Origin of the sequence: Dyadobacter crusticola DSM 16708 (genome assembly GCF_000701505.1) — a bacterium.
Taxonomy (GTDB): Bacteria; Bacteroidota; Bacteroidia; order Cytophagales; family Spirosomataceae; genus Dyadobacter; species Dyadobacter crusticola.
This window is the reverse complement of sequence record NZ_JNJB01000008.1, coordinates 114,919-172,589: the sequence shown is the minus strand read 5'-3', so window position 1 is coordinate 172,589 and position 57,671 is coordinate 114,919. Positions and strand designations below refer to the sequence as shown.

At 45.9% G+C, this 57,671-nt stretch carries 49 protein-coding genes, 1 tRNA gene and 1 riboswitch (1 of these 51 running past the window's edge); of the genes, 30 read left to right on the top strand and 20 right to left on the bottom strand.

Annotated elements, in window-relative coordinates; translation table 11 throughout:
* Both Q369_RS0113375 and Q369_RS0113370 read left to right on the top strand, forming a co-directional pair.
* On the top strand, positions 1 to 155 hold the end of the coding sequence (locus tag Q369_RS0113375; RefSeq protein ID WP_031528312.1) for a KUP/HAK/KT family potassium transporter. Its footprint begins 1,786 nt before the window's first position; 155 of the gene's 1,941 nt are visible here — the last part of the coding sequence; its start codon lies beyond the left edge, outside the window; the stop codon is at positions 153 to 155.
* Positions 156 to 420: 265 nt separating this feature from the next.
* Complete coding sequence (locus Q369_RS0113370) at positions 421 to 795, top strand: hypothetical protein (protein WP_031528311.1); 375 nt, start codon at positions 421 to 423, stop codon at positions 793 to 795.
* Between the two features lie 86 nt (positions 796 to 881).
* Here Q369_RS0113370 and Q369_RS0113365 read toward each other — a convergent pair whose 3' ends face one another.
* Positions 882 to 1,124: a hypothetical protein gene (locus Q369_RS0113365; protein ID WP_051664060.1), complete on the bottom strand. Its 243-nt coding sequence runs from the start codon at positions 1,122 to 1,124 to the stop codon at positions 882 to 884.
* 219 nt (positions 1,125 to 1,343) lie between these two features.
* On the opposite strand from Q369_RS0113365, the gene Q369_RS0113360 reads away from it, so the two are divergent.
* From Q369_RS0113360 to Q369_RS0113300, 12 genes are all read left to right on the top strand, one after another.
* Positions 1,344 to 1,646 (top strand): hypothetical protein, encoded by a 303-nt coding sequence (locus Q369_RS0113360; protein WP_031528309.1) that lies wholly within the window; start codon positions 1,344 to 1,346, stop codon positions 1,644 to 1,646.
* A 99-nt stretch (positions 1,647 to 1,745) separates the two neighbouring features.
* A complete protein-coding gene (locus Q369_RS0113355) occupies positions 1,746 to 2,966 on the top strand; it encodes a Tm-1-like ATP-binding domain-containing protein (protein WP_031528308.1) in 1,221 nt (406 codons plus the stop codon).
* Positions 2,967 to 3,003: 37 nt separating this feature from the next.
* On the top strand, positions 3,004 to 3,864 hold the full coding sequence (locus Q369_RS0113350; RefSeq protein WP_031528307.1) for a phosphoenolpyruvate hydrolase family protein: 861 nt from the start codon (positions 3,004 to 3,006) through the stop codon (positions 3,862 to 3,864).
* 136 nt (positions 3,865 to 4,000) lie between these two features.
* Positions 4,001 to 4,621 carry an RNA polymerase sigma factor gene (locus Q369_RS0113345; protein WP_035333434.1) on the top strand — a complete coding sequence of 207 codons (621 nt, stop codon included), beginning with the start codon at positions 4,001 to 4,003 and terminating at the stop codon, positions 4,619 to 4,621.
* Between the two features lie 92 nt (positions 4,622 to 4,713).
* On the top strand, positions 4,714 to 5,835 hold the full coding sequence (locus tag Q369_RS0113340; RefSeq protein ID WP_031528305.1) for a FecR family protein: 1,122 nt from the start codon (positions 4,714 to 4,716) through the stop codon (positions 5,833 to 5,835).
* A gap of 217 nt (positions 5,836 to 6,052) precedes the next feature.
* Complete coding sequence (locus Q369_RS0113335) at positions 6,053 to 9,553, top strand: TonB-dependent receptor (protein WP_229206831.1); 3,501 nt, start codon at positions 6,053 to 6,055, stop codon at positions 9,551 to 9,553.
* Between the two features lie 16 nt (positions 9,554 to 9,569).
* Complete coding sequence (locus tag Q369_RS0113330) at positions 9,570 to 11,477, top strand: RagB/SusD family nutrient uptake outer membrane protein (protein ID WP_031528303.1); 1,908 nt, start codon at positions 9,570 to 9,572, stop codon at positions 11,475 to 11,477.
* 21 nt (positions 11,478 to 11,498) lie between these two features.
* Positions 11,499 to 12,200, top strand: coding sequence for a DUF3823 domain-containing protein (locus Q369_RS0113325; protein WP_031528302.1), 702 nt, complete (start codon positions 11,499 to 11,501; stop codon positions 12,198 to 12,200).
* Positions 12,201 to 12,307: 107 nt separating this feature from the next.
* The gene (locus Q369_RS0113320; RefSeq protein ID WP_031528301.1) at positions 12,308 to 15,835 is read left to right on the top strand and encodes a PVC-type heme-binding CxxCH protein; all 3,528 of its coding nucleotides are present in this window, start codon (positions 12,308 to 12,310) and stop codon (positions 15,833 to 15,835) included.
* A gap of 33 nt (positions 15,836 to 15,868) precedes the next feature.
* Positions 15,869 to 16,606: a ThuA domain-containing protein gene (locus Q369_RS0113315; protein ID WP_031528300.1), complete on the top strand. Its 738-nt coding sequence runs from the start codon at positions 15,869 to 15,871 to the stop codon at positions 16,604 to 16,606.
* A 405-nt stretch (positions 16,607 to 17,011) separates the two neighbouring features.
* Positions 17,012 to 18,130, top strand: a complete 1,119-nt coding sequence (locus tag Q369_RS0113305) for a Gfo/Idh/MocA family protein (protein WP_031528299.1) — start codon at positions 17,012 to 17,014, stop codon at positions 18,128 to 18,130.
* Between the two features lie 11 nt (positions 18,131 to 18,141).
* Complete coding sequence (locus Q369_RS0113300) at positions 18,142 to 18,990, top strand: sugar phosphate isomerase/epimerase family protein (protein WP_031528298.1); 849 nt, start codon at positions 18,142 to 18,144, stop codon at positions 18,988 to 18,990.
* A gap of 29 nt (positions 18,991 to 19,019) precedes the next feature.
* On the opposite strand, the gene Q369_RS0113295 is transcribed toward Q369_RS0113300, so the two are convergent.
* The 7 genes from Q369_RS0113295 to Q369_RS0113265 form a co-directional block, all read right to left on the bottom strand.
* Positions 19,020 to 21,170 carry a peptidase domain-containing ABC transporter gene (locus Q369_RS0113295; protein ID WP_169739255.1) on the bottom strand — a complete coding sequence of 717 codons (2,151 nt, stop codon included), beginning with the start codon at positions 21,168 to 21,170 and terminating at the stop codon, positions 19,020 to 19,022.
* Positions 21,171 to 21,199: 29 nt separating this feature from the next.
* A complete protein-coding gene (locus tag Q369_RS28360; protein ID WP_051664059.1) occupies positions 21,200 to 22,438 on the bottom strand; it encodes a DUF6625 family protein in 1,239 nt (412 codons plus the stop codon).
* A gap of 6 nt (positions 22,439 to 22,444) precedes the next feature.
* On the bottom strand, positions 22,445 to 22,948 hold the full coding sequence (locus tag Q369_RS0113285; protein ID WP_031528295.1) for a TlpA family protein disulfide reductase: 504 nt from the start codon (positions 22,946 to 22,948) through the stop codon (positions 22,445 to 22,447).
* Between the two features lie 2 nt (positions 22,949 to 22,950).
* On the bottom strand, positions 22,951 to 23,598 hold the full coding sequence (locus Q369_RS0113280; protein ID WP_031528294.1) for a hypothetical protein: 648 nt from the start codon (positions 23,596 to 23,598) through the stop codon (positions 22,951 to 22,953).
* Positions 23,599 to 23,609: 11 nt separating this feature from the next.
* Complete coding sequence (locus Q369_RS29020; RefSeq protein WP_157488173.1) at positions 23,610 to 24,125, bottom strand: hypothetical protein; 516 nt, start codon at positions 24,123 to 24,125, stop codon at positions 23,610 to 23,612.
* Between the two features lie 830 nt (positions 24,126 to 24,955).
* Complete coding sequence (locus tag Q369_RS0113270; RefSeq protein WP_031528292.1) at positions 24,956 to 25,708, bottom strand: ABC transporter ATP-binding protein; 753 nt, start codon at positions 25,706 to 25,708, stop codon at positions 24,956 to 24,958.
* A gap of 63 nt (positions 25,709 to 25,771) precedes the next feature.
* The gene (locus tag Q369_RS0113265) at positions 25,772 to 25,960 is read right to left on the bottom strand and encodes a Blp family class II bacteriocin (RefSeq protein WP_031528291.1); all 189 of its coding nucleotides are present in this window, start codon (positions 25,958 to 25,960) and stop codon (positions 25,772 to 25,774) included.
* A 688-nt stretch (positions 25,961 to 26,648) separates the two neighbouring features.
* Here Q369_RS0113265 and Q369_RS0113250 point away from each other — a divergent pair.
* Both Q369_RS0113250 and Q369_RS0113245 read left to right on the top strand, forming a co-directional pair.
* Positions 26,649 to 27,116 (top strand): hypothetical protein, encoded by a 468-nt coding sequence (locus Q369_RS0113250; RefSeq protein WP_157488171.1) that lies wholly within the window; start codon positions 26,649 to 26,651, stop codon positions 27,114 to 27,116.
* A complete protein-coding gene (locus Q369_RS0113245) occupies positions 27,113 to 27,337 on the top strand; it encodes a helix-turn-helix transcriptional regulator (RefSeq protein WP_229206830.1) in 225 nt (74 codons plus the stop codon). Before Q369_RS0113250 ends, Q369_RS0113245 begins: the two co-directional genes overlap by 4 nt.
* A gap of 108 nt (positions 27,338 to 27,445) precedes the next feature.
* Here Q369_RS0113245 and Q369_RS0113240 read toward each other — a convergent pair.
* From Q369_RS0113240 to Q369_RS0113220, 5 genes are all read right to left on the bottom strand, one after another.
* Positions 27,446 to 27,519 (bottom strand) — tRNA-Pro (locus Q369_RS0113240).
* Between the two features lie 147 nt (positions 27,520 to 27,666).
* A complete protein-coding gene (locus Q369_RS0113235) occupies positions 27,667 to 31,098 on the bottom strand; it encodes an efflux RND transporter permease subunit (RefSeq protein WP_031528287.1) in 3,432 nt (1,143 codons plus the stop codon).
* 109 nt (positions 31,099 to 31,207) lie between these two features.
* Positions 31,208 to 32,341 (bottom strand): efflux RND transporter periplasmic adaptor subunit, encoded by a 1,134-nt coding sequence (locus Q369_RS0113230; RefSeq protein WP_031528286.1) that lies wholly within the window; start codon positions 32,339 to 32,341, stop codon positions 31,208 to 31,210.
* Positions 32,342 to 32,383: 42 nt separating this feature from the next.
* Positions 32,384 to 33,760, bottom strand: coding sequence for a TolC family protein (locus Q369_RS0113225; RefSeq protein ID WP_031528285.1), 1,377 nt, complete (start codon positions 33,758 to 33,760; stop codon positions 32,384 to 32,386).
* The gene (locus tag Q369_RS0113220) at positions 33,750 to 34,376 is read right to left on the bottom strand and encodes a TetR/AcrR family transcriptional regulator (protein WP_031528284.1); all 627 of its coding nucleotides are present in this window, start codon (positions 34,374 to 34,376) and stop codon (positions 33,750 to 33,752) included. Before Q369_RS0113220 ends, Q369_RS0113225 begins: the two co-directional genes overlap by 11 nt.
* Positions 34,377 to 34,920: 544 nt before the next feature.
* On the opposite strand from Q369_RS0113220, the gene Q369_RS0113215 reads away from it, so the two are divergent.
* Positions 34,921 to 36,405, top strand: a complete 1,485-nt coding sequence (locus tag Q369_RS0113215) for a type III PLP-dependent enzyme domain-containing protein (protein ID WP_031528283.1) — start codon at positions 34,921 to 34,923, stop codon at positions 36,403 to 36,405.
* Positions 36,406 to 36,516: 111 nt separating this feature from the next.
* Positions 36,517 to 36,645, top strand: coding sequence for a hypothetical protein (locus Q369_RS29680; RefSeq protein WP_262485488.1), 129 nt, complete (start codon positions 36,517 to 36,519; stop codon positions 36,643 to 36,645).
* On the opposite strand, the gene Q369_RS0113205 is transcribed toward Q369_RS29680, so the two are convergent.
* From Q369_RS0113205 to Q369_RS29865, 4 genes are all read right to left on the bottom strand, one after another.
* A complete protein-coding gene (locus tag Q369_RS0113205) occupies positions 36,642 to 37,172 on the bottom strand; it encodes a D-glycero-alpha-D-manno-heptose-1,7-bisphosphate 7-phosphatase (protein WP_031528282.1) in 531 nt (176 codons plus the stop codon). The genes Q369_RS29680 and Q369_RS0113205 overlap by 4 nt on opposite strands.
* Positions 37,172 to 38,200, bottom strand: coding sequence for a uroporphyrinogen decarboxylase (hemE, locus tag Q369_RS0113200; protein WP_031528281.1), 1,029 nt, complete (start codon positions 38,198 to 38,200; stop codon positions 37,172 to 37,174). The genes Q369_RS0113205 and hemE overlap by 1 nt, the downstream gene beginning before the upstream one ends.
* Before the next feature lie 27 nt (positions 38,201 to 38,227).
* Positions 38,228 to 40,678, bottom strand: coding sequence for a TonB-dependent receptor (locus tag Q369_RS0113195; protein ID WP_031528280.1), 2,451 nt, complete (start codon positions 40,676 to 40,678; stop codon positions 38,228 to 38,230).
* A 76-nt stretch (positions 40,679 to 40,754) separates the two neighbouring features.
* Positions 40,755 to 40,849: riboswitch (TPP riboswitch) on the bottom strand.
* An 85-nt stretch (positions 40,850 to 40,934) separates the two neighbouring features.
* Positions 40,935 to 41,102 (bottom strand): addiction module protein, encoded by a 168-nt coding sequence (locus tag Q369_RS29865; RefSeq protein ID WP_169739253.1) that lies wholly within the window; start codon positions 41,100 to 41,102, stop codon positions 40,935 to 40,937.
* A gap of 176 nt (positions 41,103 to 41,278) precedes the next feature.
* On the opposite strand from Q369_RS29865, the gene rocD reads away from it, so the two are divergent.
* The 10 genes from rocD to Q369_RS0113140 all read left to right on the top strand — a co-directional run bounded on the left by rocD (position 41,279) and on the right by Q369_RS0113140 (position 53,837).
* On the top strand, positions 41,279 to 42,547 hold the full coding sequence (gene rocD / locus Q369_RS0113185; RefSeq protein WP_374754352.1) for an ornithine--oxo-acid transaminase: 1,269 nt from the start codon (positions 41,279 to 41,281) through the stop codon (positions 42,545 to 42,547).
* Positions 42,544 to 43,935, top strand: a complete 1,392-nt coding sequence (locus Q369_RS0113180; protein WP_031528278.1) for a S41 family peptidase — start codon at positions 42,544 to 42,546, stop codon at positions 43,933 to 43,935. The genes rocD and Q369_RS0113180 overlap by 4 nt, the downstream gene beginning before the upstream one ends.
* A gap of 65 nt (positions 43,936 to 44,000) precedes the next feature.
* On the top strand, positions 44,001 to 44,255 hold the full coding sequence (locus Q369_RS0113175) for a GlsB/YeaQ/YmgE family stress response membrane protein (RefSeq protein WP_031528277.1): 255 nt from the start codon (positions 44,001 to 44,003) through the stop codon (positions 44,253 to 44,255).
* A 109-nt stretch (positions 44,256 to 44,364) separates the two neighbouring features.
* Positions 44,365 to 45,879, top strand: a complete 1,515-nt coding sequence (locus Q369_RS0113170) for a GH3 auxin-responsive promoter family protein (RefSeq protein ID WP_031528276.1) — start codon at positions 44,365 to 44,367, stop codon at positions 45,877 to 45,879.
* 218 nt (positions 45,880 to 46,097) lie between these two features.
* On the top strand, positions 46,098 to 49,196 hold the full coding sequence (locus Q369_RS0113165) for an SbcC/MukB-like Walker B domain-containing protein (RefSeq protein ID WP_031528275.1): 3,099 nt from the start codon (positions 46,098 to 46,100) through the stop codon (positions 49,194 to 49,196).
* 42 nt (positions 49,197 to 49,238) lie between these two features.
* On the top strand, positions 49,239 to 50,438 hold the full coding sequence (locus tag Q369_RS0113160; protein WP_031528274.1) for a hypothetical protein: 1,200 nt from the start codon (positions 49,239 to 49,241) through the stop codon (positions 50,436 to 50,438).
* Between the two features lie 237 nt (positions 50,439 to 50,675).
* Positions 50,676 to 51,062 (top strand): sugar 3,4-ketoisomerase, encoded by a 387-nt coding sequence (locus tag Q369_RS0113155; protein ID WP_031528273.1) that lies wholly within the window; start codon positions 50,676 to 50,678, stop codon positions 51,060 to 51,062.
* A complete protein-coding gene (locus Q369_RS0113150; RefSeq protein ID WP_031528272.1) occupies positions 51,059 to 52,156 on the top strand; it encodes a DegT/DnrJ/EryC1/StrS family aminotransferase in 1,098 nt (365 codons plus the stop codon). The genes Q369_RS0113155 and Q369_RS0113150 overlap by 4 nt, the downstream gene beginning before the upstream one ends.
* Positions 52,153 to 53,073 carry a glycosyltransferase family 2 protein gene (locus tag Q369_RS0113145; RefSeq protein WP_031528271.1) on the top strand — a complete coding sequence of 307 codons (921 nt, stop codon included), beginning with the start codon at positions 52,153 to 52,155 and terminating at the stop codon, positions 53,071 to 53,073. Before Q369_RS0113150 ends, Q369_RS0113145 begins: the two co-directional genes overlap by 4 nt.
* The gene (locus tag Q369_RS0113140; protein ID WP_031528270.1) at positions 53,070 to 53,837 is read left to right on the top strand and encodes a class I SAM-dependent methyltransferase; all 768 of its coding nucleotides are present in this window, start codon (positions 53,070 to 53,072) and stop codon (positions 53,835 to 53,837) included. The genes Q369_RS0113145 and Q369_RS0113140 overlap by 4 nt, the downstream gene beginning before the upstream one ends.
* Before the next feature lie 2 nt (positions 53,838 to 53,839).
* Here Q369_RS0113140 and Q369_RS0113135 read toward each other — a convergent pair whose 3' ends face one another.
* The gene (locus Q369_RS0113135) at positions 53,840 to 54,718 is read right to left on the bottom strand and encodes a PIG-L family deacetylase (RefSeq protein ID WP_031528269.1); all 879 of its coding nucleotides are present in this window, start codon (positions 54,716 to 54,718) and stop codon (positions 53,840 to 53,842) included.
* Positions 54,719 to 54,824: 106 nt separating this feature from the next.
* Between Q369_RS0113135 and Q369_RS29480 the strand changes: the two genes are divergently transcribed.
* The gene (locus tag Q369_RS29480) at positions 54,825 to 55,022 is read left to right on the top strand and encodes an SDR family NAD(P)-dependent oxidoreductase (protein WP_229206829.1); all 198 of its coding nucleotides are present in this window, start codon (positions 54,825 to 54,827) and stop codon (positions 55,020 to 55,022) included.
* Entirely contained in the window at positions 54,976 to 55,620 is a 645-nt protein-coding gene (locus tag Q369_RS27715; RefSeq protein WP_310589002.1) for an SDR family NAD(P)-dependent oxidoreductase, read from the top strand. The genes Q369_RS29480 and Q369_RS27715 overlap by 47 nt, the downstream gene beginning before the upstream one ends.
* On the opposite strand, the gene Q369_RS0113125 is transcribed toward Q369_RS27715, so the two are convergent.
* Positions 55,613 to 57,007 carry a high affinity choline transporter 1 gene (locus Q369_RS0113125; RefSeq protein WP_031528268.1) on the bottom strand — a complete coding sequence of 465 codons (1,395 nt, stop codon included), beginning with the start codon at positions 57,005 to 57,007 and terminating at the stop codon, positions 55,613 to 55,615. The genes Q369_RS27715 and Q369_RS0113125 overlap by 8 nt on opposite strands.
* 164 nt (positions 57,008 to 57,171) lie before the next feature.
* Positions 57,172 to 57,471 (bottom strand): hypothetical protein, encoded by a 300-nt coding sequence (locus Q369_RS29015; protein WP_157488169.1) that lies wholly within the window; start codon positions 57,469 to 57,471, stop codon positions 57,172 to 57,174.
* Positions 57,472 to 57,671: the final 200 nt, after the last annotated feature.

Here is a 57,671-nt window from a genome sequence, read left to right as displayed (position 1 = left end):
AAGAGCTGATTATGAAAATCTACTTCGCTATAAAAGGAATCACTACGTCGGAGGACAAATGGTTTGGGCTTGACAGCAGCTCAGTGAAAGTCGAAAAAGTACCACTGGTTTTAACACCTAGCGAGAAGATCAGAATGCGGCGGGTGTACAGCTAGAAGCGCGAAATATTTCTATATTATCTAAGGAATTCATTCTTTTAGTACCAGCCTATTACTGGGTATTACAATGCGCAACTTGTGGATAAGTGCCTTAACAACAGTTTAGTAAGCAAATGTTACATATGTAGGGATAATGACGCTTGGTAGTTTTAGGTTAATGTAAAATTGAAATACGTATATATAGAATAGCTGTATAATCTTCGCTGGAATGCTTTTGTTAGTTAGAATAGTATCACTGTAACCAACTAAAAACCAGACAAAAATGAAAAAGATCATAACCATGACATTCGGCGCTTTGCTTGCGGCAGCAGGAATGGTAAGCGCCCAAACTACCACGACTCCGGGTACCTCGGTACCTCAGACAGTACCTACGCAGGACCCAACAACCACTACCCCGGCAACTGAAAAGAAAACGGATTTCAATTCTCCGCAGTCTCCGGTCAGACCAGCGAACATTCCCTCTGAGGATACACTGATCAAAGGACAATCCAGTTCAGGCGCAGTGATCAAAGACACCTTAATGCCGTCGTCGAACAAGAAAGAAGACCGGATGAACCGGAGAAAAAACAGGAAAGGAACTGCCGAAACGGGCGATACCACTTCAGCCAGCGGCTCGGGCGCAGCTATAAGGCCCTGATATTGCTTACAGCAAATGAAAAATCCCGGGAGCGATTCCGGGATTTCATTTTTTTAGGATACTGTGTCAGATGTCAATGCGGATCCTTAATCGTTCGGTGATGCCAGTTCCAGATCGTCCTGCCAAAAAGGTTGTGTAACTACAGTTTTATTCTCATTCACCCACGTACACCAGACTCTCCCGTTATAAACCGGCCTGTTAACCGGATTTGAATTATTCCCGTTTGCGTGCTGTAAGCTCTCCACAACCTGATATTCATCTATCCGCATTACCGTTGACCCATTCTTTTCCTTTACCCAATCGCCTTTCACAAATTTTAGCGTAACCATCAGTAGTTTATTTTATAACGTAGTATCACCAAACGTCAAATCCCGTGCCATGCTAAATGTCAATTTTTCCAGCCTGAAATGCTAATGAAGATAATTGGAATGTTCCTTGTAGAACTATTTCAATAATCAACTATTTAAGATAAACCGGGAAGGTGTTTTGCTCGTATATACATTAACATGTACATCATCTATTTTATTTTGATTTAATCTACCTCACTCATGAAAAATCGTAAACGTGCCGTGATGTCGCTTAACAGCGACAGTTTCAAGCATTACCTCCTCCTTAGCTATGTAAATAACTCCGTCGACCCCAAATGGAAGCAGCTTACTTTCGTTGCACAGGACAAGATTAGCGCCGAAGTCTGGTTGCAACTGTACAATCACGCGAAAGCGGATGTGGAAAGTCAGGGCGGGGGCCTGACAGGCTACGAAGTAATAGATGAACGCGTTGTGAAGCATGAAAAGATCAAAACAGACTACTGGCCTGCCAACTGGATGTGGGTAATTTCAAAACAGAGCTGATCAAAAAAGAAATTTTTTTGAGGTATTTCAAAAGGGTGGACTCACTTCCGCCTTTCTTTGTTTTGGCACAGACTTATCTGGCGCGACCAGCAACATTTCATGACTGACAAATCCATTTTAATCATTGGTTGTTTCGACACCAAGGGTGAAGCTTTTTCTTTCCTCAGAGAATGCATTACGAATCTGGGTGAAACTGTAATCACGATCGACACTGGCGTGCTCGCTGCATTGCCCGGTTTTCCAGTTGATTTTACAGCTGCCCAGGTCGCCGCAGAAGTGGGATCCAGCGTTGAGGAGCTACGTACAAAACGTGACCGTGGCTACGCAATGGATGTAATGGGCCGGGGCGCAGCGCGGATCGTGCGCCAATTGGTTGCAAGCGGAAGGATCAAAGGAGCGATCGGAATGGGCGGTGGCGGCGGTACTTACATTGCATTGTCAGCAATGCAGGAAATTCCGCTTGGTATCCCCAAGTTGTGCCTCAGTACCCTGGCAACCAAAGACCTTACCCGGCAGATCGGTCATAAAGATATCACACTGATGCCGTCGATTGTCGATGTGGCAGGTTTGAACAGCATTCTCCGCCTGCTGATTACCCAGGCAGCAGGCGCTATTTGCGCCATGGCGGCCTCGGCGCAAGTGGGCGGGGTTAGTGCCCGGGGAAGTATCGCCGTGAGTATGTTTGGGAATACAACCCCGTGCGTCGACCAATGTACCGCGCTACTCCGGCAGAAAGGTTACGAAGTGCTCGCTTTCCATGCCAATGGGGTGGGAGGAAAAGCAATGGAAGCTTTGATCCGGGAAGGCTGTTTTGAAGCTGTGCTTGACATTACGACCACCGAACTCGCAGATAACCTTTGTAGCGGAATATGCAGCGCAGGTCCGGGGCGGCTTACTGCTGCCGGCGAGCTGGGTATCCCGCAGATTGTAGTTCCGGGTTGCCTCGATATGGTAAATTTCGCACATTTGGACTCCGTTCCAGGAAAGTACCAGAGCAGAAAGCTGTACAGCTGGGCACCGGACGTCACGTTAATGCGGACCAATGCAGAAGAAAACGTGCTTTTAGGAAAGGAGATAGCTGAGAAGATCAATGCGGCCGTTGGTCCGGTGCAATTTGTATTCCCATTGAAAGGTATCTCACAGTTGGATAGTGCAGGAGGCATTTTTCATGATCCGGAAGCAGATCTTGTTTTGCTCGAATCCGTGGAAAAGCATATCAGATCAAAAGAAAGGATTGTGAAGTGCGATATGCATATCAATGATGCTGCATTTGCCGAACTGTTGGTCGCCCGGCTTTTGTCCCTGCTCAAACAAAACTAGCATACCGATTTTCATTTTTATAACTCATTAATATATTATGCCAAATCCGTGGACAGGTAAGGGAAATCCTTACACCAAACAGGAGGTCAACGAGCGCTTGCGGGCCACTGTCAACCAGAAGAAAGCCATTATTGCAGCTGGTGCCGGTACCGGGATCAGCGCAAAATTCATTGAAAAAGGTGGCGCCGATCTGATTATCATCTATAATTCAGGCCGGTTCAGAATGGCTGGCCACGGCTCTACTGCCGGGTTAATGGCGTACGGTGACGCCAATGCAGTAGCGATGGAGATCGGCGAATTTGAGGTGCTGCCCGTAGTGGAAGAAGTACCGGTCATTTGCGGCGTGCACGGGTCTGATCCGAGGCGAAGAATGTGGCACCATTTGCTGAAAGTAAAAGAAATGGGATTTTCCGGCGTCAATAACTTTCCAACACATTCCATTGTCGACGGTCATTTCAGGCAAGTGCTGGAAGAAACGGGAATGGGTTTCGAGAAAGAAGTTGAAATGATCCGGCTTGCTACCAAAATGGATCTTTTTTCCATTGTTTATGTAGCCAAGCCCGAGGAAGCCAGACAAATGGCAGAAGCCGGCGCGGACGCGATTATCGCTCACGTGGGAACGACAGTCGGCGGGTCAATTGGTGTTGTCAATGCATCGGTTTCAATGGACCAGGCCATAGAAGCGACACAGGCGATCATGGAAGCTGGCAAAGAAGTGAATCCCGATTTGTTTTTCCTCGCGCACGGCGGACCAGTGAATACGCCCGACGATGTGAGGATAATCCTGGAAAAAACAGATGTTCACGGTTTTGTAGGCGCATCGTCCCTTGAAAGAATGGGCGTAGAGCAGTCACTTACCGATCTGACGCGGAATTTTAAATCACTTACCCTGCGGTAAACAGCCGCCAAACAGCAAATCCGGAAGCAGTATTTTCAATGCAGGCTTCCGGATTTTATTTATGTAAATAGATTGATAATAAATAGTATTTATAGTATAATTTCGTTGCCTTAAACTTTGTCTAAAAAAGAAAACGTTGGTCACAGAGAATACTTTTGGCAGGTGGGAAACCGAGCAGCAGCTCTGGCTCGCGCTCAGGCAAGGGGATGAACAGGCGTTTACGTTTATCTTCGAAAAGTATCACCGTACACTTTACAACTACGGCTGCAAGCTGACCACGCATACTGCCGTAACCGAAGACGCTATACAGGATATCTTTATAGATATCTGGCGTTTGAGGGCGAACCTGACCGAGCATATCTCTTCAATCAAATTTTATCTCTACCGGACATTGCGCCGCCGCATTCACCAGACGCTCGACAAGTATCCCGCTACTGAGGAAATTGCCGAGCTGAGTGAGCCGGATATCATGCCGCTTTCTTTCTCCGATTCTCAGACATTGCTCATCGAATCCGAATCAAACCTGATCCGTGCACAGCGTATCCGTGAGCTGCTTGCGCTGCTTCCCGAACGTCAGCTGGAAGCAATAACCCTCCGGTATTTCGACGAATTCAGCATTGAAGAGATCGGCCAGATTATGGGGGTGAATGAAAAGTCCGTGCGCAACTTCCTCTATAAAGCGCTGACTGCTTTCCGGCAGGCGCAAAACTCAATCATCAGCTTCCTGCTGATTATCTGCGCATTGCCTCTTTCTTGAAATTTTTTGTAAAAATAATCTTATTTTAAAGAGGTCAAATCCGCACATCTCTGCTCTTTGTATTTGGAAGGCATTCAGTCTTTTTATCCAAAATGAAATACACCCCTTATTCTCTCACGGACCTGATCAGGCACGACGCGTTCATAGCCTGGGTTTTGAATCCGGATGCAGAGAGCGATTCGTACTGGAAAGGCTTTCTGGAACAATATCCTGAAAAGACGAAAACTGTCGAATCAGCGAGGGAGTATATCTATCTGCTGGCAGAGGATACCGGCAAAAGCAAACCGACAGAGGCGCAGAGCAGCAAGATGTGGAAGGTAGTGGAAGACAGTATGTACGTGGAGGAACCTGTCGCAAACCAGGATGAAAAGCCGGTGGTACAAACCTGGCGCTGGCTCAGGGTAGCAGCCTCTGTCGCATTGATCTGCGGGATAGGGGCGATGAGCTTCTGGTATCTCCTGCGGCCGGGAGAAATGATCTCTTTTGGAAAGCAAAAAGCTGCGCCTGTTGGTTGGGAAACAATTGAGGTAGTCAATGCATTGACAGAGAAACGCTTTGTGTTACTGCCCGACGGGAGCTCCGTAGTGCTGCATCCGGGTTCGCAGCTTAGTTACAATAGCAAACTGCAGACTGGCCAGAAGCGTGAAGTTACTTTGATAGGAAAAGGCTTTTTTGAAATAGTCAAAGACCCAGGAAAACCATTTCTGGTGTACTCGCGTGGCATTGTTACAAAGGTCTTAGGTACCAGTTTCAGTGTTGACGCAAGAGAAATAACAGGGCAGGTGAAAGTGGAAGTGAAAACGGGAAAGGTGACCGTTTTTCCGGTAAGTAACGGCGCCACCGAAACGGAAGTCAGCAATGCAGAAAAGAAGGGCTTCATTCTCTATCCCGATCAGCGCATTGCATTGACGGCCGGAAGCGGGAAGGTGCTCAAACTTGTTGAAACGCCCGTTAAGGAGCTGAATCAGCAGGATATTTCGTCACAGCTTTTTGTATTTGACGAAACCCCGGTGACCGAAGTTTTCAAATCGCTGGAAGCAGCTTATAATGTAAAGATCATTTATAATGTCGATGCGCTGGAAAAATGTCCGCTAACTGCCACTTTGGTCGGACAACCTTTCAGCAAGAAATTGGCTGTGATATGCAATGCCATTGATGCTACTTACGAGATCAATGGAGATCAGGTCAGGATCACGGGCAATGGGTGCAAGTAGCAAAATGAATGAGTATTGCCGGAATCAGTAAGTCACATCACTCAAACCTAACATGCAAATGACATAGAGCCATACTGTCGAAAAAAAAATCAGCCATGCTGCCACATGACTGATTCGGATTCCCGAAAGTAACGCTAATTACTCGCAGCCACAGCAAGTGGCCGCCCGGGAAGATATTGTTGAATAAATCGCCTTAACCAACAAATCAATCAAAAATATGGAAAAAGTTCGACGAACCGATGACCTGCTCATAACTCTTATGCGTATAACCGTCTTGCAATGTTTTCTGGTGTGCCTGTTTGCCGGAGTGTCGTGGGCTGTTGACGGCAGGGCACAATCGGCTCTCACTCAGAAAGTGACTCTTGATATTCAGAATCAGGATGTTAAAAAAGTTTTGAAGGAGCTTGAAAAGCAAACGAATATCAAGTTTGTATTCAGTTCCAGGCTAATCCAGTCTGACAGGAAAGCCACCATTAAGGTAAGTAACACACAGCTGGCTTCCGTGCTCGACCAGCTACTGAAACCGCTGCAGCTGAGCTACAAGGTAAGTGAAGATCTGATTGTGATCAAGCCGGACAAGACACCGGTGAAGGTGTCTGACGTGGGGCAGCCCGAAGTTGCTCCCGGCGCAGTTCAAGCTGTTGACCGGACACTCCGCGGGACAGTAAAAGACGAAGCGGGCGTTGCATTGCCCGGTGTCAGCATTGTTTTAAAAGGAACACAAACCGGAACATCTTCGGATGAAAAAGGTGCATTCTCACTTACTGTTCCGAATGGTGATGCTACCCTGGTCTTTTCATTTGTAGGCTTTCTTTCGCGTGAAATCATTGTAAATGAAGCGCAAACAGAAGTTGATGTTGCCTTGAAAGTGGACGATAAAGCATTGGAAGAGGTTGTTGTGGTCGGTTATGGTACCCAAAAGAAAGAGTCGCTGACCGGCGCCATTTCTACCGTGACCAGCAAGGATATCGAGCGTGTGCATGGTGGTTCAACTGTAAGCTCTGGTCTGGCTGGTAAAATTCCCGGCGTTACATTCCGTATGCCTGACGGCCGCCCGGGTGCGAGTGCCAATGTGCAGATCCGGAATATGGGTAACCCGCTCTTTGTAATCGATGGTATACAGCAGGATGCGGGTCAGTTCAATAACATTTCTCCTAATGATATCGAAAGCATTTCGGTGTTAAAGGATGCTTCTGCGGCTATTTACGGAGTTCGCGCGGCAAACGGGGTTGTGGTGGTAACTACCAAGCGCGGGAAGAACGGTACTAAAAATACGGTCAATATCGATGCTTATACCGGCTGGCAGAACTGGTCACGCTTCCCGAATGTGGTCAACGATTCATACCAATGGATGCTCGGACGCGCTGAGGCGGAAATGAACCAGTATGGTAAAACGTCCATCACACCCGCTGAGCTCGAAAAATACAGGGTAGGTACTGAGCCTGGCTATCAAACTTTCAACTGGAAAGATTTCATCGTCAAAAAGAATGCGCCGCTTTATTCATTAAACATGAATATGACCGGAGGTTCCGACAGGATCAGCTACTACATTTCTGCTACGCATTTGAAACAGTTTGCGGTTTTAGGACGGGAGTTTACATTCAAAAGAACCAACATCCAGAGCAATGTGGATGCAAAAATCACCGACCGGCTGAAACTTGGCGTGCAGATCAATGGACGTATCGAAAACCGCGATCAGCCTGGTATTCCGGGTGGCGACGATTACTGGCTGCCCCGTTTTGCAATCCTGAGAAACCGCCCCTTCGAGCGGCCTTACGCCAATGATAATCCAAATTATCTGAATGATATCAAGCACAACGAAACCAACTGGGCTTACAATAACAAAAAGCTTGGCGGCTACTGGACAGAATACTGGCGTGTTTTGCAAACCAACTTTACAGGAGAATACACCATTCCGGGTATCAAAGGTCTGGTAGCAAAAGGAATGTACTCCTACTACATCGCCGACCGCGTGATGAACGGACACGAATATACCTACGAAGCCTACACCTACAATCCGACCGAAGATACCTACACGGTAACGGGCGGTAGTACAAACCCATGGCGTGAGCGGGGTACCAGGAAAGTGATGCGGAATGTGTATCAGGGGCAATTAAATTATAACAACACTTTTGGCAAACATACAGTAGGCGCAACTTTCGTGGCGGAACGTCAGGAAGAGCAGGTACAGGATCAATGGGTACACGCAGTGCCGAAGACCAATGTACTCCCGCTGATCTACTTCCCGACGATGGATACCTACAACGATTCTGAATCAGAGCTTGCACGTATAGGGTATATCGGTAGGCTAAATTATGATTATGCAGGCAAGTATTACCTCGAACTTTCAGCCCGCCGCGATGCTTCCTGGAAGTTTGCTCCTGACCGCCGGGTTGGCACATTTCCGTCGGCTTCCGTGGGTTGGAGAATTACAGAAGAGAAGTTTGTCAAAGACCTGATCGGCACCCGCAGCATTTTGGATGATCTAAAATTCAGGGCATCTTACGGGATTTTGGGAGACGATAATATCCTTTTTAACAATGATCCAAACAATCCATTAAGTCCTTATGCGTACCTGCCGGGCTACAATTACAATCAGGGCAATGTGATCCTGAGCGGCAATGCGGTCGTTACTTCAAGGGATAAGGGCCAGATCATCAACAATATTTCGTGGTTTAAAAGCAAGATCACGGACATTGGCGCGGACTTTTCTTTGCTGGGAACGAAAGTGACTGGTTCGGTGGACTACTTTTACAGGCTCCGTACAGGATTGCTCGGACGTAAATACGACCTGCTCGTGCCCAGTGAGTTGGGCTACGCACTGCCGGAAGAAAACGTAAACAGTGACTCGCAGCAAGGCTGGGAGGGTGCATTGACATACAATGGAAAATCAGGCGATATCAACTACTCGATCGGCGGTAACGTGTCGTTTTCGAGAACCAAGTTTGTGTCTTCTTACAAGCCGATATTCAACAATGCACAGGATCAGTACCGGGCGTCGCGGGAGAATCGTTATGACAACATTTTCTGGGGATATGAGACAATCGGACAGTTCCAGTCGCAGCAGCAGATATCCGAATATCCTGTTAACATCGACGGGCAGGGAAACCGCACTTTGCTTCCGGGAGATCTGATTTACAAGGATGTAAATGGCGATAATGTGATCAACAACCTGGACGAGAGGCCGATTGGCTACACAACGAACGGTCAGCCTAATATCAACTTTGGCCTCAACCTGTCGGTAAGCTGGAAAGGATTCTCGCTCGCGGCCGACTTCTCAGGCGGCGGAATGTACACCTGGAACCAGAACTGGGAGCAGCGCTGGGCGTATCAGAATGACGGCGCACTCAACAGTATATTCCTCGATCGCTGGCACCGCAAAGATCCGTTCGATCTGAACAGTGAATGGATTCCGGGTAAGTATCCTGCATTGCGCTATAACGACGGCTCGCACAGCAACAACAACAGGAACTCTACTTTCTGGGTACACAATGTAAAATACATTCGTGCGCGCACATTGGAACTGGGTTATTCGCTGCCGAAATCCGTTTTGGAAAAGCTGAAAATGCAAAGAGCGCGCTTTTATATCAATGGATATAACCTGTTTTCAATCGATAACCTGAAAGAGTTTGGTGTGGACCCGGAAGTGGCTGACGAAAACGGACTTCAATATCCGCAAGCCAAGTTTGTGAATGTGGGTATCAATCTTTCTATCTAAAAACCGTCAGATTCAAATGAAAAGGAGATTTTATACATTACTGATCGCTGTTTTAATGCTGGGCTGGAGTTGCGACGACGACGCATTCCTGAACCGTCCGCCTACCAATATCCTGACCGACGAACAAATCTGGAATAGCGAAGAGCAGATACTCTCGGTACTGGGGGATTTGTACAATCGCTACGTCGACATTTCGACTTTCAAAACCCTCAACGATATTCCCGGCTGGATGACAGTTGGTGATTTCAATGAGGCATTCTGGTCGGAAGCAGGTCGCTACAATGCATTTCAGAATTCTGGCTGGGATGTTCGTTCCTGGGGAGCCTGGGATTATGGGTATATCCGGGAAATGAATCTGTTCATCCAAAAATGCGGTGCATCCGAAAAGCTGGACCCGGCTGTAAAAGCACGCTTCCTGGCAGAAGCCCGCTTCCTGCGCGCCTCGTACTATTTTGAGCTGGTAAAAAGAATGGGCGGCGTTCCATTGATCCTGGAACCACTTACCTATGATTTCAGCGGAGATCCGACTTACCTGCAGCGCCCACGCGCCAAAGAGTCAGAAATTTATGATTTTGTGATCGCAGAGGCAGAAGCGATTAAAGGAGATTTGCCTGCAAATGCATTGGAAAAATCAAGAGCTACTAAGGGTGCAGCGCTGGCAATGGAAACGCGGGCTGCGTTGTATGCTGCTTCCATCGCCAAATACGGGGTGAATACACCTTCGGTAATGCTGCCTGGCGGCGAAGTGGGCATTCCTGCTTCTATGGCGCAGGGATATTATACCAAAGCATTGGCCGCGGCGAAAGAGATCATCGCGGGCTCTGCAGGTAATTACGCACTGTATACCAAAAAGCCTGATCTGTCCGAGAATTTTGCAAGTATCTTTTACGACAAGGCTAATAACCCGGAGGTGATTTTTGTTGAAGACTACAAGCTGCAAAGTGGTAAGGTGCATTACTTCACAGGCTGGAACCAGCCGCGTTACGGCGCAGAGGAAGAGGAAGGCGGCCGCATTAATCCGTCGCTGAATTTTGTTGAAGCTTTTGAAAAGCTGGACAATACTTTTGCCCCGATCCCGACAACCAATGCAGCAGGTGCACCCATTTACTATGATAATCAGGTAGATATTTTTGCAGGGCGGGATGCCCGCCTTGCCGGTACTGTGATGCTGCCTGGTACTACTTTCAAGGGCAGAGCTGTGGATATCTGGGCTGGTTTTCAATTGGGGAATGGGACCATTGTAAGCGGCGACGACCGTGGTGCGCAAAAGACTTTACCAGGTAAAACAGTTCCTGAGCAGGTGGTAGGTTTCGACGGTCCTATCGATGGTTTCGAGTTTACTGCACAAACCGGCTTTTACCTTCGCAAATACCTCGATCCTGTTGTTGGCTCGGGCCAGCGCGGGGTGAACAGTGAGGTTTGGCTGGTAAGATACCGTTACGCAGAAGTGCTCCTGAATGCAGCTGAGGCAGCATTTGAGCTGGGACAGACAGCCACCGCCGCCGAGTACATGAATATGGTACGCGCCCGCGCCGGTTTGACCACTCCGCTAAAAGCGTCGGAAATCAACTTCGACCGCATTGCGCACGAGCGGCGCGTAGAGCTGGCATTTGAAGGACATTACCTTTATGACATGAAAAGATGGCGCATTGCCCACCTGATCATGGATGGAAATGCGATAACAACTGCCGACCTATCCAAAGACCTGGGTAAGGCTACCAAGCGCAACACCCAGCCTTACGGACTCTGGCCTTACAAAATCTACAACCCCGGCTCGCCGACCAACGGGAAGTGGATTTATAAAGTAACCCGTTTGAGCCGCGTAACAGGCGCAGACAGGTTTCAGCTAGGGAATTATTATTCCTACATCAGTGACGATGTGATCAACAACAATCCCAAAATCGTCCGCAATCCTAATCATTAAGGCATTTTAAAATATCAGATCATGAAAGTAACAGTTCAGCTTCTAGCTATATTATTACTCGGACTGGGGGTAATGTCTTGTGAGAAAGATAATTTCACAGCACCCAAGTCAACCTTATCAGGTCGCATTGTATATAATGGTGAACCGATCGGCGTGGAATTCAATCAGGTTCGAATGCAGCTCTGGCAGCCTGGCTTCGGTAAGCTCGCTCCCATTGACGCGCCCATTGACCAGGAGGGTCGCTACTCGGCGCTGCTATTTAATGGTAATTACAAACTGGTGTTTCCGGCTGGGCGTGGGCCATTCCGTACAATCCAGCAGGATGCTGCTAAAAAGGATACGCTGTATGTGACTGTAAATGGCAACCAGACACTTGACGTGGAAGTGCAGCCGTATTTTATGATCCGCAACCCGACTTTCAACGGCGGCGAAGGGAAAGTTTCTGCCTCCGTGAAGCTGGAACAAATTGTGACCGGTGCAAATGCGAAAGCCGTGGAGCGGGTATCATTGTATGTGAACAAAACCAATTTTGTTTCCCGCGCTACCAACATTGGTACTATGGACCTCGCACCTGCTGATATCAAGGATATGAACAACATCAGTCTGTCGGTGAATGTGCCGGCGCTTGTGCCTGCGCAGGGTTATGTATTTGCACGAATTGGCGTCAAAATCAAGGATGTGGAAGATATGATCTTCTCACCTGTGCAAAAAATCGACTTATAGTCCTTTTCGTGCAGGTCTGGCTCAGCCACGCTGGCCGCGCCAGACCTGCATGACTTATTTTCCCAAACCCGCGAGGGACAAGGGCCTAAACCCTGAATTCTTATCTGATGAAGAAAAACATTCTAATCATTTTTGCCGCAATTCTCATTGTATCCTGCGCCCGGAATCCTTCCGGGAATGCAGGATCCGATGCAAGTTCCGGATCGGCGCGACGTGCTGAGGTCTTGTTCCTGGGGCACAACAGCAAACACCACGATTCAGGAAAATATGCTCCCTGGCTGGCGATTAAGCTTTTCAGGAGTGGGATTAATATGACCTACACCGCCGATCTGAGCGATATCACTGCCGAAAACCTTTCGAAATACGACGGTTTGATCATTTATGCAAACCACGATTCACTACCGCCACCGCAGGAAAGCGCCATGAAAGCTTTTGTTGAAAGCGGCAAGGGATTAATCCCGCTGCATTCGGCTACGGGTTGTTTCAGGAATTCGCAATGGTATATCAAAACAGTAGGCGGACAGTTTGCTTCCCATAAAGTGGGCACTTTCAGGAACACAATCCTGAAACCCGAACATCCGGTGATGAAAGGAATTACGGGTTTTGAAACCTGGGACGAAACCTATGTACACAAGAACCTGAACCCGGATAAAACAGTGCTGGGGGAAAGAGTGGAAGGGGATCACCACGAACCTTATACCTGGGTTAGAAATCAGGGAAAAGGCCGGGTATTTTATACAGCTTACGGCCACGAAGACAGTACCTGGACCAACCGTGGGTTTTTGGACCTGGTTAGGAATGGTGTACTCTGGGCGATTGGTGACGATGTTCAAAAAAGCATTGCCGCTCTAAAACTTCCCGATCCGGATATTTACGACGCGGATACGATCGCGCATTTTACCAAAAGACACGTGGTGAACAAAATGCAGGAATCACTGCCGCCCGCAGAATCTAACAAACTGACGCAGGTACCGGTAGGTTTTGAAATCCAGCTTTTTGCCGCTGAGCCCGACATTACCAATCCGATTGCGATGGCGTGGGATGAGCGCGGGAGATTGTGGGTCGTGGAGTCGGTAGATTATCCTAATACATTCAAGGAAACCGACGGAGCAGCCAACGACCGGATCAAAATTTGTGAGGATACAGACGGCGACGGAAAGGCGGACAAGTTCACCGTTTTTGCAGATAACCTGAATATTCCTACGAGTATGGTCTTTTCAAATGGCGGGATCATTGTGTCGATGGCACCAGATTTTGTTTTCCTGAAAGATACCAACGGAGATGATAAGGCAGATGTGCGCGAGGTAATTATGACAGGCTGGGGAAAGAACGATACCCACGCCGGCCCGTCGAACCTGCAATATGGTTTTGATAATAAAATCTGGGGAGTAAACGGGTACTCGGGTTTTAAAGGTAATATCAATGGAAAAGCATATAATTTCTCGCAGGGTGTTTACCACTTCAAACCCGACGGGAAAGAATTCGCATACCTCGGCAGCAGCAGCAACAACACCTGGGGGCTGGGGTTAACAGAAGACAACAATGTCTTTTTGTCAACCGCCAACAACACGCACAGTGCCTATTTTTCAATGCCTGCCAAATACCTGCAGCGTTCTGTTGAGAGCGACGAGCCCGGGATCCAGTCGGTGCAGAAAATTGACGGGCATTATGATGCGCATTCCATGACACCGAACTTGCGGCAGGTGGACGTGGTAGGTGGATATACTTCGGCCGCCGGACATCATTTTTACACGGCCAGATCATTTCCAAAAGAATACTGGAACCGCATTGCATTCGTATCCGAGCCCACGATCAGGCTGGTCCATAAAGCGATCATTGAGAAAGATGGCGCTGGATTCAAGGAGAAAGACGGCTGGAATTTCATGGCCAGCTCCGATGAATGGTTTGGCCCGGTGCACGCCGAGGTGGGTCCCGATGGAGCTGTGTGGGTTTCGGACTGGTATAACTTCATTATTCAGCACAATGTTTTCGTGCCTGCTCAGTCACCTGCTGAATTCATCATGCCATTTAAAGAACAGCCTCACGGACAGGGTAATGCATTCAGCAGCCCGATGCGCGACCTTAATCATGGCCGCATTTACCGGGTTGTTTATAAAAATGCAAAGAAAGCCGCCCCGCTAAAGTTATCAAAGGATGATCTCCCAGGCTTGGTAGCTGCGCTTGAAAATGACAATATGTTTTGGAGAATGACGGCGCAGCGGCTGCTGGTTGAATCGGGAAAGCGCTCTGTTGTCCCGGATTTATATAAAATTATTGAAAACCAGAAAGTAGACGAAATTGGACTGAACAGTCCGGCTGTGCATGCATTGTGGACTTTACACGGGCTCGGTGTGATGGACGGATCGGATTTGAGAAGTCTGGAAGTAGTGAATAAAGCGCTTTCACATCCTGCACCGGGTGTGCGGAAAGCGGCTGCTTCGGTATTGCCGAAGAATGAGCAGAGTTTTAATTCGCTTGAAAAATTGATGAAAGATCCTGATCTGAACACAAGATTAGTTGTCTTTGTCGCTTTGATTGAAATACCTGCTTCTGACAAAATCGGTGCCGCTGTTTACCGGGCTTCATTGGACGAAGAAAATGCTAAAGACAAATGGCTGTCCAAAGCATTGCTGGCAGCTGGTATCCAGCACGAAAAAGGCTTCATCGCCGCTTCGGCCGGGCAAACTGGTAAGTCTGCATTGTCGGACCAGATTGCAAATGCATTGAAGAAAGAGGTATATGCGCTGGGAAGGAGAGGCAGTCTCCAATTTCCGCCGGATGTTACAGGTAAGGAAATCACAATCAAAGCAAGCGTGGCAAAAGGAAGAGACCGCGCTTTGCAGGGATTTATCGCCGGACAGGGTGGTCAGGAAGGTGGATACGCACTTTACATCCAGAATGGAAAGCTGATTATGGCTGTAAAACAACATGGAATGTTATCCAAAGCTATTACACAACAGCCTTTGCCTGAGAAGTTTGATGTGGAAGCCGGCCTGAAAAAGGATGGGAGAATTTTCATTAACATTGACGGAAAACCTGCCGCAGAAGGTAAAGCGCACATGCTGTTTGCTATGCCGCTCGAAAATACGGTAAGAACGGGCGAGGATCTGGAAGGGGAAAATAACATTGGTGAGTACGACGGTAAGTTTGGCTTTGTGGGCAATTTTCAAAAAGCTACGCTGGAACTCAACAAACCCGAAGATGCAAAATTACAGGAACCAGCCGCCGAGCCAAAATCTGCCGGCGTGAAGTCCGGTGCCATGGTGATTGAAATGAAGGTTGAGAAAGAGATTATGCAGTTTGACAAAAAGCTGATTAATGTAAAAGCAGGCCAGAAGGTGGTTATCAATCTTGAAAATCCCGACGGAATGCAGCACAATCTGGTAATTATAAAACCGGGAACTTTGCAGAAAGTAGGAAAGGAGGCGGATGAAATGCTGCGTGACCCGCAGGCTGCTGAAAAGCATTATGTACCCAGAATTCCGGAGGTACTTCATTCAACCCGGCTTGTAAGCTCCGGCGAGACTGTCACGCTTGAATTTACTGTTCCGAATGAGCCTGGTGATTACCCTTATGTATGTACATTCCCGGGCCACTGGCGCGGGATGAATGGAATTCTTAGGGTTACCAGATAAGAAACAAGCATTTGTAAACTTCAATTACGATTTATGTTCAAATCCATTCAAAAACTGGCGCTGCTGCTCGTCGCGGTTGTATTGTCAACAGGGAATTTATTAGCAGAAAAAGGAGGTTGGCCGCCTAAGAAGACCATCCGTGTGCTGATGGTCGGCGGTGGCTCCTCTCACGATTTTGACCGCTGGTATAAACAGGAAGATGTAGCGACTCTCGAAAAAGGCGGATTGGCAAAAGTGACTTACACCAGCGATCCTGCCAGTATCCTATCGCAGCTTCCTGAAACGGATGTTTTGTTTTTGGCAAACAACCAGCCCATTGCCGACGAGGCTACGAGAAAAGCCATTTTCGCATTTGCAGATGCAGGAAAAGGCCTGATCCTGGCGCATCCTGCCATTTGGTACAATTGGAAAGACTGGCCTGAATACAATGCGAAACTGGTAGGCGGAGGATCACGCGGCCACGACAAGTATGGTCCTTTTGACGTAACGATCACAAATAAAAAGCATCCATTAACAAAAGGTATCCCGGCGACATTCCATCTGGATGATGAGTTGTATTATTTCAAAACAGATGCGGCAGCGACTCCGATTGAAGTACTGGCAACAGGCAAGGCGGCTACTTCAGAAAACACGTATCCCAGCTTGTTCATTGTCAAATATCCAAAAAGCAGGATCGTAGGAATAGCATTGGGCCACGACGCAGCATCCCACACCATCGAACCCTACAAAACCATGATCCGTAACGCCGTACAATGGGCGGCTGGGTCTTGAGCCGCGCTGCTGCCTCCCGGTCCCGGCAATTGGGTCTCGGGCTAGCGGTGCTTCTTCCGTCGACTAAAGTCAACGGTAAGGGATTGGGGAGGTCGCAGACCCGTAGTGCAACAACGCGTGGCGCAAAGCGCCCGCTCGAGATCAATTGCCCCGACTCCGTCAATTAAAATCGACGGAAATGGATGTGGGGAGGTCGCAGACCAATGGTGCAACAACGCGTGGCGCAAAGCGCCCGCCCGAGATGAATTGCCCCGACTCCGTCAATTAAAATCGACGGAAATGGATGTGGGGAGGTCGCAGAGCAATGGTGCAACAACGCGCGGCGCAAAGCGCCCGCCCGAAATCAATTGCCCCGGGCTTAAGCCCGGGGATTAAGGAGAATTTTGAAATCAAATTTAGAATAGCATGAGTCAGAAACAGATCACAGTAGTTATTGTCGGAATGGGGTTTGGGAAGGAATTTATCCCCATTTACCAGAGTCATCCAAATATCAAAGCGGTCGGAATATGTACGCGCAGCAAAGAAACGCGCGACGAACTGGCAGCGAAGTTCAACCTGGACAGGAACCTCGTTTTCGAGCATTTTGAGGATGTACCGAAACGCGCCGACGTGGATGCAATCCACATTGTAACACCTGTTCCGGAGCATGCTCGCATGACTTTGGCTTCTCTCAATGCAGGAAAGCACACAGCCTGCACGATTCCGATGGCGATGACTAAAGAAGATTGTGAGGCGATCGTAGCCGCAAAAAGAAAAGTCAAAAAGGTATATATGATGATGGAAACAGCGCTTTATACGCGTGAGTTTTTATATGGACTGAAACTAGCGGAAAATGGCGATCTCGGGCGGATCCAATTTGTCCGCGGGTCGCACATTCAGGATATGAGCATGGAAGGCTGGGGCGAGTACTGGAAAGGATATCCTCCAATGCTCAATGGAACACACGCTATTTCCCCGTTATTAAAAATCAACAATACCATCGCGGAAACTGTGGTATGTCACGGTTCAGGCCGGCTTTCGGAAGATCTGGCCAGCAGGTACGGATCGCCGTTTGCTGTTGAAACTGCCACTTTCACGCTCAAAAATTCAGATGTTGTTGCTGAGGCGACTCGCTCGCTCTTTGATGTGGTGCGCCAGTACCGCGAGAGTTATGATGTGTATGGGACTAAAATGTCTTTCGAATGGGAGCAGCTGCAGGACGAAAGTCATGTGATTTTTGATGGAGGCGAAAATTCAAAACGCATTGACGTACCTGATACTGACGAGCTTTTGATCGAGCCGATCAAGCATTTTACAAAGCGCGAAAAAATAGATGATCCTAACCACGTCTCGTTTTTGCAAGGGGCAGGTCATGGGGGCTCGCATCCGCATTTGGTGCAGGAGTTTGTTGCGGCGATTATCGAAGAGCGGGATTCGGCTGTGGATGCTGCACTGGCTGCCAACTATACCTGCGCCGGAATATGCGCACACGAATCGGCAATGAAAGGTGGTATCCGTGTGGATGTACCAAGTTTTGAAGAATAAAATCAACTGAAATGCTGTTTGGCGCAAGTACATTTATATGGTTCTCACCGTTTTCTACAGCCAATATCTCGCTGTTTGAAAAAGTAAAGGCCTTTGGTTATGACATTGTTGAAATAGCCGTAGAAGACAAAACGCTCATTGACTGGAAGCTGGTGAAGCAAACCTGCCGCGACCTTGATCTTAAAATCACAATCAGCGGCGCATTTGGCCCCGAACGGGATATTTCAAGCACTAATCCTGCCCATCGAAAGATCGGGCGGGATTATATTACAGACTGCATTCGCATTGCTGCTGAAATGGAGAGCCCGGTTTTCAGCGGGCCGCTCTATTCGGCAGTAGGTAAAACCAGGATTGTTTCCGACGAACAAAAGCGGCAGGAACGCACCTGGTGCGTTGAGACACTGTATGAAGTGAGCAATATTGCTAAGTCGGAGGGCGTCACGCTGGGATTGGAACCTTTAAACCGTTTCGAGACTGACATGGTCAATACAGTTGATCAGGCGCTTTCGCTTGTGGGTGAAGTGTCACATCCCGGTCTTAAAATCGTCCTTGATACTTTCCATTCCAACATTGAAGAAAAGGATATCCCTGCGTCAATCCGCAAGATCGGCAAGGAGTTACTTTGCCACGTGCAAGGCAACGAGAGCGACCGTGGAACCCCAGGCACCGGACATCTCGAATGGGCAGGTATCAGGGATGCATTGAACGAAATCGGGTACGAAGGCGCCGTGGTGATAGAAACCTTCGGTCAACCCTCCAAAGAACTGGCCCGTGCCGCTTGTATCTGGCGCCCTTTGGCCAATAGCGCTGACGAGCTGGCAGAGGAAGGGCTGAGGTTTTATAAAGGGCTTTTTGGATAGCTTGGATTCGCTTGCATTTCCTACAATCGTCAAACCAAATCATTCCAATATTTGCTGTAAAGATTGGAGGACTGCAATAGTTCGCTATGATTTCCTGTCGCGGTAATCACGCCGTTATCCAGAATGTAGATCCTGTCTACCAGTGATTTCAGAACGTGCAGGCGATGCGTGATGAAAATAATTGCCATTTTAGTTCTGAGGCGGCCCAGGAGATCAAGCACGAATTGTTCACTCTGCCTATCCATTGCAGACGTTGCCTCGTCCATTATAAGCAACTCCGGTTTTGTGTATAGCGCCCTGGCAATAGCCAGCATTTGTTTTTGACCGCCTGATAGGTTGATTCCCTCTTCCCCAACAATAGTCATCATAGATTGCGGGAAACTGTCTAAGAAAGCACCCAATCCATGTTCAGTTACAAAGTCTGAGAATTCAGTTGTCGAAGGGTTTGCTAATGTAATATTATCAGCTATCGTTCCATTGAATATATGTATGTTCTGCGGAACCGATACACATACCTCATTCCAGTCTGATCGCCCTAATGCCGTAAGATCTATGTGGTCATTCACAATAACCTGCCCGCGCTCAAACTGATAATTTCTTTGTATAATCTGTGTAAGAGTAGACTTCCCGCAGCCGTTCTCACCCATAATGGCGATGATTTCGCCTTTTGCCACTTCGAAAGACGCATCTCTCAGAATCTCGTTGCGCCCGGGAAACCGGAATGATAAATTGCAGACTTTTAAAGAGCTGAATTCATTTCTTATGCTTTGTGTATCTGGGTCAGATTCAGTTTCTATGCCTGTAAATTCAAACATTCTTTCGAATGCAATTTTCGCTTCCGTAATCGGTACGCTGATTAATGCAAGGTTGGCGACCGATGGTAAAAGCGTACCACACATTCCCAGGATTGCGATCAATTCGCCAGCCTTCAATTTATTTGAAAGTACCTGTGTACAGGCGAACAGCAATACCAAAATCACGAATACAATAGCCAATAGATTAGCGAAATATGTCAGTCGGATCTGAACTTTCCCTAATAGCAGAATATCGTTTTGATAATGACCGTAGGTTCTCTTATTGTCTCCGGCAAATAGCTGCTGCAGGTTAAAGCCCCTTATCGTATCAATCCCTTGTAGCGTGGAAATATAGTTTGATTCTGCAAGCGCATAGCTTGCCATTATATTACGCTGGGCATTTTGTATCCGTTGACTCGATCGGTTTACCAGCAAAAAAAACAATGGAATAGACACCAGGCAAAAAAGGCCTATTTGCCAGGAATAGATAAAGACGAATACTGTGGATGAAATCAATACAAATACATCTGTCAGAACACTTCCCGCGATCCGTGTAATTGCGCCCTGAATTTTCTGAGTGTCATTAAGTCTGGCTGTGAGGTCACCTGTTTTCCTGCTGTCAAAGAATACTTTTGGTAAATACAAAAGGTGACTGTAAAAGAAATCGCTAACCCTGGTATTGAAATCTTTCGATTGTTTCAACAGGTAAAAACCTCGCAGGTAGGAGAAACATTCCTTGACAATTAAGAGAACGAATACCACAAATATGCCCAGGTATAGTTTTTCCTCGTCTTTTTTAGGTAAAATATTATCTATCAGCTTTTGCGAAAATACGGCCATAGATAAACCCAGGACTGATATCAAAACGCCCATTACAGATGCAATGGTCAGTAGAGGTACATCTTTCCGTAGCAATCCTTTAATCCATTCCCGCTTCTGGTTCTTTAATTCTTCCTGATGTTTGAATTTTTCATTCGGACTTAAAATCAGGCATTTTTTTGTTTGCCAAAGTTCATCAAGCTCACTTTCGCTCAGGTATTTCAATCCTGTCGCGGGGTCGCCTATAACTAATTTTGTGCCATTTTGTTTCGGTTCTGCGTAACCGAAGAATACTACGAAATGATTGCTATTAAAATAGAGAATCGCGGGAGTATAGTTGTTTTGTATGAGCGTTTCACAGTTTGTCTGAATTCCCTGCGTATCAAAACCCAGCTTGTTAGCCGCCTGATAAAGGCCGAGCAATGTTGTTCCGGTAGTACTGGTCCCGCTCAGCCTTCTAATTGTTTCAAAAGAACTTACTCCTTTATAATATTTTATGATCGTAAGGAGACAAGCTACACCGCAATCTGTCTGATTAGTCTGCATTGTGAATGCCTTACGTATCATTTTTCGCGATGGATCCATTATTCGGCAGATTATACTTTATGTAACTTGAATTTTTTAAAAGCGCCCAGTTGATGGAACACCAGCATATTCGTGGATTGGGTCAAATCATATTGAAATGAAACTTCCGTGATGGCGCCGTTAATAGCCGAAATAAAGGTGTCATTACCCGCGGGCTTTAATTTGAAGTTGCCCATGCCCGTAAACATGATATTCAAATCACTTTCAGCATGGCGCACTTCGACAGGTAAATTGTTATCAGAAGGACATAGGGACAGGTAAGTTCCGGTGTAGTTTCCATTGCTGCTAAGTGCATTGGAGTCTGAACTGTTTAATAGCTGATGATACTCTCTTGCAATACACGAAATTTCTTGGTTCTTCTTCTGCTCGTTGCTGATGCGCTCTTGTTGCCCGGTTTCAGAGTCGGGATGATAAGCTGAGATATAGTAGGAGTGAATAAAATAGTGGTCCGGGACTTTTTCCCATTCGGGTTTTAAAAGGTATGGATTGTCTTTGAACAGAATCAGGTGATAAAGTAATGCTTCAAACTTATTATTGTAAAAAAGCTTCCCATTATTCCATTCTAGATTTCCTGGTACATCTTCCACGACAAGGTGATCGAAAAAAGGTCTCAAAGCGCCTTGTGCTTCCAATTTTTTCACAACGTGGGTCAAACTTTCGATCTCACTATTCAAATCCAGAATGGATTTCCCTTCCGCAAGTCTTGCAAATTCAAAGCTACACTCGTCGAAACAATAATGTTTTGCAGATGAAAATACTTTATGATAATCTTTGCTTTTCTCGTAAAGCCGGTTGACATAATCATTATTTTTGAAAAGAGTCAGGAAACCGGAAATGTAGCTATGACGTGCACTTATAACATCGTATTGTTCAAGCATTTCTGGTGTGTAAAAGTTTCCTAAGTCGCCGAGTATAACATCAATATCGCCAAATCCCCAGAAATCATAATCTTTGAGATAGTCGCTGAAAATGATTCCGTAAGCAGGTTTGAAATCGCATAATTTATATGGGTAATGAATAGCTGTTTGAAGCTGTAAACGTGCGGTAGCCAGCGCATTAATTTCGGCCAACGATTTTTTTATAAACAGAAGATTAGGGATATCGGCTGATGTGACATGATCCTGATCTCCAATTATTAAAAAATCTATATCACTGTTCTTTTGACATGATTTTGCGAAAAGAGGAAAATACCACGGAAGCTCACCTATGTAGCAGTATAGAATACATATTTTCTTTCTGTTCTCTTCCATAGCTTTTTATTTAATGCTATCAATGAGCTTTTCTATTTTAATCTCACCCTTGTAAGAGGATGTAAGCCTACCTGCCTCATCGTAGATGTAAAATGAGGGTATCGCGGTTGAACCAAACAATCTCATAAAAGCATGTGAGGTATCTACTCCAATGTTTATGAAATCGAGTGAATCGATCCCGTATGATCGCTGAAAGTTCTGCGCCTTTTCCAAATTATCGGCGGTTATCATCAGGATCTCTGAATTGTTCAATTGATCCTTATGCTTAATTATCTGCTCCGTCATGAATAAACAATGCTCACAATCCGAAGAGAAATAATTGATGATTTTTTTTTTATCTGATCCGGAATGAAGTGGCTTTAAGAACTGAAAAGATAGATCCGGAAGATTTTGAATATTATCAGCAGACTTTTTCTTGATTGTATAAACCTCATAACCTTTATATCCCAGATAAGCGAGAATCACAATCAATGCCGTAGCTATGATATAAAATATGTTTCTTCTTGACATTCTCAGGTAGTAATAATGGTGATAAAGACAGAAAGAAAGATCAGAACCAGAACTCCGATTAAATACGGAACACAAAACAGAACGAACGCGGTTTTCATAGGAACCTGGTAGTTTTTAGCAAAAAGCCACGTTCCGATATAACAGAACAGTACTTCCCAGACATTGAGGGTCTGGAAAATATAGACACTCCACAAAGGAATAGACTTAGGTTCAAACAATGTAATAGCAGATAGTGGGATTGTCTGCACATCAGTTAACGTATCTGCTTCTTTTAGAAAAGAAAGAAAGTAGACCTTTACCAGCTGCATTATGACGAAAACACCCTCTGCTTTTAAGCAAATGTTGAAGTTGCTAAGGAAATTGTAACTGCGGGAGTTGTCAAGTAAGGTGGCGGTAGTAACGAAAAAGGTATTATAGCTGGTCTTAATTAAGATGATGAGCGGTAATGTAGCGTATATCAGTCCCGAATAGTTTTTTGTGTTTTCTATAATTGTCTCGATCCGCTCAGCCGACATTATCTCGGAATAGGTATTATAATAGACGCTATTGGTAAGAAGCTCTTTCTGAGTAAAGTATGCCAGTAAGACCGTGATGAGCGATAAAAATGAAAAGTAATATATACTTTTGATTTCTAAAATATCTGCGTGCATAGAATAGCCAATTAGATAGCGTTGAAGACGTTTCTGATACCTCCTTTTATTTTTCCACAAATGATTTGCGTATAGAAAAGATATACGGCGAGCAGAATGGGAAACGGAAGAAAGTAGATTCGTTGGGAATCTAAAAACAAATAGCCTGTCAGCAATGTAGCCGCCATTGCTAGCAGATTAAATGGTAATGAGGTATTCGATTTGAGTGAAGAAAAATTAAACGATTTTTTTACTTCTATCGGTTCACTTAATGAGGCGTAAAATCCTATAAATGTTAATATCAGGAAAGTAATCACGTAAAAGGCCAGCAAAGTGCTTACACTTAGTGCAACATACTGGTGATTGTAAGTGATAATCGAAAATGTAAGGATCATATCAATGAGTGTTACAAAGGCGACAATCTTGAAGTAACTCGTGAAAATGACCAGGATATTCCTTGTACCTGCCAGAGTCTTATAGGTACTTGTCAGGTAGCCCCAAAGGTTGTTGTTGATATAGGTAAAATAAATCAACGGGCTCACAAGCATGAGTCTTAACAGGTTGGTGAATAGTGGATCAATGTTGAAAGGTTTAGAGAACAGAAGTAACAGAAACACAGTTTTAAAACATAAGGCCAGGGCCAGGTTAGGTCTTATTACAACTGTTTTTAGGTATACTTGTATCAAAATCCCCAAGTGTGTGTTACTCCTTGTATTTAAAGATTGATTACGCCTTATCTCGACAGGATTAATCCTTTTTGTTGTCCACGCAATGGAGGCAAATGATAAGATTAGTAGAAGAATTCCTGCGGTACTTAAAGGATCAATATGAAGTATATAGAGAATTGCTCCGTAAATCAGGACGATGCCAAATGCATAGAGCAGGGATTTCCAATTCGATAATATAAGACCCTGAATGGTGACAACAATTAGATTGGCAGTAACAACCAGAACGCACGAGAGTAGTAAATGCGCAAGCGAGAACGGTGTCATTACATAAATTACAAGCGGTCCCAGCAGGAGCAGTATATAAATGGGTGAAATAAAAGCATATACAAATCCAATCATCGATTGTGGAACAGATTTTACCGGGTCGCTTGGCTTGAAGATCTGAACAGGATATTTGAAAGAGGGGAAAAATAGGTTGAGAACCGGTATCAGAATAAGTGAATAGAATAGGGTATTTTCAGTAAAGCGAATTCTTTTTTGATCACCAGATGCATAAACTTCATTCAGAGAAGTGCACAGGAGATATATGTTGATACTAAAGACAATCAGAATGAAGAGGTTCAACAGCAATGTTGACGTCTTCTTGTTTTGATACAAGTAGTTAACGCATTTTGCTTTTATCAAGAATGATAATAGTCTGAATAACTTGTTCATACCAGCCAGTCGAGTTGTTCGAGAGATTTTCGTTCCGGATTTATCAGTCCGAGTAATGTTGCACTTATGTCCTTTGAATCATTACTTGTGAATTCTTCTCTTGTTCCATTGAATACAATGCGGCTTTCATGGAGGACGCAGATTTGAGATGCTATTTTGTCAACATAGGCCAAATCATGTGATGATATCAGAATAAGGTTATTCTGTTTTCTAGCGAAGTTTTTTAATAACGTCATCAATTTATCCGCTGCAACCGGATCGAGGTTAGAAAACGGCTCATCTAAAATCAGGATTTGGGGATTATGCAGCATCGATGAAATTATTTTCAGTTTCATCTGCATGCCTGTTGAATAGGAGGCGATAATCTTATGAATATCCTCGTGATTATCGAACAGGTATTCGGACAAGCTTCCGATCCGCTCTGCTAACACTGATTTGGTTAAACCAAATGTTAAGCCGCGAAATACAAGATATTGGTAACCGGTAAGTTCTGTTATCAGATCACTGTAATTAGTAACGGCTCCGATTATCTTGCTAATCTCCGTTTCATTGGTACTATATGTCTGAGAATTGATTTTGATAACACCGCTGTCCTGGATGACATTTTGTGTTATGATGTTTAGCAATGTACTTTTTCCTGCCCCATTCTTACCTAGGAGGCAGCAGATGTTATTGGGAGATACATTGATATTGATAGAGTCTAAAACTTTGTGTTTATATGCCTTCGAAACATCTAGTATTTCTATCATGTGCAAGCTGTTTTATGGGAGACACGACCGTTAAAAGTCATGTCTCCGATAAGAAAAATCGATTTAGCAGGCGAAGTACTGCCAGGCTCCATACGCAGTGCATCCCCCGGCAACCCACGGGTTAAGGAACGAACCAACGGTGCAGAAGCCGGTAATTGCTCCATTTACACCACCTGTTACGCAGTAGCCACTACCGCCTTCGATCTTTGCCATCTCCTCTGGCGACAAAGTCTTGAAAGATAATTTTTCCATTTAATTTGTTTGTTGAAGTGTTTAAATCAGCACGCATTGTAAGCACCTGCACAAAGGCCGATAGTCGACGGCCCGTAAAGAATTGCTCCTAATCCCCCTGTTAATGTAGACAAGGCGATTCCAGCCCCACATGCAAACGCTAACCCGGTGCAACTTCCACCTTCAATCTTTGCCATCTCTTCTGGTGACAAGATTTGAATCGACATTTTTTCCATTGTAAAATTTGTTTGGTTGTAAGAAAAATTAAACTAATTCATTTAAAAAGACTACTACACTGGATTAAAGTTATTTCGAGGAATTTGTTTATCAAAATTTTAATCCAATTCTTTTTGAAAATGTATCCGAACGTATACAGGTTGCGTAATGTGTTGTGATTGAGGATATAATGTATAGATCGGCATCCAGAAATCTGCCTTGTTTCGCTCTCTAAGCACGATATCTAAGGGATATGCTTACAGGATTTGCAGCCAAAAACAAGTCTGATTTGGACGGTGAAAATTTTTCTGCTTTCCTGCTTCTTTTTTTACAAGCAGGCCAAGAGTTTCTCCACAAGCCGGGTGACTCGCATTGGCTATTTGTGACTTTATCGTTGTCGCGCAGCGGGTTTTGTTGAAATTTATTTGTAATGTATACTTTACATTATGTAATATTTAGATTACATTTCTGACTCACTTAAACAATTGAAATTATGCTACTATTACCAGCTCAATTTCGGGCACTAGGTTTGTCACTGGTGGCGGCAGGACTGTCGGGCTTCTGGATTGCTACCAGCAATGGTTTGATCAATTTGTTTCGGGTCATTTCACCTGGTCGTGTGTTACCAGATGGATCTTACCCTTATCCACCTCATTTTTGGGAAGTGAATGCAGTTTCAGAAATTGTTTCCTTGTGCTTCATAGTAGCTGGAATTGCCGCTGTGTTTCTGGCAAAGGAGCCTGATGAGTATTACTATAAGATCAGACTTGAATCCATTCAATTTGCGGTGGCCGCACAGTTTGTCGTTGGTTTATTGGCCTTTACTTATTTCTATATTTCTCCTGGGTACCAAATGGCTAATGCATTTCAAAGCATCCTGGGTATGGCGGGTAGCAGCTTTGTAGCAGCTTACCTGTTGCATTATTATTTCAAGATTTACTTTAAGCCTGAGCAGGATTGAGCGCGCAGAATATTAAACTGGAAAATACGCTTCGTGTAGAGCGTGCAATCAGGCGCATGACACAGGCTGAGCTGGCAGAGCTCGTCGAAGTTTCTCGTCAGGCGATCAATGCCATTGAAACTGGTAAATTCATTCCTTCGGCAGTACTGGCCATCAAACTAGCCCGGGTTTTTGGTAAATCTGTCGAGGACATCTTTATCATCCAGGAAAATCCAAAATAGCAGCGCTAGTTGCAACAGCTAATACTCGGGTGATGGGATAAGAATGTCGGATCGCCTAAATAAAAACAGGCTTTCAAGTTGCTACACTTGAAAGCCTGATAATCAATGTCGGGATGACAAGATTCGAACTTGCGACCCCTAGCACCCCATGCTAGTGCGCTACCGGGCTGCGCTACATCCCGAAATTTGTAGATCCGGGCGAAATTAATGCCCTTTTCTATGCCGGTTACCCTGTTGTTTGGGGTTGCAAATGTATAAAGGTTTTGGATTATTGTCTATTCCTGAGTTTAAAAAAGTGTCAGAAAACAGACAATAATCCATTTGCAATTTTAAATCGTTTCGTTCTGCCAGTTCGGGTTCACTACCTCCTTATTGCCTTTTCTGAACCATTTTTCACGAACCCTTTCATTTACATAATACATACACGGTACCAGTATCAGTGTAAGTACAGTCGAGAAGGTAAGACCGAAAATGATTGTCCAGGCCAGAATGTTCCAGAAAATAGAGCTAGGTCCCCCGATGATCAGGTCAGGTTCGAGGTTCCGGAAGAGGCCGACGAAGTCAACTGTGATGCCCAATGCCAACGGTACAAGCCCCAGTACAGCAGCGGAAGCAGTAAGCAGTACGGGCGTCAAACGTATTGCGCCGCCTTCAATGATCGCTTCGCGCATCGGGTAGCCCCTGCCACGCAGCTCTTCGATAAACTCGATCAGAAGGATACCATTTTTTACAACAATACCCGCCAATGCAATGATACCTACACCGGACATGATCACCGAGAAGTCTTTGTTGAAAATCACAAAACCCAGCAATACCCCGATTAGTGACAATACGATCGTAAAGAAGATAATGAATGGTTTGATGACAGAGTTAAATTGCGTCGCAAGGATCAGGTAAATCAGCAGAATTGCCGCGCCAAATGCGGTTCCAAGGAAAGCCATTGATTCGGCCTGCTCTTCCTGCTCTCCGCCCATTTTGATTGTGTAGCCGTTTGGTACCTCCATATCTTCGATAAGCGTCTGGATTTGTGAAACGATCTCATTCGCATTATATCCAGGCAGAACATCGGAACCCAGGGTTACTATACGTCGCTGATCCTGGCGGTTGATCTGGCTGAATGTAGTCGAGTAATGGATATTGGCCACCGATGTGATTGGGACCTGGCGCAGTGCACCTCCCATGTTCATATCGCGGTACACTACATTTAAGCTCAACAACTTCTCGATCTGCTCACGATCATCTTTATTCAATCGTACCATGATCGGGTATTCGTCCTTGTCGTCGCGGAATTTTGATACTTCCAAACCGAACAATGCGGTACGAACTGCCAGCGCAATCTGCTGTGAGCTGATCCCCTCGCGCTGCGCTTTTTCACGATCGATATCGATTACAATTTCAGGTTTGTTGGTAACCAGGTCAGAACGAAGCTGGTCGATACCTTCTATGCCTGAGTCTTGTACGCGCTGGAGTACGCTTTTTTCCAGTTTTTGAAGTACGTCAAATTCATCTCCGGAAATTTCAATGGAGATCGGCTTTCCGGTTGGAGGGCCTACTGCCTCACGTTCTACTGAAATTTCAGCCCCGGGAATGCCGGCAACTGCCGTACGTATCTTTCTCAGAATAGCTTCTGACGATCTTCCACCCCGTTCGGTTCCGTAAACAAATGCAACAGTTACTTTGGACTTGTGCGGAGTTGCTGCGCGGTCAGGGTTGAACGGGTCACCTGCGTTTTTACCTACGTTGGCGATTACAGAGTTAACCATATCCATTGCTTTCTCTTTCTCCAACACATCGAAAACACGTTTCTCAATGATCCTGGTGACAGAGTCGGTTACCCGCGCATCCGTTCCGATCGGCATTTTGGTGTAAACGTAAACATAGTCCGGATCGCCGCTTGGAAAGAAGAGCACCTTAGGCTGGGCAATTCCAGTGATAATGAATGTAATTACCAGCAATACCAGCATGCTTACAATCGCAACAACCGGCCGCCAGCCGCGCAGCAGCCAGTCAATGAACTTACGGTAGTTGTTTTTCAATGCAGGAAGCAGACGGTCCTGGAATGGAACAAGGATTCTTGGTGTCAGAATATAATGGTTGAACATCCACAGTACCAGGATAAATACCAGGAAGTTACCGATACCGCGATCGAATACATAGCCTATCAATGCAGCTACTACCAGGATGATCACAGGTCTGCGGATCGCTTTGAAGCTGGTATCGTGTGCCTCTTTCTCATCATCGTGGCGCCCCATGAATGATACCGCGAATACCGGGTTCATTACGTAAGCAACAAACAGCGAAGCTCCGAGTGTGATTATCAGCGTCAGCGGCATAAACTTCATGAATTCCCCGACTATACCTGTCCAGAAAAGGAGCGGAAAGAAAGGCGCAATCGTCGTCAGCGTACCTGAAAGAACCGGGATGAATACCTCACCCGCAGCTGCCTTCACAGCCTGCTGAATGGTCCAGTCTTTATGTTGGTTAAAAAGGCGGTGTGTATTCTCGATTACCACAATCGCATCATCCACTACCAGACCTATACCCAGCAGAAACGCAAACAGTACGATAGTATTCAATGTAAACTCCGTACCTACCATCGGGCCGATGATCGGCATCATCACAAATGCAACCAATGCGGAAAGTGGTACCGACAAGCCGACAAAAATCGCGTCACGCACACCCATAAAGAACATCAAAACCATTACCACGAATATAAACCCGAGTACAACGGTGTTGATCAAATCGTGCAGGTCGGCTCTTGTCTGAATCGACTGGTCGGCTGTGATATTGATATCCAGTCCCTGGGGGAAACGGTTTTCTTTATAATCTGCAATGGTCGCTTCGATCTTGTCCGCAGCGTCTACCAGGTTTTCTCCTGAACGTTTGATTACGTTCAACGTAATTACAGACTTGTTGGCCAAACGGGCGAAATCCTGCTGTTCTTCAAAGTCGTCTTTTACATCAGCAACATCGCCCAGGCGGACGGTAGCACCGGTAGCAGTACGAATGCGGATGTTCGCCATATCGGCCACATTGGTATACTCACCTTTTACACGCAATGTTCTTCTCACGCCGTCTACGTTCAGTTCACCGCCTGAAACGTTGATGTTTTCACCCTGTACTGCTGTCTGGATGTCATAAAAGGTAAGGCCGGTTGACTTCATGCGGTCCAGGTTTACATTGATCTGGATTTCGCGGTTCAATGCACCGAGGATATCCACACGTGTAATTTCAGGCAATGCTTCAATTCCGTCCTGTAAATCTTCTGCGTATTGTTTAAGTTGTTTCAGCGAGTAATTACCTGCAATGTTCACGTTCATGATCGGGAACTCCGAGAAGTTCACGTCCTGCGCCGTTGGCCCGGAATCCAGGTTCTGGGGCAAGTCGGTCTTCGCCTTATCCACCGCGTCCCGTACCCTTTGGAGGGCGACTTCCACAGCTACGTCAGGCGTAAATTCTACCAGGATAACGGAAACATCCTGCAATGCATTGGACTTGATCTTTTTAACCCCGCTCAGCGATTTAAGCTGCTTTTCGATAGGCTTGTTGATCGTGTTTTCGATATCGGCAGGAGCGGTACCAAAGTAAATGGTATTGATATAGATCTGCGGGATCTTGATATCAGGGAATTGTTCTTTGGGCAGGTTATTGTAAACCATGAACCCGGCCAACGTGATGATAAACGTAAAGATGTAGATCGTTGTCCGGTTCTCTACGCACCAGTTGGTGAACCCCAGGGTTTTATATTCGTTAAATTTCATAGAACCAATTTTGAATGAGTGAATGAGTGAATGACTGAATAAATGAGCTAGTCAAACAACAAATGACAACTAGTGACCACAAATGACTGTATTGGTCTTCATTCCTCGTTTAGTAACTAATCGGCTGGCCGTCGGAAACTTCCTGGTAGCCTAAGGTAATCAGCTGGTCGCCGGCAGAAAGTCCTGAAAGGATCTCTATCTTCCCATTGTAGCTCAAACCTGTTTTTACCTCACGTGCTTTGGCGATCTTCTTGTTGCCTTCGGTTACCGCTACATACACTACGTTGCCTTTTTCGGTGCTCTGAACGTAGTTCTGATCCACAATCAAGGCATTTTTGCTTGAAGCATCGTTGATCTGTATGTTGGCCATCATGTTTGGCTTGATGTCTTTGTCGGAAGGAAGGTTCGCCTCGATCGTGAATGTTCTCGAAAGCGGGTCTACCGCAGTGCTCACGAACGATACTTTCGCCTTGTATTCCTTATTAAGATCAGGAAACTTCACGATCACTTCGTCGCCCTTTTTTACGCTGGCTGCATAGGTATCAGATACTTTGGCAGTCACTTTCAGGTTGCTGAGGTTAACGATACGGACCACGCCCATTCCCGGGGAAGCCATTTCGCCTACTTTGACATTCACCATATCCACCACACCCGCCATTGGCGATACGATGTTGGTTTGTGACAACTGCGCATTCAGCGTGCTCATTCTTCTTTCCAGAGCCTCCTTGTTATTTTTCGCCTGCAGGTATTGCAGCTCCGTACCAATTCGCTGGTCCCAGAGGTTTTTCTGCTTCTCATAAAGCGTGTTGGCCAGGCTCATCTGTGTTTTCAGCTCCTCCACGGATTCAAGCAGCAAGTTGTTATCAATTTTGCCGATCACGGTTCCTGCTTTTACAAAATCACCTTCTTTTACATACATCGCAGTCACAGCTCCACCGGATTTTGGAGTCACCATCACGTTGTTCTTGGCGTCTACCGTGCCTTGCAGTTCTATGTAGTGGCGGAATGTTTCAGGATTTAATGTATCCACAGAAACCGGCTTCACTTTTGCTTCTGCTGCTTTCTTCGGATCAAGTTTGGCGATTTCGGATTCAAGCGCTTTGATCTGCTTTTCTTTCTCAGCCTGTTCGGTTTTTAGCTTGGCAAGCTCTTCTTTCTTGCCTGCCAGGTCGTTATTCTTCTCACCACCGCAAGAGGCAAGTATGGTAGCCAGGGCGGCTATGATTAAAATATGTCTTTTCATGGTATTAGTAAGTAGCTGTTTCAAATTTTGTAAGTGTTAAGGTCAATTTCCTGTTTCGGTATAAAGCTCACCTCTGGCCCTGCTAAGATCTACTTTGGCGATCATCAAATCGTAGAGTGCGGTGAAGTAATTCGTTTGTGCTTCTTTCAGTGAAGATTCTGCATTGATTACCTCTATGTTCGAACCTACGCCTTCTTTGTATTTGATTTTGGAAACACGCACGATCTCTTCTGCCAGCGTCAGATTGCGTTTCTGAGTTTCGAGGGTCGCAAATGCATTTTTGATATTGATCGTTGCCTGATTAGTTTCAAGATCAATCGATTGTTTCAGCAGCGACTGGCTGTTTTTGATCTTGTCCAATGCAATCTTTCGCTGCTCCAGCTGGTATTTTTTTGTAAAACCATCGAAAATCGGAATGTTGACATTCAGTGCTACCAATGCGTTGTTAAACCATCTTGTCGAGAACAAATTGGCAAACGTACTCTGACCATTGTTGTGCCCGTAACTTGCATTCAGCGATACACTTGGAAGGTACCCCGCGCGTACATTTCTGATATCCAATCCTGCCAGTTTTTCCTGAGTATCCAGCAATGAATATTCGATCCGGTTGCTGTAATTCAGCTCAGTGCCGGAGAAAGACGATTTCAGCGAATCAATATTTACTGCATTGATATCATCAATTAGTTTAATCGCTTCGTTCGCAGGCATTCCCATCTGGTATTTCAGCAATGCGTAACTGAGTTCGATGAGGTTCTGTACTTTCTGCCGCTCCGTTTGCAGGTTATTGATCTGCACTTCGAGCCGGTTTACATCCAGCAGTTCTACGAACCCGCTCTCGTTCATTACCTTGGTTTCACGCATTAGCGAGTCCACGCGGGAAATATTGAGATCGAGCAGTTTGGCGCGTTCTTCGGCCACCTGCGCGGAGTAGTAAGCTTTTGTAACTGCCTCTGCTACCTGCACTCTTGAAGAAGTGGTGCTCTTTTGCGCCAGTTCCCGGTAAGTTGCCGCTGCTTTTAAACCAATAAAATAAGAACCATTGAAGATCAGCTGGTTCAAAGTGGCCGAAGCAGTTCCCAGGTATTTTACACCAAATTCAATCGCAACGGGCTCTGCATTGGTTGGCACACTCGGGCCGCCGAATTCTCCCGGCGGAAGGAAAAACCGTTGTATGATCAGGTTGTCCGTTATATTAAAATTGGCACTTACCTGCGGCAAACCGGCAGCCCGGATCTCCCCGATCCTCGCCTCGGCAGAAACTGCGTCCAGCTGGGCATTCTTGATGTTCAGATTGTTCTTGATCGCGTAATCGACAGCCTGTTTGAGCGAGTAGCCCCCGTCCTGGGCGCGTATGGAGGCGAAACTTAGCAAAACGGCCAGCAATGCGAGACTGCCACGTATTGTAATGTTATTTTTCATGGATGTTAATTTCAAGTGCTGATTTATCTTTTATGGTGTTATAAAACTCAAATCCTTTTTCGGATAAAACCCCTCTCAGAAAATGGAGTAAGAACTGCATTTGTATCTGCAGCATATCAAACTTCTTGGGAGGGAAAATAGTCGGGTCGAAACCCATTACGACCTGTTCAACGCGCAGCAGTGCCAGTATATCCACGTCAATTTCAGGTCGGTACAATCCAAGCTCAATTCCTTTGATCAGATTGTCACGGAGGCTTTTGATGATATATTCATGTTTGTATGTTTGAAATAATTCCCATGCATCCGGGTAGTACTTTTTCAGATCGTATAGAAAAGTCGGGTTCATGTTCGCCATTGTTTCCCGCATTTGAACAGAAGAGTATATCAGCTGTTCGATGGGGTTCTCTGCCTGCTCATCGAGCTTTTCGAGCTCACATTGCTGTGAATTGAGTTCTTCCTTTATAACAAGCGCGAGAATCGCTTCCTTATCCGAGTAATGCTGGTAAATGGTCCTCTTCGAGATGCCCAGATCTCTGGCAATATCATCCATGGTGACACTCTTGATCCCGTAGCGCCAGAACAGATTTAAAGCTGATTTTATAATTCGATCTTTCACGCTTCAAATTTGAAATATTCGAATGATAAAAACTAAGAAAACTCTGGATATCTTTAAAGTTTTCTCGTTTTCCTGCTGGCGGATTAACTTTTCACAGGAAAGTACCTTCCGAAAGCCCGTGTAAAGCTGCTTTTATCAGCATTTTGGCAGGCAGCCTGTTTCGTCAGAGTTAATTGTAAGATGCAAAATCTTTGGATCGCTGAGTTTTGGTAATGAAATCTTAACAATTAATTATTTGTACTATTCTTATAAAAATTGTAGCGAACAGTTACTTGCGTTATTACGGTCGAACACAAATTGTGCTGGCATTGTACACGTTCAACGGACTAAAAATAGGCACAGCAATGCGTGAGGATCAATCGAAAAATAATCAAGCGGGGTATTTGAAGGATGAACCAACATAATTGGCCGACAAATAGGTGACAAAAGGAATGATTTCGGCCCTTTCAATGTTTGCATATGAGATATATTCTGGCCAAATTTCGGGTCTTTTTGTTCCTTTTTTACTTACAATTCATTCATTACAACCGCGACAAAGCAAATAATGAAAAGCAGCTACATTGATCTTATTGAGCAGACGTTCGAGTTTCCGACCATGGAGTTCAACGTTGATAATAACGAATTGCTGTTCAACAATGTACCTCTGATGGATATCATCAGGGAGCACGGTACGCCTCTTAAAATAAATTACTTACCTAAAATCGGGGAGCATATCGAAAATGCGAATATGTTTTTCCGGAATGCTTTCAAGCGGCACAATTACAAAGGAACTTACACCTACTGCTATTGTACCAAGTCGTCGCATTTCAGTTTTGTACTGGAAGAGGCTTTGAAGCATAATATTCACATAGAAACTTCGTCGGCTTTTGACATTCCCATTATACGGGAATTGTACCGCCGTGGCAAGGTGACGAAGAGCACATATATACTTGCCAACGGTTACAAGCTGCCGCGCTACACACAATCTTTGAGCGAGCTTATTAATGAAGGATTTAATGTGATCCCCATTCTCGATAACCTCAAAGAAATTGAATCGTACGAGCAGCAGGTAACAGCTGATACGGTGAATTTCGGAATGCGCATTGCTACGGATGAAGAACCAAATTTTGCGTTCTATACTTCGCGGCTGGGTATCCGGTACCATGATGTGCAGCAGCTATATAAGGAGAAGATCGAGCCGAACCCAAGGTTCAAGCTCAAAATGCTGCACTTTTTTATTAATACAGGTATTAAGGATAGCGCATACTACTGGAGTGAGCTCACCCGGTTTATGTTCAAATACTGCGAAATGCAGAAGATCTGTCCTGAACTCGATTCGATCGACATTGGGGGCGGGCTGCCGATCCAGACTTCCCTGCAATCCAACTATGATTATCAGCAGATGATTGACGAGATCATCGAGAACATTCAATGGATCTGCAATAAAAACAATGTTCCCGTTCCGCATATTTTTACGGAATTCGGAAGCTATACAGTTGGCGAGAGCGGCGCGGTGATTTATGAAATCATCGACAAAAAGCTTCAAAACGATAAAGAGCTGTGGTACATGATCAACGGATCATTTATTACCCAGCTGCCTGATTCGTGGGGTATGAACCAAAAGTACATCATGCTTCCGATCAATAACTGGGATAGTCCATACCAGAAGGTGAACCTCGGCGGGCTGACCTGTGACTCACAGGATTTCTATAACAGCGAAATGCACAGTGCGGATTTGTACATGCCGATTTTCGAGGAGGAGACTGAGAAGCAGTACATCGGGTTTTTCCATACCGGAGCTTACCAGGAATCGCTGGGAGGCTACGGCGGAATCCAGCACTGTCTGATCCCGGCGCCTAAACACGTTTTGGTAGATAAAGACGAGGATGGGAAAATCACAACCCGGGTTTTTGCCGAAGAACAAAACAGCGATTCGATGCTGCGGATCCTCGGTTTCAAGGAAGAGCCGTTTACAAGTCCCGTGAGCCAAACTGGCAAAGAGCCGGAACCGGCAGAAATAGAAGAAGAATTGGTTGAAACAAAAATTTAACCATTAAATATAAAGTTCTTTGGATGAGTTCGTTATTAGTCAGATAGTAACGCTCGTTCAAAGAACTTTTTTTATATTTTTACGGTGACAAAATCTTATACGAACAGAAAAATGAAGAAGATACTGGTACTTTTCGCTATTTGCGGAACATTGGCAGCTTCTGCCTGCACCAAGCATGCTTGTCCGGCTTACGGCTCAATCCAGAAAGCGCCGCAGGCTGCTCCGGTAGTAAAAGCCTAGTTACCGGCTTTCAATATGATTTTGGCTGCTTCCAATAAATTAACAGCCGCATAATCACCCTCCGATTTTTCAGTTTCAGGAACAATGTGAATTGTTCTCACTCCCGCATTCTTTCCAGCCTGCATATCCCTGTCACGGTCTCCGATCATCCAGGATTGTTCAGGATCAATATTATACTTGCCAATTGCTTTTTCGAGCATCAGCGAGCCCGGCTTTCTCGATAGCGAAGCGCCGGAATACTGTGGGTGATCAGGTGAAAAGTACAGATCATCCAATGCATTTCCGGAAGCCTGCTGCATTGCTTCGTGAATGGCATACACGTTTTCGGGTCCGTACAGTCCCTTTGCAATCCCGGCCTGGTTGGTTACTACGATCAGCAGGTAACCTGCATTTTTCAGCAGGTTCAGAGCCTCGGGCACACCTTTCGGAATAACCAGCTCGTCAAGATTGTACATATAGTCCGGACAATCTTCATTGAGCACGCCGTCGCGATCAAGAAAAACGCATTTGGTTTTTGGGTAAGACATTACAGGCTTGAATATTCTTTAACAGATTCAATAAAGCACCGCACTTTGTCGGGATCAGTGTCGGGATAAACGCCGTGTCCGAGATTGGCAATGTATTTCTGGGTGCCAAACTGTTCCAGCATTTTCTTTACCTCCATCCTGATCTGATCGTACGAAGCATATAGCACGCAGGGGTCGAGGTTTCCTTGGAGCGTTTTGTTCGGGATCAACTCGCGTGATTCGCGGATATCCATATTCCAGTCGAGCCCCACTACGTCACAGCTAAGTTCACTGATCTCTTTTCTTGCAAAGAATGCACCTTTTGCAAAAACGGTAACAGGTACTTCGTTAATCGCGTCGCAGATCTGCTTGATATAAGGAAGCGAGAAGATACGGTACTGCTCAGGTGAGAGAATGCCCGCCCAGGAATCGAATATCTGGACCAAATTTGCACCAGCCACTACCTGTGCTTTCAGGTAAGCGATGGTGCTGTCCGTTATTTTTTGAAGTAATGTATGTGAAAACTCCGGGTCGGCGTACAAATGCTTTTTAGCAACAGAAAATGTTTTGGAGCCTTTTCCTTCCGTCATGTAACAGAAAATGGTAAACGGCGCTCCCGCAAATCCGATCAATGGTACCCTGTTTTCGAGACCTTGTTTTGTAATTTTGATCGCGTCGAGCACGTACTTCAAATCTGTTTCAGGCTCGGCGATATGCAGTTTTTGCAGATCCTGCATGGTATGTACAGTTGCCGGAAAAACAGGTCCGCGCTGCTCCACCATTTCGTAAGGCAACCCCATTGCTTCGGGGATTACCAGGATATCTGAAAATATGATAGCCGCATCAACGCCCAGAAGATCTACGGGTTGCAGTGTTACTTCGGCAGCGAGTTCCGGTGTAGTCGCCAGCTGAATAAAGCTGCCTGCTTTTTCTCTCACGGCCCGGTATTCAGCCAAAATCCGGCCAGCCTGGCGCATCATCCAAACCGGCGTTCGCTCCGTTTTCTCGCCCCGCGCCGCACGGAGTAAAAGGTCATTTTTGAGTTCCATGCGGCAAAGGTAGCCAGAAAGTCGAAATCAAAACCTAAAATTGACCCCTACCAGAAAGTTTCTGCCGGCTTGCGGAAAGTAGAAATTCTCCTGTGTCAATGCGCCGCCGGCGATGTAGCCGTAGGTATATCCATTGGATTCATATTGTTCCGCCAGGATGTTGTTGACCAGCAGATTGAATGCAATTTCATTCGCCCATTTGGGTTTAATCGTCCACGATAAGCGTACATCATTAGTGAAATATGCATCGAGTTTCCGGCTTTCTGTGGAAGTGTTATCAAGATACTGCTTCCCTACATATTTAGTAAGCAGCGCCAGTTCCAGGTTTTGCTGGATGGAATAAGTCAGCTGACTGCCTGCGATTACATTGGGAGAAAATGAAATGTCCGACTTTCCGTGGTTGATCGTTTGATATCCTCCATTGTCGTAATCCACTACATACTCGGTGAAATTCTGGATCTTGTTCTGGCTGAAAGTTGCATTTACATTCCATTTCAAAAAGCGGTTGAATGCGACCGCGCCTTCCAGCTCAATTCCTGTCCGGTAACTTTTCGGAACATTCACGCGGATCGAGTTGCCGACATCATTGATCTGCCCGGTAAGTACCAGTTGATTTTTGTAATGCATTAAATAATAATTGGCCGCAAAAGCCCATTTTCCCTGCTGTGTCCGGAAACCTGCCTCCACATTTTGCAGACTTTCACTTTTTGGAAATAAAACAGCAGTTGTATTGGTAAGATCATCCCGGTTTGGCTCGCGGTTACCAATGCTGTAAGATGCATAAACACTGCTTTGATCCGCGATCTGGTAGGTTAAGCCTGCTTTTGGATTGAAGAAAGAATACGATTGATCAACTGCCAATTGGATCTGGTCATTATCGGTTCCGTGAATTGCGTGGCTCACAGTTCTGAATTGCAGGTCGGCAAATGCATTGAGTTTATCGGTAAATTGATAATACAGTTTTCCGTATATATTAAAGTCCTTTTTAATACCCTGGCTGTAATAATACCGGTGCTCGTTTTCGATATTGCCTGCATTTCTGGCCCAGATAATCTGTCCGTAATGATCACCATCGTACTTATTCCAGCCGCCACCGATGCTCGCAGTCAGCTTTTTGAAATTGTTGTAATCGAGTGAAAAAGTAGTCCCATAAAAGTAGTTATCCAGCCAGCGGCGGCGGATCAGATCAGTGCTTTCCAAGGTATCCTGACCGATCATTACATTGGGTAAATTGTAGTTGGCATAATTATCCCCTTTTCTGTATTGTTCATAATACCCCAGTCCTCTTACCAAAAATGCATTGAGATTGAAATTCCATTTGTCGCTCAGGCTGTGCGAAGAGACGATCTGATAGTGATCCTGGCGATAATTGTCCACCTCATTTTTGTAAGTGTACGAATTGTAAGTGCGGTTGCCCGAGTTAAGCAGGTTCTGCGCATCTGCCTCGTCCAAGCCATTTCTCTCGATGTAACCTAAAATTCCCTCCCGATCGCCACGCAGCTTAGCTTCCGGCACCCCGTTCCACGACTGGTAAGTCCGCTCATTTCCCGAAAATACATTTACACGAACAAAACTTTTCTTGCCAAAATAACCACCTGACAAATAATAGGAATGCAGCTCAGAAGCAGCACGATCAACAAAACCGTCGGACGAAACGCGGGAAAGTCTTGCATCGAATGTGAACTTGTCCCTGATCAATCCCGTGCCGACTTTCAATGTGTTTTTAAAAGTGTTAAAAGATCCGTAAGCGTTGTTCAGCTCGGCGTAGGCTTCTTTACGCAATGCATTGGTATTGATATTGACCGTAGCACCAAAAGAGGCAGCTCCATTGGTGGAAGTACCCACGCCCCGCTGAATCTGAATGCTGCTTACGGAGGAGGCAAAATCAGGCATATTGACCCAGAATACGCCCTGACTTTCAGCGTCGTTATAAGGTATCCCGTTGACGGTCACATTAATGCGCGTGGCATCAGAGCCACGGATGCGAATTCCTGTATAGCCCACACCTGCGCCTGCATCACTTGTGCTGACGAGAGAAGGTGTGAAATTAAGCAGTACCGGCAGGTCCTGGCCAAGGTTCTGCTTGTCGATAGCCGCGGCGCTCACATTGCTAAATGCCATTGCACTTTTCTCATTGACGCGCGTTGCATTGATCACCACTTCATCGGCCTGGTAAGTACTCCGGGTCAGCATTACTTCTAGCTGATTTTGTCCGTTTACAGGTATCTGAATGGTTTGGTAGCCAATGTAAGAGACTTCGATCTGGCTGACGTTTTCGGGAATGTTACGGAGGGTGAAATTTCCACTCTGGTCGGAGTTGGTGCCGCGTATCTCAGAGGCTTTAATGGTTGCTCCGGGAAGCGGCTTGCCATCGTCGGAGTCGGTAACGCGACCGGCAATGGTGCGTTGTGAAAAAGTATTTGCACAAAAAGCCACGCTGAACATCAGCGTAAGCAGATAGGTAGTAACGATTCGCATTGCGAGATAAATAGTTACAACAGGCAGGGGCCACCTATCTTGATTTAAACAATAAGTAAAATAGAAACAGCAATGGATTATTCCAGCTTTCTCTTCCTCCGCCGGCATTACCCGGATCAGGTTTATGGGTATGATCTCAGCCCGTCAGGTAGGGCACCCCTTTGAGATTATGGTTGCAAAGCTAGTAATTTGAGAGAATATCTTCGCTATCCTTTTTCCTCGAATACCATTGTACAGATTTAGACGATTTTATAAATCAAAGATTCTTTTCTATTTCATCCATCGCTTCTTCAAAGTCGATAAGCTCTTCCTCGCCATTCCTATAAGCCTCCATTCTCTTTAAAACAAGTTCTTTATGCCACTCAGGAATTTGATAGGTGCTATCTCTTTCTATACGTAAATGCGCGGCTTGATCGAATCCCACTCCTGAATGGGAATAAAGATACGTGTGGAATTGCCGTGGTTGCCTGAAATATAGTGCGGTTTCATAACTTTTGCTTTCTGATCTTTTACAAATATAAGATTATAAGGCTTACTCCAAAACCACTGATTCACTCAACGCTTTTCTCTATTTTTACGTAAGTTAGAAAAGACAATATCATGATGGAAAAAATCTCAGACGATACAGACACGATCAGCAGCTCACAACACGCAATGGAGCTGGAATACCGCTATGGCGCACATAACTACAAACCGATGCCGGTGGTACTGGAAAGAGGATCGGGCGTGCACGTCTGGGATGTGGAAGGCAGGCAGTACCTCGACTTCCTCTCTGCGTATAGTGCCGTAAGCCAGGGACATTGCCATCCGCATATCATCCATGCGATGATCGGGCAGGCGCAGAAACTGACGCTGACTTCCCGTGCATTTTATAACGACCGCCTGGGAGAATGTGAAAAGTACTTGTGTGAATATTTTGGTTACGATAAGGTTTTAATGATGAATTCGGGCGTGGAAGGCGGCGAAACTGCATTGAAACTAACCCGTAAATGGGCATATAAGGTCAAAGGAATTGAGCCGGGGAAAGCTAAAACAGTTTACGCTTCCGGCAACTTTTGGGGAAGAACGCTGGCTGCTATTTCATCTTCAACGGATCCTTCGAGTACCAATGATTATGGTCCATTTCTGCCTGGTTACGAGATCATTCCTTATGATGATCTCGATGCATTGGAATCAATTTTGAAAAGCGACCCGAATGTAGCAGGTTTTATGGTAGAGCCGATCCAGGGAGAAGCCGGGGTAGTGGTGCCAAAGCCTGGTTATCTTAAAGGAGTACGCGATTTATGCACGAAATACAAAGTGCTTTTCATCGCCGACGAAGTGCAAACGGGCATCGGTCGAACCGGGAAGCGGCTCGCCTGTGACTGGGAAAATGTAAAACCGGATATTCTGGTTTTGGGAAAAGCATTATCAGGCGGCGTGATGCCCGTTTCAGCGGCATTTGCTGACGATGAAGTCATGCTCACCATTGCGCCCGGCGAGCACGGTTCTACTTACGGCGGTAACCCGCTGGCCTGTGCGGTAACCATCGCTGCTATCGAAGTAGTGGAAAATGAAAACCTGGCTGAAAACGCGGAGAGAATGGGTTCACTTTTCAGACAAAGAATGCTGGATCTGCAACAACAATGTTCTCTGATTGAAACCGTTAGAGGAAAGGGTCTTCTGAATGCGATCGTGATCAACGACAGTGAAGAAGGCGCTGCCGGAATGGAACTTTGTTATAAAATGATGGAAAAAGGGCTGCTATGTAAACCGACGCACGGGAATAAAATCCGGTTTGCGCCGCCGCTCGTGATCAACGAAGAACAAATAAACCAGGCTTGTGATATTATCAAAGAAGTTTTCCTCGCATTTAACAAAGCATTATGAGAACTAAATACCTCCTGATTCTCCTGCTCGCCGGGTTAGTTTTTAATAGTTGTCGTGAAAAAAACGTTGATCCGGCTACGGAGACGCAAACCAACGAATGGATTTATGCCAACATGAAATACTGGTATTACTGGAATGATAAAATTCCTGCTTCACCGGATTATTCTAAAAAGCCAAGTGATTTTTTCGAGTCGCTGCTTTATCGTTTCGACGCAAATGCCAGGCCCGATGGTGACCGGTTTTCGTGGATTCAGGAAAGTGCAGATGAATTGCAGGCTTCACTGGCAGGCGAATCCAAAACCACGGGAATGGAATACAAGCTTGTGTATTTCCCAAGTGGCTCCAGCAATGTAATCGGCATTGTATTGTACGTGATCCCGGATTCCCCGGCCGACAAAGCCGGGTTCGTGCGGGGAGATATTTTCAATAGTGTAAATGACCAGAAGCTGACTGGGAGCAATTACAGCCAGCTGCTGAATACCGAGGATAAAAAAACATTCTCGCTCGCAAAAATAAATGGTACCACGCTGGAAGAAACAACTACCAAGCGGGAGTTCGCGCCTGTTGTATTGCAGGAAGATCCCGTGTTTTTCGATACGGTATTCACTTACGGGCCAAACAAGATCGGATATGTAGTTTACCACCAGTTTATCCCGCAGCCTTACAAAACCACAAACGGCCAGTACGATAAGAAGCTGGACAACATTTTTGCAAGCTTTCGGCAAAACAATGTAAATGCATTGATCGTGGATTTGAGATATAATCCGGGGGGCTACGTAAGCTCAGCGACCAGCCTAGCGAGCCTGATCGTGAAAGGTACCTCTAATGACATTTTTTACTACAAAGAATACAACGATCAGGTGACTGAGACCAACCGCAAGAAGTTTGGCGAAAGCTATTTTTATGATAAGTTTATTTCCAAAAACCAGAACATAGGGGGAAACCTGAACAATCTTGTATTCCTGGTTTCATCGCGCTCTGCCTCGGCCAGTGAGCTGCTGATCAATGGGTTAAAACCTTATATGAATGTGACCCTGGTTGGTACCAAAACAGTTGGCAAAAACGTGGGGTCGGTTACACTAACCGGCGAGGACAAAGGGATCAAATGGGGCTTGCAGCCGATCGTCTCCAAGTCTTTGAACAGAGACAAAAAATCTGATTACCATACCGGCTTTGTCCCCGATATCGCCGCGAGTGAAGGGAACATTCTCTTTCCCTACGGAGATCCGCGGGATCCTTTGTTGGGTGAAGCTTTGTTCAAAATCACTGGCGACCGGGTAGTGCGGCAGGGACGTGGCGCACGTACTTTGCAGGAAGAAGATACGCAGGAAATTACCTCTTCCATCGTGAAGAAAGCCGGCGGCAGTAATATGTTTTATGATAAATGATTTCCGCAGGGCATAGTTTTTGAGAATGGGCATACTGTCACATTCACCTATCTAAACTAAGCATTATGGGAATTTTAACGTGGATTATTGTAGGCCTGGTTGCCGGTGCTATCGCAAAGGCACTTCATCCGGGAAAAGATCCCGGCGGTTTTATTGTCACCATACTGATTGGTATCGCGGGCGCCGTGATCGGCGGCTGGATTTCATCTATACTGGGTTACGGAACTGTTGATGGGTTTAATTTTGGAAGCCTTGTAATCGCCATATTAGGCGCAGTTTTGCTCCTTTTTATCTACCGAAAGTTCAGCTCCAGATCATAAAATTCTTCGGGACAGAATGGTGGGAAACAGATTCAAAAACTGTTCTCCCACCATTTTTTATTGTTATTTTTACGGTTCTGCATCTGGCACTTCAAACTGAGTAAATACAATGAAGCTGGTAAACGATATGACTGTCTGGTTTTTGAAGCGGCGCTTTGAAAGAATAGAGCAGTTTATGAAAAACCCGATCGAAACCCAGCAACGCATCTTTTCGGAGCTGATCGAAACCGCGCGCTACACGGAATGGGGGAGCAGGTATAATTACAGCCAGATCAGGTCAGTGAAAGAATTCCAGGAGCAGGTGCCCGTATCTACTTACGAGGACTTGTATCCCTACATAGAGCGGGTGCTCAGAGGCGAGCCCAATGTGATGTGGCCTTCGCCGATCGAATGGTTCTCCAAGTCCTCGGGTACTACCAATGCGCGCAGCAAATACCTGCCCGTTTCGCCGGAGGCACTGGAAGAATGTCACTACGAAGGCGGCAAGGATATGATGACGCTCCTGATCAACAACCGTCCGGATACCCGCGTTTTCGACGGAAAAGGACTGTCGATCGGTGGTACTTTGCATGCCAATCCATTTGACGATTACACGCAGATCGGTGACGTTTCGGCGGTAATTATGCAGAACCTGCCTTCTTGGGCAGAGTTTATGCGCACTCCGCCGCTTGAAGTTGCATTGATGGACCACTGGGAAACCAAACTGGAAAAAATGGCGTCCATTTGTTCCCAGGAGAATGTAACGAGCATACTGGGCGTGCCTACCTGGACAATCGTGCTGCTGGATCAGATACTTGAACTGACCGGCAAGAAGAATATGCTTGAAGTCTGGCCGGATTTCGAGGTATTTGTGCACGGTGCTGTTTCCTTCGAACCTTACCGAGATCTTTTTACAACCAAATACTTTCCGTCGGACCAGGTTTTATATCTTGAAACTTACAGTGCGTCCGAAGGTTTTTTTGCTATTCAGGATGATGTGAATAGAGTGGGTGAAATGCTGTTGATGCTCGACTATGGCATTTTTTACGAATTTGTCCCGGTAGAAGAAGTTGGTAAAAAGCATCCAAAAGCACTGTTGCTCGACGAAGTAGAAGTAGGAAAAAACTATGCAATGGTCATTTCAACCAATGCAGGATTGTGGCGCTATCTTATCGGGGATACTGTCAAATTTACTTCCGTTTATCCGTTCCGGGTAAAAGTAAGCGGGCGCACCAAGCACTTTATCAATGCATTCGGCGAGGAAGTAATCGTTGAAAATGCAGATCACGCGATTAAAGTAGCGGCTCAGAAGGCAGACTGTCTGGTAGCCAATTATACGGCCGGCCCGGTATATATGGGCGACGGCTCCCGCGGGAGTCACGAATGGATCATCGAATTCACCAGAGCGCCGGAAAATGAACAGCTTTTCAGTGAGGCGCTCGACAATGCATTGCGTGAGGTAAACTCCGATTATGATGCAAAAAGATACAAGGATATGGCGCTACTGCCGCCTGTAATCCACTTCGTTCCCGCAGGTACATTCTACGCATGGATGGGCAAACGCCAGAAACTGGGCGGCCAAAACAAAGTGCCGAGACTAAGTAACACGAGGGAATATCTGGATGATTTGCTGGAAGGAATTTAGGCGGCTTTCGGCAATTGGCTGTCGGCAATCAGCTAATAACTTGCTTTTGACATCCAATCTTACCGGCCAACTTCTGAACGAATGTATAAAACTGACTTACAGGGATTCAAATAAAAAAGGCCGAAAGCTGACTACCGAAAGCCGAAGTTTTCATTAACAAACATTTATATCTCAATAAAAAAGCCGACGGCTGAAAGCTGATGGCCGAAAGCCCAAAAATGATCCCCAAATACCTCAAAGTTAAAGGACTTTATTCTTACCAGAGTGAGCAGGAGATTGATTTCGATCCTTTGACAGACGCTTCTCTTTTCGGCATTTTTGGTGCAGTTGGCAGCGGCAAATCTTCTATCCTGGAAGCAATCACGTTTGCATTGTATGGAGATACAGAGCGGCTTAACAAGTCTGGGGACGACAGGACTTACAATATGATGAACCTACGGTCGGACGAGCTGCTGATCGATTTCGAATGCATTGCAGGGAAAAAAGGCGACCGTTACCGATTTACGGTTCGTGGGAAAAGGAACACAAAAAACTTCAAGGAAGTAAAAACTTTCGAAAGAAGAGGCTATATCTGGTCGGATGAAAATTGGGTGCCGCTGCCTGAGAATGAGTCTGCCGAGGATATAATAGGTCTGAGCTACGACAATTTCCGGCGCACGATCATTATTCCGCAGGGACGTTTCCAGGAGTTTATCGAGCTCAGGGATGCGGAGCGTACGCGGATGATGAAAGAGCTTTTTCAGCTCGAAAAGTACGATCTGAGCAGGAATGTGGGTTCGCTCAGCAAGCAGAATGATATCGCATTGTCGAACCTGGACGGGCAGCTTACCGGGCTGGGGGAAGTGACCCAGGAAATGATCGGTGAAGAACAGAAAAAGCGGGAGCTGGTGCGCGAGGAAATCAGGAAGATGAGTGCGGAACTGTTGCTTCAAACCGAATTAGAAGGTCTTTTTCAAAGGTTGAGAACGTCAGCTGAAAAGATTGATTTACTCCAAAAACAAAAAGCCGAGCTTGAATCACAGGCGCCTGGAATGCACCTCCGGGAGGAAGCGCTGCGCATTTACGAGATCTGCTCGTTGCATTTCAAATCGCTTTTTGACCAAAAAAGAAAGCTGAACTCCGATATCGAACGCGACGAGAAACAGTTTCTGAATAACCAGCTCAGAAGTAAAGAATTGGGCATTTTGGTTGAAAAACAAAAAACGACGCTGAACGAACTGAAACCTCGTTACGAAAAGAGGGAAGAACTGCTGGATACGGCCGATGAACTGGAAAAAGTGATTCGCATTCTTGAAAATTCGGCGGCAGTGGAGAAGCGGAAAGAGGCGCTTGCCCGGGGAGAGGATCAGCTAAAAAGCAAAGAGCGGAACATTGAGCAGCTCAGGGATAAGATCGCACAAAGTGAACGCGAAAACGAACTGAGAAAGGCGCAGATTACCGATATCCAGGAGTTGAGCCTGGTAAAATCCTGGTTTGTCACAGCACATAATCTGGCAGAGAACAGACTGGCTATCAAGAAAGAGGCCGACGATCTGAAAGCAGAGATCGAAATGCAACAGGCGACGCTGAATGCGCAAATGGAGCATGTAAGAACTGCATTTCTTCCCGGGTTACCGGTCGAAGCAAATATAGAAACGTTCCGAAATGCAGTTCAGGAGTACTTGAATAGCAATGAAGAAAGCAGGAAAGCATTTTCAACCCGGTTGCTGAAAATCAATACGCAGCTTGCATTGCAGCAGTATGCGGGTGCTTTGGAGGAGGGGGAACCTTGCCCGCTTTGCGGCTCCGAGCACCATCCGATGGTATTGCATGCCGATCAGTCGCTCCATGCAGACATTGAAGCGGTGGATAAAAGCATTGCGCAGCTGGAAGCAAAGGATCGGGCGATCCGCAAGGTGCAACTAGCTGTCGAGAAGCTATTTAATCAGATTGATCAGCTCGAAAAACAGAAGTTATCTATCCGGGAACGCTGGCTCCTGGCCAAGAAAAAGACAGAGGAGCACGACGCACTTTTTGTTTGGGAAAAGTTTGATAAAACAGATCGGGATTCATTTGAAAAGCATTTTGAAACTGTAACCCAAAGTCAGCAAATTATCCGTGACGCAGAAGCGGCTATCAAGAAGCTGGCAATGCAGCTGGAGACAGAAATCCTGGAAAAAACCGAGAAAATAGAAAAGCCGCTCCAAATACTTAAAGACGAAATAATCAGGCTTGAAAATACGGTTTTAACATTGACAGAGCAGCTCGAAAGAGTCAACCTGGCAGATTATAGAAACGAGCCGGAGCAAAAGATCTTTGAGAAAATAAATGCATTGAAATCGAGCTATAAAGAAGTCGTTGCGCTCTTTGAACAAACCGAAAAGCAGCTCGACGCGCTTGAAATTGAGAAAAACGTACTTGCCGGAAGTCTGGCGACTTTGCAGGTTGCATTGGACAGCTATCGAAAGGATCTGAGCGAGACCCGGTACAGCATTGATTTGCAGCTAGCCAAATACGAATTTGATTCAGAGTTACAGGTTGAAACAATACTGAAAAGTCCCGTTCATATTGAGGCAGAGCGAAAGGCCATTGAGACTTTTAAGTTTGCACTAGAAACAACCAGCCGGGATTTACAAAACCTTTTAGAGGAGAATACCGGGCAGCAATACAATGCAGAGCAGCATGAAGCCGCTATACTCGCTAAACAAACTTTGACTGCCAAGCTAAATGCGCAGCAAAAAGAAGAAGGCGGCCTCGACAGGTTGGTCCGGAAAATGGAGGAAGATCTGGCCAGAAAGCAGGTGCTCGAAAAAGAAAAAGCACGATTGAAGCTCAGAAAAGAGCATTTGGATGATCTTGCGAAGCTGTTCCGTTCCAGCGGGTTTGTGGACTATGCTTCCAGTATCTACCTGAAAAATCTCATACAGGCGGCCAACACGCGTTTTCACCAGATGACGCACCAGCAGCTGCATTTGGAGCTGGGTGAAGGGAATAGCTTCTGGATCAGGGATTTATTGAATGGCGGACATTTGCGGCTGCTGAAAACGCTGTCAGGCGGACAGAAATTCCAGGCGGCACTTTCACTTGCACTTGCATTGGCCGACCATATTCATATCCGCAATGAATCGACGCACAACTTTTTCTTTTTGGACGAAGGTTTCGGCTCGCTCGATAAGAATGCATTGCAAACCGTTTTTGAGACTTTGAAGTCGCTCCGCAAAGAAAATCGCATTGTTGGTATCATCAGTCACGTGGAGGATTTGCAGCAGGAAATCCAGACTTATCTCAGGATCATTGAAAGCGAGGAAGGAAGCCGGATCGAAGCTAGTTGGAAGTGAGATTTCAATCGCCGTATATTTGAGATCGTATACATAACCCCAATGCTTTTCGAGAACTTCTACAAGTCGTTTTTTTCGTGGATTGAATTACGGCTGTCGGGCAGTAGCTGGTTGTGGAAAGTCACACTTGCCTCTGTTGCATTGGCGCTTTTTCTGGCTTTTCCACCTTATACACTCCTGATCGACCATTTTCGAGACAATGGTACCAAGCTCGACGCCTGGGTTTTCATCCATAACCAGGCGCAGGACCTGCTGCACCCGAAGGATATGGATTACGATGTGAGGCGGGAAAACATGATTTTCCGGTGGACTCTCCCGCTGCTGTCGTTTTTAACCAATGGAAATATCCTGATCATACTCCTTATTCAGGCAATACTCGGAATCTGGTTTCTGAAAAAAATTGGTGACTATATCTACTCAGTTTGCGCGGACAAGGCACTTGCAGCACTTTCCATTCTCGCCATTGCAAATACGTTTGTCGGTGTCTGGACATTCGCGGATGTGCACGGTTATGGAGATGGATTTGCCTATTTTTTCCTGCTGGTTGCATTGCTGAGCCGGAATCCGTTTATCATTTTCCTGTCGCTCCAAACAGCCTTTTTTACCGACGAGCGCGCCGTGGTGGCGGGCGGGTATGTGCTGCTTTTCTGGATGGTTATTCAGGCATATCAATTACATGATTTTAGCTTTTCCGGACTGCTGCAGCGTGTATTTACAGGACAAAGTCTGGTGGTGTGGGCTTCCTGGGTTGTGTATTTCGCGATCCGGTTTTATGTGCAAGCCGAATATTTTCCGAACCACAGCTATTCTACGATCGGTACACCCGTGCTGTTTGCGAATGCCCACAGGAATGGACTTGGGAGTAGTATCTGGGCTACTTTCGAAGGTACCTGGCTGATTATGCTGGCTGCATTTCTTGCATTGTGGCTGACAGAGCGCTATTGGCTGCTCGCCGCACTGATGGTCGGCTTTGCAGTACTTGTTGCTACCGGGATTTACGTACACGATCTGGACCGGGCATTGGCTTACGGGTTTCCATTCGTGCTGCTTTCCTTTTTCATTCTTTATCAAACAGCCTCTGCAAGATCAATGCGATTGATTTTATTCTTTGCCGCGATCATTTGTGTGACTCATTTGCAGGTGTTTTACATGGGCTATAATAGGATTCTCTGGCTGGAACCGCTGCCTGTAAAAGTCTTGATGTACTTAGATCATACGTTCGGGTGGAATTTTTTCACTTGATCTTTTGATTGTTTAATATTTGTAAACATTTGATTAAGAATCTATTAAGAATGTCCGGGCTTTTGTTGTCTTGGACTTGTAACCAAATCGTTATAAAATAATCCACCAAGTCCGTCCGCTCACCGTCTTTTTTATGTCAGGAATATTTTTGTATTTTCAAGGGAGCGTGAGCCTTGGTCTTGTTTTTCGCTATACAAACTCAAATGGCGTAAGCCGCTTCCTAACAGGAGATTTTATATGCCGGTATTAATTACTTTAGATACTTTCAATACCGATTCGGGTAATCTGACCGTCTTCGAGAAGATTATCCCCGGGACTATTAAGCGCGTGTTCTATATCTATGGTACGGGAGACTCAGCACGTGGCGGGCACAGGCACCATAAAACCTGGAATGCGTTGATCTGCATTCACGGAAGCTGCCGGGTGTACTCCAACAACGGGGAAACGGAGGAATATTTCACGCTGGATAATCCTTCTACCTGCCTCATCCTCGAACCCCGGGATTGGCACACCATGGATACATTCTCTGCCGACGCGATTCTGCTGGTGCTTTCCAACGAGTACTACGACAAGGCGGATTATATCGACGAACCCTACGTTCTGAAACAGCTGCTCACCCAATGATCCCTTTCCTGGACTTAAACCTGGTCAATGCGCCTTATATCAAAGCGATTGAAGAGGCCTCCTTGCGCGTGATCAGGTCTGGCTGGTATATTCTTGGCAATGAGCTTAAAGCATTTGAAGAAGCTTTTGCCGGTTATTGCGAAGCGCAGCATTGCGTAGGAGTAGCAAACGGGCTGGATGCCATTACACTGATATTGAAAGGTTTCGATTTTCCGCCTGGCAGTGAGGTAATCGTCCCTGCCAATACTTACATCGCGTCTGTATTGCCGCTCAGCTACCTTCACCTGAAACCTGTTTTCGTGGAGCCCGACTGGCAGACTATGTTGCTGGATCCAGCTTTGATCGAAGCGGCAATAACTTCAGAGACAAAGGCGATCATCACAGTTGACCTCTACGGAAGAAGCTGTGAAATGGACCCGATCATGCAACTGGCCGAAAAGTATAACCTGAAAGTGATTACCGACGCAGCCCAGGCTCACGGTACTTATTATCAGCATAAAAAATCGGGCGGGATAGCGCACGCAACTGCATTCAGTTTTTATCCTACTAAAAATTTGGGCGCTCTGGGCGATGCCGGCGCAGTAGTAACGTCAGACGCAAATCTTGCCGAAAAGATCAGGTACCTGCGCAATTACGGGTCTTTGCAACGCTATAAGAATGATTATCAAGGCGTGAACAGCCGACTGGACGAAATGCAGGCCGCTATCCTCAACGTGAAGCTGCCTTATCTGGATGCAGAAAATACAACAAGGCGGCAGATCGCTAAAAGGTACCTGGAAGAAATCAATTTGGAAGGTCTTACCCTGCCTCCGGCAGACCGCATCCAGGAAGATTCCTGGCATTTGTTTGTAGTACGGCACCGGCAGCGGCAGGCATTGATTTCGTACCTGGATTCAAAAAATATACAGACCAACGTTCATTATCCCTTGCCGATCCACAAACAGCAGGCTTATGAGTCTTTAAACCATCTGAGTTTTCCCATTACCGAGCAAATTCACCGTGAGGTAATCAGCTTGCCGCTTAATCCTGTACTCAAAGAGGACGAGGTAACTTACATCATCGAAACTATCAATCAATTCACGTTCCATTTATGAAATTGTCTGTTATTATTCCAGTGTACAACAGCGAGAAAACCCTGAGGCCGCTGGTGGATAAATTGCAACAGGCACTTTCTGAGGTCACTTTTGAGATTGTTTTGGTCAATGATTGCAGCCGGGACAAGTCAGAAGCAGTCTGCCTGCAGCTTGCTGATGCATTTACCAACGTGCGGTTCATTTCGCTTCGCCGTAATTATGGGGAGTTCAATGCAGTGATGTGTGGGCTCAACTGGGCTTACGGAGAATATTGCGTCATGATCGACGACGATTTTCAGAACCCGCCGGAAGAGATATTGAAATTGATAGAGGTAGCTGAAAACGGGAATCACGATGTCGTTTATACCTATTATTCTAAAAAACAGCATTCGATGAGCCGTAACCTGGGAAGCAGGTTGGTGAACTGGCTGACCAGCTATTTGCTCAACAAACCCAAGGATCTTTACCTGTCGAGCTTCAAGCTGATCCGGCGAGAAGTCGTGCGGGAAATTATCAAGTACCAGGGTCCATATCCCTACATTGACGGACTGATTTTCAGGATTACCCGGAACATCGGGACTGTGCAGGTAGCGCATTTAAAGCGGGAGGAAGGCGTTTCTAACTACAACTGGCAAAAGCTCATTTCACTTTTCCTGAATATCCTGTTTTGTTATTCATCCCTTCCGATCCGGCTTTTTATGCCCATCGGGGTTGGGTTATTTGCATTAGGTTTCTTCCTTTTATTGTTTCTGACCATTCAATGGCTGATCGGGCCTGACCCGAAAGGCTGGCAGGTAGTCACCGCGACTTTCATCTTCATCGGCGGGATACAATGCACGCTGCTGAGTGTTTTGGGAGAATATATAGGTAAGAGCTTCATGGCACAAAGCGGGCAGCCGCAGTACGTGATCAAATATAACAGCGAGGAGCCGGTATGATCGATAACCGCCTGGAATATCAGCGCATGTATGAAGTTGAAAAGCAGCTTTGGTGGTACCAGATCTTACATGGGCGCGTTTTAAGCCAGATTCAAAAGCAATTTGGCCAAGAGAATAAGTCGGTAGAAATCCTTGATGCGGCTTGTGGTACCGGCGGACTGCTGTCGTTTTTGCGAGAAAATGGTTACCATGATTTAACAGGTTTTGACTATTCCCGGCACGCGATCGACTTTGCAGGCGAGCGAAAGCTGAATGTAAGTTTCGGAGATTTAAGAAATGTGCATTCGTTTCAACCAGGCGAAACATTTGACGTGATATGCTGCAACGATGCGCTGTATTTTCTTTCGGATGAAGAGATTGTCAATGCATTGCAAAATTTCAGGTCACGGTTGCGGGTAAATGGACTTGTACTGATCAATATTCACGCATTTGAGGCTTTTTCAGGCATTCACGACCTGGCAGTAGGAAGCCAGCGGAGATTTACAATCTCTGATTTCGAAAAATACAGCAAAGCTGCCGGATTGAAAATTGCGCACAATACCTACTGGCCTTTTCTGCTTTCCTTACCTATTCTGGCTGTGCGTCAATGGCAGAAGTACCAGATCAAATCGAAGGCAATCAATGTCGATGAAGTTGATTCTGATGTCAAATATCCGGGTGATCTGATCAATTCCATTCTGCGTACTGTCACCAAAACGGAGTCTGCACTGCTGGGTAAGGCTCCTTTCGGCAGCTCCTTGTTTATGGCAATGCGGGCACGCTGATGTCACTTTTTAGAAAAACCGGCATTGTTGATGGCGTCGAAGAATGCTTTGGTTTTCGCAACGCCGGCATCTCCGTTTATTGAAAAATACCAGAATGTTTCCAGGTCGCCACGGTGCATTGCCTGGTTCATATCGCCGCTCTGAGATTTATGCGCAGCTTTAACCCAGTCAGCGACTATCATGTAGCTGTGTTTATTATCTTCTCCAAAGCTCGCAGACCTGTCGAACTCGAAAACTGGCGCACCGGACAAGATATTTGTTTCGGGATAACCTGCCAGCCCCGAGAATTTGAATGTATATCCTTTATTCTGGGATTGTGCTCCCAGTACAATCGGCTTTTTAGCGCCTTTAAATCGTTGCACTGCGCGAATCGCGCTGATTGAGGCGGTTTTGTGATGTGCATGCTGCCCCTCGTGCGGGATCAAACAGAAAATGAAGTCGTAATTACCTTGCAGCAGAATCTGGTCCAGGCGTTTTTCAATGTATTTGATATCCCAGTTTTTACCTTCGAGATAAGGTTTTTCGTCCTTGTTATAGTAATCATCGCGCTGATCGAAGAAGAAGAAGTTGCCAATGCCCAGGATCTCGCCCGAAGCCATGATCTCCTTTTTCCGGATCAATGGCAAATGCTTCCTTCCGGTAACTGAGTCGACCATATTCAATCCATAGTAGCTGGAAGCAACCAGTCCATTGTAGCCGCCGGAAGCGTCGGTGATCAATGCAAGATCAGCAGAACCTTTCAGTTCGCGGGTAGTTTTGAAAACAGTGACCGGAAACATCGTTTCATCGTCAGGATGTGCGGTAACAATCAGGATTCTTGGCTCTTGCGCGTAAGAAATCACTGGAAAAAGCAGAAAGAGGAGAAGATAAAGTTTTTTCATGCGGACATTTTCTTGGTATAGGTTGTTATCAAATCGCCTCTATGTACCCGGACTGCTTTATAGTTGCCGGGCAGGGCGGTTTTTCTTTGAATAATACTAAAAAATTATGGATTTACAACTTAACGGAAAGACTGCGTTCGTCAGCGGTTCGACGCAGGGAATAGGGTATGCAATTGCAAGTAGCCTCGCCAAAGAAGGCGCGAGTGTGATCATCAATGGGCGCTCGGAAGGAAAAGTAAATGAGGTAGTCGCAAAAACTGCAAGCGGCTTTCCCCGGTGCTTCGATATCCGGTATCGCAGCTGATTTCTCTAATGCGCAACAAATACAGGCGCTGCTGGAAAACTTACCTGAAATAGATATTCTGGTGAACAATGCAGGGATTTTTGAACCAAAACCATTTACCGATATTACAGATGAGGATTGGTTTAGGTTTTTTGAGGTGAATGTAATGAGCGGTGTGAGGCTGTCGCGTCACTTTCTGCCTCAAATGCTTGCTAAAAACTGGGGTCGCATCATCTTTATTTCCAGTGAATCTGCGGTGAATATTCCGGAAGAAATGATCCATTACGGAACAACTAAAACGGCGCAGCTCGCCGTCAGTCGCGGGCTTGCTGAGCTGACAAAAGGTACCAATGTGACTGTGAATACGGTTATGCCAGGCCCCACAAAGTCCGAAGGTGTGGCCGATTTCGTAAAACAGCTTGGTGAGGCAAACAACCAATCGCCGGAGGAGGCTGAAACTGACTTCTTCAAGACAGCACGTCCAACGTCGTTGCTGCAAAGATTTGCAACCGTGGAAGAAATTGCTAACCTCGTAACTTACGTGGCGAGCCCATTATCTTCCGGCACTAACGGATCGGCGCTGAAAGTGGACGGCGGTGTCGCGAAGTTCATTATTTAGCACGCAGCCAAAGCTGATCTGGGTATAGTCTTTCGAGGATTATACCCAGTATCATTCCCAGCAAACTGGCCAGCAAACCGTATATCAGCGCGGGGTATTCGGTGTTCAGAAACTCACAGGTAATCCAGACGACTAGTCCGGCTACCATTGACAGCAGGCAACCCATTTCGTTGGTGGCTTTCCAGTATACTCCCGCGGCGAGCGGAACAAACAGGCAGACCAGGCTAAAAGCGGAAGATTCAGCGACGAGCTCGAAGATACTTTCACGCGTCACAGCGAGGACAATGCAAATCGAAGTGATCACAACAATTCCCACGCGGATAATCCTAAGCAGCTCCCTGTCCGTCAGTTCCGGTTTGAAAAACTTAAAAATATTCTCTCCCAAAACTACCGCCGGTGCCATAATCGCGCTGCTGGTGGTGCTCAGGATAGCGGACACCAGTGCGCCGAAGAACACAATCTGCAATGGAAGTCCCATGTGTTTTAATACCATTTTGGGGATAACCAGCTGATCATTCGTGTCGCCCCCGGGATAAAGATAATTGCCGCATAAACCAATAAATAACGGGACCAGCGCAACTGTGACGTACATGAGCGAAGAAAGTAATGTGGCTTGAACAGAAATTTTCGCTGTTTTTGCTGACATAACCCTTTGAAAAACATCCTGCTGAGGAATAGAACCGAGCCCGATCGTGATCCAGGCAGCAAAGTACTCCACGTAGCCTTTGAAAGTAAACTCCGGATATATCCTGAAAAATCCTTCGGGAACTGCATTGATCAACGGCTGAAAGCCGCCAACCTTCTGATAGAGCACAACCGCCACGGCGATCAGTCCGCAAATGATCATGATCGTTTGAAAGAAGTCCGTGATCGATACGGACCACATTCCGCCCCAGATCGTATAAATGATCACAACGAAAGAGCTGCCAATAATGCAGGTGGTAAGCGGCCAGCCCAGCACTACATTCAATACAAATCCCATTGCCAGCAACTGCGCGGCAATCCAGCTGAAATAGGAGGGAATAATCAGGATGGCGGATAACAGCTCTGCTTTTCTTCCGTACCGTATTTTGAAAAAATCACAAAACGTGATAATGTTCATTTCATAAAAGCGGCGCGCGAAAAACAATCCGACCAGCAGCAGGCAAAGCGCTGCACCAAAAGGGTCCTCTATAACGCCGAGCAAACCGTGCTTTACAAACTCATTTGGCGCGCCCATGATTGTTTCGGAGCCAAACCAGGTCGCGAAAGTAGCCGAAGCTGCCAGCACCAGCGGCAGCCGCCTGCCTGCCAGTACAAAGTCCTGCGTAGTTGAAATACGCCGGGAAGCCCACAGCCCGATTCCGAGATTTGCCAATAAATAGGCGAGAATGGCGAAAACAAGCATTTGTAAGTAAGTCGCTTTGCGATATAAAATTTTACAAACAAAAACTCGAAAGGTTGATTATGCAAGTACTTTGATAAAAACAAGGTGATCCATTCTTTACTAGCAACAAAAAGGACGATCACAGCGATCGTCCTTTTCTTATCTGATACGAGAAGTCTGGTGTATTATCTTGGACCACGGCTGCTGCGATTTCCATGCCCGTAATGGTTGCCGCGGTTGTATTGACGTCTGTAATTCCGGTCGTAGCTCCTGCTGGAATGGTAACGGTCAGCCCGTATAACTCGACGTGGTGCTGGTTTAACTACGATAACCCTGGGTGGTGGAGGCGGCGCATAATAGTGTCTGTGGTACCTGTAACCGTAATCATAACCAGGATTATACGCTGACCTGTATGTACACGATGAAATACTGATTGCTGCGAAAATCGTTACGATAACCGGCAGCAGAAATCTATTTGTCTTCATGGCCTGAATTCGTTTTCGTGATGTTTATAAAACGATCTGGCGGGAATAATAGTGCCTCTCTTTGGGAGTAATGGAGGAAGGGAGGATGGACGAAGGGGAGTTATCCACAGTGTAGATAACTCGTAAATGCAGGTCAATGTATTGTAAATGCGATTAATGTGGATTTGTTAACAAGTTATCCACATCGTTACTGTGGATAA

Coding starts and splice junctions, on each gene's coding strand:
- Q369_RS0113295 (WP_169739255.1), bottom strand. CDS start 21,170: ATGATACGTAAGGCATTCACAATGCAGACTAATCAGACAGATTGCGGT.
- Q369_RS0113265 (WP_031528291.1), bottom strand. CDS start 25,960: ATGGAAAAATTATCTTTCAAGACTTTGTCGCCAGAGGAGATGGCAAAG.
- Q369_RS0113270 (WP_031528292.1), bottom strand. CDS start 25,708: ATGATAGAAATACTAGATGTTTCGAAGGCATATAAACACAAAGTTTTA.
- Q369_RS0113145 (WP_031528271.1), top strand. CDS start 52,153: ATGAAATTGTCTGTTATTATTCCAGTGTACAACAGCGAGAAAACCCTG.
- Q369_RS0113175 (WP_031528277.1), top strand. CDS start 44,001: ATGGGAATTTTAACGTGGATTATTGTAGGCCTGGTTGCCGGTGCTATC.
- Q369_RS0113225 (WP_031528285.1), bottom strand. CDS start 33,760: ATGAAAAATAACATTACAATACGTGGCAGTCTCGCATTGCTGGCCGTT.
- Q369_RS0113340 (WP_031528305.1), top strand. CDS start 4,714: ATGAAATACACCCCTTATTCTCTCACGGACCTGATCAGGCACGACGCG.
- Q369_RS0113155 (WP_031528273.1), top strand. CDS start 50,676: ATGCCGGTATTAATTACTTTAGATACTTTCAATACCGATTCGGGTAAT.
- Q369_RS0113350 (WP_031528307.1), top strand. CDS start 3,004: ATGCCAAATCCGTGGACAGGTAAGGGAAATCCTTACACCAAACAGGAG.
- Q369_RS0113205 (WP_031528282.1), bottom strand. CDS start 37,172: ATGTCTTACCCAAAAACCAAATGCGTTTTTCTTGATCGCGACGGCGTG.
- Q369_RS0113125 (WP_031528268.1), bottom strand. CDS start 57,007: ATGCTTGTTTTCGCCATTCTCGCCTATTTATTGGCAAATCTCGGAATC.
- Q369_RS0113180 (WP_031528278.1), top strand. CDS start 42,544: ATGAGAACTAAATACCTCCTGATTCTCCTGCTCGCCGGGTTAGTTTTT.
- Q369_RS0113150 (WP_031528272.1), top strand. CDS start 51,059: ATGATCCCTTTCCTGGACTTAAACCTGGTCAATGCGCCTTATATCAAA.
- Q369_RS0113230 (WP_031528286.1), bottom strand. CDS start 32,341: ATGAAAAGACATATTTTAATCATAGCCGCCCTGGCTACCATACTTGCC.
- Q369_RS29680 (WP_262485488.1), top strand. CDS start 36,517: ATGAAGAAGATACTGGTACTTTTCGCTATTTGCGGAACATTGGCAGCT.
- Q369_RS0113370 (WP_031528311.1), top strand. CDS start 421: ATGAAAAAGATCATAACCATGACATTCGGCGCTTTGCTTGCGGCAGCA.
- hemE (WP_031528281.1), bottom strand. CDS start 38,200: ATGGAACTCAAAAATGACCTTTTACTCCGTGCGGCGCGGGGCGAGAAA.
- Q369_RS0113140 (WP_031528270.1), top strand. CDS start 53,070: ATGATCGATAACCGCCTGGAATATCAGCGCATGTATGAAGTTGAAAAG.
- Q369_RS0113195 (WP_031528280.1), bottom strand. CDS start 40,678: ATGCGAATCGTTACTACCTATCTGCTTACGCTGATGTTCAGCGTGGCT.
- Q369_RS0113320 (WP_031528301.1), top strand. CDS start 12,308: ATGAAGAAAAACATTCTAATCATTTTTGCCGCAATTCTCATTGTATCC.
- Q369_RS0113170 (WP_031528276.1), top strand. CDS start 44,365: ATGAAGCTGGTAAACGATATGACTGTCTGGTTTTTGAAGCGGCGCTTT.
- Q369_RS0113330 (WP_031528303.1), top strand. CDS start 9,570: ATGAAAAGGAGATTTTATACATTACTGATCGCTGTTTTAATGCTGGGC.
- Q369_RS29480 (WP_229206829.1), top strand. CDS start 54,825: ATGGATTTACAACTTAACGGAAAGACTGCGTTCGTCAGCGGTTCGACG.
- Q369_RS29015 (WP_157488169.1), bottom strand. CDS start 57,471: ATGAAGACAAATAGATTTCTGCTGCCGGTTATCGTAACGATTTTCGCA.
- Q369_RS0113300 (WP_031528298.1), top strand. CDS start 18,142: ATGCTGTTTGGCGCAAGTACATTTATATGGTTCTCACCGTTTTCTACA.
- Q369_RS0113355 (WP_031528308.1), top strand. CDS start 1,746: ATGACTGACAAATCCATTTTAATCATTGGTTGTTTCGACACCAAGGGT.
- Q369_RS0113215 (WP_031528283.1), top strand. CDS start 34,921: ATGAAAAGCAGCTACATTGATCTTATTGAGCAGACGTTCGAGTTTCCG.
- Q369_RS0113305 (WP_031528299.1), top strand. CDS start 17,012: ATGAGTCAGAAACAGATCACAGTAGTTATTGTCGGAATGGGGTTTGGG.
- Q369_RS0113280 (WP_031528294.1), bottom strand. CDS start 23,598: ATGCACGCAGATATTTTAGAAATCAAAAGTATATATTACTTTTCATTT.
- rocD (WP_374754352.1), top strand. CDS start 41,279: ATGATGGAAAAAATCTCAGACGATACAGACACGATCAGCAGCTCACAA.
- Q369_RS0113250 (WP_157488171.1), top strand. CDS start 26,649: ATGCTACTATTACCAGCTCAATTTCGGGCACTAGGTTTGTCACTGGTG.
- Q369_RS0113365 (WP_051664060.1), bottom strand. CDS start 1,124: ATGGTTACGCTAAAATTTGTGAAAGGCGATTGGGTAAAGGAAAAGAAT.
- Q369_RS0113235 (WP_031528287.1), bottom strand. CDS start 31,098: ATGAAATTTAACGAATATAAAACCCTGGGGTTCACCAACTGGTGCGTA.
- Q369_RS0113325 (WP_031528302.1), top strand. CDS start 11,499: ATGAAAGTAACAGTTCAGCTTCTAGCTATATTATTACTCGGACTGGGG.
- Q369_RS0113360 (WP_031528309.1), top strand. CDS start 1,344: ATGAAAAATCGTAAACGTGCCGTGATGTCGCTTAACAGCGACAGTTTC.
- Q369_RS0113135 (WP_031528269.1), bottom strand. CDS start 54,718: ATGAAAAAACTTTATCTTCTCCTCTTTCTGCTTTTTCCAGTGATTTCT.
- Q369_RS0113165 (WP_031528275.1), top strand. CDS start 46,098: ATGATCCCCAAATACCTCAAAGTTAAAGGACTTTATTCTTACCAGAGT.
- Q369_RS28360 (WP_051664059.1), bottom strand. CDS start 22,438: ATGGAAGAGAACAGAAAGAAAATATGTATTCTATACTGCTACATAGGT.
- Q369_RS0113335 (WP_229206831.1), top strand. CDS start 6,053: ATGGAAAAAGTTCGACGAACCGATGACCTGCTCATAACTCTTATGCGT.
- Q369_RS0113285 (WP_031528295.1), bottom strand. CDS start 22,948: ATGTCAAGAAGAAACATATTTTATATCATAGCTACGGCATTGATTGTG.
- Q369_RS0113315 (WP_031528300.1), top strand. CDS start 15,869: ATGTTCAAATCCATTCAAAAACTGGCGCTGCTGCTCGTCGCGGTTGTA.
- Q369_RS0113160 (WP_031528274.1), top strand. CDS start 49,239: ATGCTTTTCGAGAACTTCTACAAGTCGTTTTTTTCGTGGATTGAATTA.
- Q369_RS29020 (WP_157488173.1), bottom strand. CDS start 24,125: ATGCTTGTGAGCCCGTTGATTTATTTTACCTATATCAACAACAACCTT.